At 65.4% G+C, this 56,815-nt stretch carries 52 protein-coding genes (1 of these 52 cut by a window edge); 29 read left to right on the forward strand and 23 right to left on the reverse strand.

The window, feature by feature from the left end; translation table 11 throughout:
• Positions 1-52 precede the first annotated feature (52 nt).
• Positions 53-1,438 (reverse strand): dihydrolipoyl dehydrogenase, encoded by a 1,386-nt coding sequence (gene lpdA, locus AOP75_RS11725; protein WP_439645205.1) that lies wholly within the window; start codon positions 1,436-1,438, stop codon positions 53-55.
• Positions 1,439-1,530: 92 nt separating this feature from the next.
• Between lpdA and AOP75_RS11730 the strand changes: the two genes are divergently transcribed.
• On the forward strand, positions 1,531-1,860 hold the full coding sequence (locus AOP75_RS11730; RefSeq protein ID WP_062079279.1) for a hypothetical protein: 330 nt from the start codon (positions 1,531-1,533) through the stop codon (positions 1,858-1,860).
• An 84-nt stretch (positions 1,861-1,944) separates the two neighbouring features.
• Here the strand turns inward: AOP75_RS11730 and AOP75_RS11735 are convergent, their stop codons facing one another.
• Positions 1,945-3,384, reverse strand: a complete 1,440-nt coding sequence (locus AOP75_RS11735) for a leucyl aminopeptidase (RefSeq protein ID WP_062079280.1) — start codon at positions 3,382-3,384, stop codon at positions 1,945-1,947.
• 33 nt (positions 3,385-3,417) lie between these two features.
• Between AOP75_RS11735 and AOP75_RS11740 the strand changes: the two genes are divergently transcribed.
• On the forward strand, positions 3,418-4,422 hold the full coding sequence (locus tag AOP75_RS11740) for a quinone-dependent dihydroorotate dehydrogenase (protein ID WP_062079331.1): 1,005 nt from the start codon (positions 3,418-3,420) through the stop codon (positions 4,420-4,422).
• A gap of 14 nt (positions 4,423-4,436) precedes the next feature.
• Here AOP75_RS11740 and AOP75_RS11745 read toward each other — a convergent pair whose 3' ends face one another.
• Entirely contained in the window at positions 4,437-5,537 is a 1,101-nt protein-coding gene (locus AOP75_RS11745) for an SLAC1 family transporter (RefSeq protein ID WP_062079281.1), read from the reverse strand.
• Between the two features lie 81 nt (positions 5,538-5,618).
• Here AOP75_RS11745 and AOP75_RS11750 point away from each other — a divergent pair, with 81 nt between their 5' ends.
• Positions 5,619-6,539, forward strand: coding sequence for a LysR family transcriptional regulator (locus AOP75_RS11750; protein WP_062079282.1), 921 nt, complete (start codon positions 5,619-5,621; stop codon positions 6,537-6,539).
• A gap of 115 nt (positions 6,540-6,654) precedes the next feature.
• Here the strand turns inward: AOP75_RS11750 and AOP75_RS11755 are convergent, their stop codons facing one another.
• The 3 genes from AOP75_RS11755 to nadA all read right to left on the reverse strand — a co-directional run bounded on the left by AOP75_RS11755 (position 6,655) and on the right by nadA (position 9,598).
• The gene (locus tag AOP75_RS11755; RefSeq protein WP_062079283.1) at positions 6,655-7,677 is read right to left on the reverse strand and encodes an aldo/keto reductase family protein; all 1,023 of its coding nucleotides are present in this window, start codon (positions 7,675-7,677) and stop codon (positions 6,655-6,657) included.
• 75 nt (positions 7,678-7,752) lie between these two features.
• Complete coding sequence (locus AOP75_RS11760; RefSeq protein ID WP_062079284.1) at positions 7,753-8,361, reverse strand: DUF3043 domain-containing protein; 609 nt, start codon at positions 8,359-8,361, stop codon at positions 7,753-7,755.
• Positions 8,362-8,398: 37 nt separating this feature from the next.
• Entirely contained in the window at positions 8,399-9,598 is a 1,200-nt protein-coding gene (gene nadA / locus AOP75_RS11765) for a quinolinate synthase NadA (protein WP_062079285.1), read from the reverse strand.
• Positions 9,599-9,638: 40 nt separating this feature from the next.
• Here nadA and AOP75_RS11770 point away from each other — a divergent pair, with 40 nt between their 5' ends.
• Together AOP75_RS11770 and erpA are read left to right on the forward strand one after the other, a co-directional pair.
• Positions 9,639-10,616: a glycerate kinase gene (locus AOP75_RS11770; protein WP_062079286.1), complete on the forward strand. Its 978-nt coding sequence runs from the start codon at positions 9,639-9,641 to the stop codon at positions 10,614-10,616.
• A 96-nt stretch (positions 10,617-10,712) separates the two neighbouring features.
• A complete protein-coding gene (gene erpA / locus AOP75_RS11775) occupies positions 10,713-11,066 on the forward strand; it encodes an iron-sulfur cluster insertion protein ErpA (RefSeq protein ID WP_062079287.1) in 354 nt (117 codons plus the stop codon).
• 69 nt (positions 11,067-11,135) lie between these two features.
• On the opposite strand, the gene AOP75_RS11780 is transcribed toward erpA, so the two are convergent.
• Entirely contained in the window at positions 11,136-12,260 is a 1,125-nt protein-coding gene (locus AOP75_RS11780; protein ID WP_062079288.1) for a cysteine desulfurase family protein, read from the reverse strand.
• A 56-nt stretch (positions 12,261-12,316) separates the two neighbouring features.
• Here AOP75_RS11780 and ctaC point away from each other — a divergent pair, with 56 nt between their 5' ends.
• The 3 genes from ctaC (at position 12,317) to AOP75_RS11795 (ending at position 15,285) form a co-directional block, all read left to right on the forward strand.
• A complete protein-coding gene (ctaC, locus tag AOP75_RS11785) occupies positions 12,317-13,162 on the forward strand; it encodes an aa3-type cytochrome oxidase subunit II (RefSeq protein WP_062079289.1) in 846 nt (281 codons plus the stop codon).
• A 74-nt stretch (positions 13,163-13,236) separates the two neighbouring features.
• The gene (gene ctaD / locus AOP75_RS11790; protein WP_062079332.1) at positions 13,237-14,880 is read left to right on the forward strand and encodes an aa3-type cytochrome oxidase subunit I; all 1,644 of its coding nucleotides are present in this window, start codon (positions 13,237-13,239) and stop codon (positions 14,878-14,880) included.
• 3 nt (positions 14,881-14,883) lie between these two features.
• Positions 14,884-15,285 carry a cytochrome c oxidase subunit 4 gene (locus tag AOP75_RS11795; RefSeq protein WP_062079290.1) on the forward strand — a complete coding sequence of 134 codons (402 nt, stop codon included), beginning with the start codon at positions 14,884-14,886 and terminating at the stop codon, positions 15,283-15,285.
• 163 nt (positions 15,286-15,448) lie between these two features.
• Here AOP75_RS11795 and AOP75_RS11800 read toward each other — a convergent pair whose 3' ends face one another.
• From AOP75_RS11800 to ctaE, 6 genes are all read right to left on the reverse strand, one after another.
• Complete coding sequence (locus tag AOP75_RS11800; protein ID WP_083966958.1) at positions 15,449-16,165, reverse strand: potassium channel family protein; 717 nt, start codon at positions 16,163-16,165, stop codon at positions 15,449-15,451.
• A gap of 158 nt (positions 16,166-16,323) precedes the next feature.
• Positions 16,324-16,941 carry a superoxide dismutase gene (locus AOP75_RS11805; protein WP_062079291.1) on the reverse strand — a complete coding sequence of 206 codons (618 nt, stop codon included), beginning with the start codon at positions 16,939-16,941 and terminating at the stop codon, positions 16,324-16,326.
• A 252-nt stretch (positions 16,942-17,193) separates the two neighbouring features.
• A complete protein-coding gene (qcrB, locus tag AOP75_RS11810; protein ID WP_083966959.1) occupies positions 17,194-18,921 on the reverse strand; it encodes a cytochrome bc1 complex cytochrome b subunit in 1,728 nt (575 codons plus the stop codon).
• Complete coding sequence (qcrA, locus tag AOP75_RS11815) at positions 18,921-19,994, reverse strand: cytochrome bc1 complex Rieske iron-sulfur subunit (protein WP_062079292.1); 1,074 nt, start codon at positions 19,992-19,994, stop codon at positions 18,921-18,923. The genes qcrB and qcrA overlap by 1 nt, the downstream gene beginning before the upstream one ends.
• A complete protein-coding gene (qcrC, locus tag AOP75_RS11820) occupies positions 19,991-20,773 on the reverse strand; it encodes a cytochrome bc1 complex diheme cytochrome c subunit (protein ID WP_062079293.1) in 783 nt (260 codons plus the stop codon). Before qcrC ends, qcrA begins: the two co-directional genes overlap by 4 nt.
• 12 nt (positions 20,774-20,785) lie before the next feature.
• Positions 20,786-21,415, reverse strand: a complete 630-nt coding sequence (gene ctaE, locus AOP75_RS11825; protein WP_062079294.1) for an aa3-type cytochrome oxidase subunit III — start codon at positions 21,413-21,415, stop codon at positions 20,786-20,788.
• A 116-nt stretch (positions 21,416-21,531) separates the two neighbouring features.
• On the opposite strand from ctaE, the gene AOP75_RS11830 reads away from it, so the two are divergent.
• A complete protein-coding gene (locus tag AOP75_RS11830) occupies positions 21,532-21,960 on the forward strand; it encodes a response regulator (protein WP_062079334.1) in 429 nt (142 codons plus the stop codon).
• A 58-nt stretch (positions 21,961-22,018) separates the two neighbouring features.
• The gene (trpD, locus tag AOP75_RS11835; protein ID WP_236683171.1) at positions 22,019-23,059 is read left to right on the forward strand and encodes an anthranilate phosphoribosyltransferase; all 1,041 of its coding nucleotides are present in this window, start codon (positions 22,019-22,021) and stop codon (positions 23,057-23,059) included.
• Between the two features lie 26 nt (positions 23,060-23,085).
• Here the strand turns inward: trpD and AOP75_RS11840 are convergent, their stop codons facing one another.
• Entirely contained in the window at positions 23,086-24,774 is a 1,689-nt protein-coding gene (locus AOP75_RS11840; protein WP_062079295.1) for a DEDD exonuclease domain-containing protein, read from the reverse strand.
• Positions 24,775-24,861: 87 nt separating this feature from the next.
• Between AOP75_RS11840 and AOP75_RS11845 the strand changes: the two genes are divergently transcribed.
• On the forward strand, positions 24,862-25,134 hold the full coding sequence (locus tag AOP75_RS11845; protein ID WP_062079296.1) for a hypothetical protein: 273 nt from the start codon (positions 24,862-24,864) through the stop codon (positions 25,132-25,134).
• A gap of 32 nt (positions 25,135-25,166) precedes the next feature.
• On the opposite strand, the gene AOP75_RS11850 is transcribed toward AOP75_RS11845, so the two are convergent.
• Positions 25,167-26,963, reverse strand: coding sequence for an AMP-dependent synthetase/ligase (locus tag AOP75_RS11850; RefSeq protein ID WP_062079297.1), 1,797 nt, complete (start codon positions 26,961-26,963; stop codon positions 25,167-25,169).
• Positions 26,964-27,051: 88 nt separating this feature from the next.
• Between AOP75_RS11850 and AOP75_RS11855 the strand changes: the two genes are divergently transcribed.
• The 4 genes from AOP75_RS11855 to AOP75_RS11870 all read left to right on the forward strand — a co-directional run bounded on the left by AOP75_RS11855 (position 27,052) and on the right by AOP75_RS11870 (position 31,391).
• Entirely contained in the window at positions 27,052-28,017 is a 966-nt protein-coding gene (locus AOP75_RS11855; RefSeq protein WP_062079298.1) for an ROK family glucokinase, read from the forward strand.
• Between the two features lie 26 nt (positions 28,018-28,043).
• Positions 28,044-28,775: a lysophospholipid acyltransferase family protein gene (locus AOP75_RS11860; RefSeq protein ID WP_062079299.1), complete on the forward strand. Its 732-nt coding sequence runs from the start codon at positions 28,044-28,046 to the stop codon at positions 28,773-28,775.
• Between the two features lie 66 nt (positions 28,776-28,841).
• Entirely contained in the window at positions 28,842-30,041 is a 1,200-nt protein-coding gene (locus tag AOP75_RS11865) for a pyrophosphate--fructose-6-phosphate 1-phosphotransferase (RefSeq protein WP_062079300.1), read from the forward strand.
• Between the two features lie 3 nt (positions 30,042-30,044).
• On the forward strand, positions 30,045-31,391 hold the full coding sequence (locus tag AOP75_RS11870; RefSeq protein ID WP_062079301.1) for a class II 3-deoxy-7-phosphoheptulonate synthase: 1,347 nt from the start codon (positions 30,045-30,047) through the stop codon (positions 31,389-31,391).
• A 127-nt stretch (positions 31,392-31,518) separates the two neighbouring features.
• On the opposite strand, the gene pknB is transcribed toward AOP75_RS11870, so the two are convergent.
• The gene (pknB, locus tag AOP75_RS11875; protein ID WP_062079302.1) at positions 31,519-33,468 is read right to left on the reverse strand and encodes a Stk1 family PASTA domain-containing Ser/Thr kinase; all 1,950 of its coding nucleotides are present in this window, start codon (positions 33,466-33,468) and stop codon (positions 31,519-31,521) included.
• Positions 33,469-33,543: 75 nt separating this feature from the next.
• Positions 33,544-34,935, reverse strand: coding sequence for a LysM peptidoglycan-binding domain-containing protein (locus AOP75_RS11880; RefSeq protein ID WP_062079303.1), 1,392 nt, complete (start codon positions 34,933-34,935; stop codon positions 33,544-33,546).
• A 112-nt stretch (positions 34,936-35,047) separates the two neighbouring features.
• Between AOP75_RS11880 and AOP75_RS11885 the strand changes: the two genes are divergently transcribed.
• Positions 35,048-35,398: an Rv2175c family DNA-binding protein gene (locus AOP75_RS11885; RefSeq protein WP_062079304.1), complete on the forward strand. Its 351-nt coding sequence runs from the start codon at positions 35,048-35,050 to the stop codon at positions 35,396-35,398.
• A gap of 31 nt (positions 35,399-35,429) precedes the next feature.
• On the opposite strand, the gene AOP75_RS11890 is transcribed toward AOP75_RS11885, so the two are convergent.
• A complete protein-coding gene (locus AOP75_RS11890; RefSeq protein WP_062079305.1) occupies positions 35,430-36,503 on the reverse strand; it encodes a polyprenyl synthetase family protein in 1,074 nt (357 codons plus the stop codon).
• Between the two features lie 108 nt (positions 36,504-36,611).
• Here AOP75_RS11890 and AOP75_RS11895 point away from each other — a divergent pair, with 108 nt between their 5' ends.
• Both AOP75_RS11895 and AOP75_RS11900 read left to right on the forward strand, forming a co-directional pair.
• Positions 36,612-37,640 carry a DUF4192 family protein gene (locus AOP75_RS11895; protein ID WP_062079306.1) on the forward strand — a complete coding sequence of 343 codons (1,029 nt, stop codon included), beginning with the start codon at positions 36,612-36,614 and terminating at the stop codon, positions 37,638-37,640.
• Between the two features lie 256 nt (positions 37,641-37,896).
• Positions 37,897-39,171: an RNA polymerase sigma factor gene (locus AOP75_RS11900; RefSeq protein WP_062079307.1), complete on the forward strand. Its 1,275-nt coding sequence runs from the start codon at positions 37,897-37,899 to the stop codon at positions 39,169-39,171.
• Between the two features lie 77 nt (positions 39,172-39,248).
• On the opposite strand, the gene AOP75_RS11905 is transcribed toward AOP75_RS11900, so the two are convergent.
• Positions 39,249-40,727: an alanine/glycine:cation symporter family protein gene (locus tag AOP75_RS11905; RefSeq protein ID WP_062079308.1), complete on the reverse strand. Its 1,479-nt coding sequence runs from the start codon at positions 40,725-40,727 to the stop codon at positions 39,249-39,251.
• Positions 40,728-40,841: 114 nt separating this feature from the next.
• Between AOP75_RS11905 and AOP75_RS11910 the strand changes: the two genes are divergently transcribed.
• Positions 40,842-41,246 carry a hypothetical protein gene (locus AOP75_RS11910; RefSeq protein WP_062079309.1) on the forward strand — a complete coding sequence of 135 codons (405 nt, stop codon included), beginning with the start codon at positions 40,842-40,844 and terminating at the stop codon, positions 41,244-41,246.
• A 1-nt stretch (position 41,247) separates the two neighbouring features.
• On the forward strand, positions 41,248-41,742 hold the full coding sequence (locus AOP75_RS11915; RefSeq protein ID WP_062079310.1) for a GNAT family N-acetyltransferase: 495 nt from the start codon (positions 41,248-41,250) through the stop codon (positions 41,740-41,742).
• Here the strand turns inward: AOP75_RS11915 and AOP75_RS11920 are convergent.
• Complete coding sequence (locus AOP75_RS11920) at positions 41,739-42,578, reverse strand: TspO-related membrane protein (protein ID WP_174435807.1); 840 nt, start codon at positions 42,576-42,578, stop codon at positions 41,739-41,741. The genes AOP75_RS11915 and AOP75_RS11920 overlap by 4 nt on opposite strands.
• A gap of 148 nt (positions 42,579-42,726) precedes the next feature.
• Here AOP75_RS11920 and AOP75_RS11925 point away from each other — a divergent pair, with 148 nt between their 5' ends.
• Genes AOP75_RS11925 through AOP75_RS11940 form a run of 4 tightly spaced genes read left to right on the forward strand, consistent with a single transcriptional unit; the run spans position 42,727 to position 49,327 of the window.
• Entirely contained in the window at positions 42,727-44,826 is a 2,100-nt protein-coding gene (locus tag AOP75_RS11925) for a DNA gyrase/topoisomerase IV subunit B (protein WP_236683172.1), read from the forward strand.
• 32 nt (positions 44,827-44,858) lie between these two features.
• The gene (locus tag AOP75_RS11930; RefSeq protein ID WP_062079311.1) at positions 44,859-45,248 is read left to right on the forward strand and encodes a hypothetical protein; all 390 of its coding nucleotides are present in this window, start codon (positions 44,859-44,861) and stop codon (positions 45,246-45,248) included.
• Positions 45,249-45,286: 38 nt separating this feature from the next.
• Positions 45,287-46,591 (forward strand): threonine/serine exporter family protein, encoded by a 1,305-nt coding sequence (locus AOP75_RS11935; RefSeq protein ID WP_161794575.1) that lies wholly within the window; start codon positions 45,287-45,289, stop codon positions 46,589-46,591.
• A gap of 60 nt (positions 46,592-46,651) precedes the next feature.
• Complete coding sequence (locus AOP75_RS11940; protein ID WP_236683173.1) at positions 46,652-49,327, forward strand: phosphoenolpyruvate carboxylase; 2,676 nt, start codon at positions 46,652-46,654, stop codon at positions 49,325-49,327.
• Between the two features lie 86 nt (positions 49,328-49,413).
• Here the strand turns inward: AOP75_RS11940 and AOP75_RS11945 are convergent, their stop codons facing one another.
• Together AOP75_RS11945 and AOP75_RS11950 are read right to left on the reverse strand one after the other, a co-directional pair.
• Positions 49,414-49,827 (reverse strand): GNAT family N-acetyltransferase, encoded by a 414-nt coding sequence (locus AOP75_RS11945; protein WP_062079313.1) that lies wholly within the window; start codon positions 49,825-49,827, stop codon positions 49,414-49,416.
• 12 nt (positions 49,828-49,839) lie between these two features.
• A complete protein-coding gene (locus AOP75_RS11950; RefSeq protein WP_062079314.1) occupies positions 49,840-52,281 on the reverse strand; it encodes a DNA gyrase/topoisomerase IV subunit A in 2,442 nt (813 codons plus the stop codon).
• 129 nt (positions 52,282-52,410) lie between these two features.
• Here AOP75_RS11950 and AOP75_RS11955 point away from each other — a divergent pair, with 129 nt between their 5' ends.
• Genes AOP75_RS11955 through AOP75_RS11965 form a run of 3 tightly spaced genes read left to right on the forward strand, consistent with a single transcriptional unit; the run spans position 52,411 to position 54,730 of the window.
• Positions 52,411-52,971: a DUF5998 family protein gene (locus AOP75_RS11955; protein ID WP_062079315.1), complete on the forward strand. Its 561-nt coding sequence runs from the start codon at positions 52,411-52,413 to the stop codon at positions 52,969-52,971.
• A 17-nt stretch (positions 52,972-52,988) separates the two neighbouring features.
• Positions 52,989-54,155 (forward strand): alkaline phosphatase family protein, encoded by a 1,167-nt coding sequence (locus AOP75_RS11960; RefSeq protein WP_236683174.1) that lies wholly within the window; start codon positions 52,989-52,991, stop codon positions 54,153-54,155.
• The gene (locus AOP75_RS11965; RefSeq protein ID WP_062079317.1) at positions 54,152-54,730 is read left to right on the forward strand and encodes an RBBP9/YdeN family alpha/beta hydrolase; all 579 of its coding nucleotides are present in this window, start codon (positions 54,152-54,154) and stop codon (positions 54,728-54,730) included. Before AOP75_RS11960 ends, AOP75_RS11965 begins: the two co-directional genes overlap by 4 nt.
• Here AOP75_RS11965 and sepH read toward each other — a convergent pair.
• Positions 54,727-55,749, reverse strand: a complete 1,023-nt coding sequence (gene sepH / locus AOP75_RS11970; protein WP_083966963.1) for a septation protein SepH — start codon at positions 55,747-55,749, stop codon at positions 54,727-54,729. The genes AOP75_RS11965 and sepH overlap by 4 nt on opposite strands.
• A gap of 88 nt (positions 55,750-55,837) precedes the next feature.
• Between sepH and AOP75_RS11975 the strand changes: the two genes are divergently transcribed.
• Both AOP75_RS11975 and AOP75_RS11980 read left to right on the forward strand, forming a co-directional pair.
• Positions 55,838-56,662 (forward strand): inositol monophosphatase family protein, encoded by an 825-nt coding sequence (locus tag AOP75_RS11975; protein ID WP_062079319.1) that lies wholly within the window; start codon positions 55,838-55,840, stop codon positions 56,660-56,662.
• A 114-nt stretch (positions 56,663-56,776) separates the two neighbouring features.
• On the forward strand, positions 56,777-56,815 hold the beginning of the coding sequence (locus AOP75_RS11980; RefSeq protein ID WP_062079320.1) for a DUF4193 domain-containing protein. 261 nt of this gene lie beyond the right edge of the window; 39 of the gene's 300 nt are visible here — the first part of the coding sequence; the start codon lies at positions 56,777-56,779; its stop codon lies off the right edge, out of view.

Here is a 56,815-nt window from a genome sequence, read left to right on the forward strand (position 1 = left end):
CCAAGGGCGGGCAGTGTGACGTCATTGCTCATGATGGGCATTCTCTCCGAAATCAGTCGTGAGCGTGCAGCGGCTTGCCAGCGAGCGCAAGGTGCGCCTCACCGAGAGCCTCGTTCTGGGTGGGGTGGGCGTGGATCAGTGGCGCAACATCCTCAGGGTGTGCATCCCAGCTCACGATGAGCTGTGCTTCACCAATCTGCTCGCCTACGCGGGCGCCGAGCATGTGGACACCAACGACCGGTCCGTTCTTGACGCGGACCAACTTGATGAAGCCCTGCGTCGCGAGAATCTGGCTCTTGCCATTGCCGCCGAGGTTGTAGTCGACAGTCTCGACAGCATCGTCGCCGTGCTTGTCGCGGGCCTGCTTCTCGGTCAGTCCGACTGAGCCCACCTCGGGCTCGCAGTAGGTCACGCGAGGGATGTTCGACTCAACGATGGGCTGCGGCGACATGCCCGCGATGGTCTCGGCCACGAAGATTCCTTGGCCAAAGCCACGGTGGGCGAGCTGCAAGCCGGGCACGATGTCACCGACGGCGTAGATGTTGCCCACCCCGGTGTGGAGGCGCTCATCGGTGAGGACGAACCCACGATCCATGCGGATTCCCTGCTCCTCGTAGCCGAGTCCAGTCGTGCGCGGGCCGCGGCCCACAGCGACCAGCAGGATCTCCGCCTCAAGAACAGTGCCGTCCTCAAGGGAGACCTTGACCCCCTCGTCGGACTGCTCGACGCCCTGGAACTTGACCCCAACCTTGAAGTTGATCTTGCGCTTGCGGAAGGCGCGCTCGAGGCCCTTCGACAGCGCCTCATCCTCGTTGGGGACAAGGTGCGGCAGACCCTCGATGATGGTGACGTCCGAGCCGAACGAGTTCCACACTGACGCGAACTCGACGCCAATAACGCCACCGCCGAGGACGATCGCGGACTTGGGCACCACGTCCAGCTCGAGCGCCTGGTCCGAGGTCATGACGCGACCACCGATTTCCAGGCCAGGCAGCGAGCGGGCGTACGAGCCGGTCGCGAGCACGATGGACTTGCCGGTGTATCGTTCGCCACGCACCTCGATGGCGTCGGGACCCACAAGCGTTCCGTGGCCGTCGATGACGGTCACCTTGCGGGACTTGATGAGGCCCTGGAGGCCCTTGTAGAGGCGGTCGACCACGCCCTGCTTGTACTGGTTGACCACAGACATGTCGATCGACTCGAGCGTCGTGTTGACACCAAACTTGGAGCCTTCGCGAGCGTTGTCAGCGAGTTCTGCGGCGTGCAGGAGGGCCTTGGTGGGGATACAGCCGTTGTGAAGGCAGGTGCCCCCCACCTTGGATTCTTCGACCAAACCGACGGTGAGGCCGAGCTGAGCGGCGCGCAGGGCAGCGGCGTACCCGCCGGAGCCGCCGCCGAGGATGAGAACGTCAAACGAGCGTGGGGTGGACTCGGTCACTATGCAGTACTCCTTGTGAGGATGTGGGTCACTGTCCATCTTGCCACTCGTGAGCGTAGGCGTTGTCACCGACGCGTGACTACCCTGGGCTCATGAGTTTCTTTTCGCGGAAGTTCGGCTCAAAGAAGAATTCCCCTGAGGCTGGCACAGGTTCGCGTCAGGCGCGCGCCGAAACCCTGAAGCACCTCAAGGAGTTCGCGGCCTCGCGGTCCGGCTGTGAGGCTTTCATTGAGCCGCCCACGCGGGTGACGCAAACGACGATGGTCGTGGTGGCTGGCACGGGGGAGTGGACCCGCCGCAAGGTGCCCGACCAGGACAGCGCGCGCAAGGTTGCGCAGGAGCTCGGCATTCCGGCCTTCGACGTCAACTTGTCGGGGTACCCGTCGCGCATGCGCGAGTGGAACCAGCGGCAACGCCGCTAGAACGACAAACGCCGTGCGCGAACGCCGGTGATCACAAGGATCGCCGACGCCCGCGCACGGCTTGGTTCGCGTGAGCGGCTGTCGTTACAGTCCCGCGCGCTTTTCGAGGAAGCGGAACATTGCGCGCACTGACGCGCCGGTGGCTCCCGCAGGGTTGTGGCCCCATGCAGAGCCTTCGTTGAATGCCGGGCGGGCAATGTCGAGGTGCGCCCACGGCGTGTCGCCCACAAACTCCTGGAGGAACAGACCTGCCGACAACATGCCGCCGGACGGTTCACCGATGTTCTTCGTGTCAGCCACCTTGGACTCCATGCCTTCCTTGAGGTGCTCAGGAAGGGGCATGGGCCAGAACGCCTCGTCGGCCTCCGTCGCGGCGTCGACAACCTCAGCGCGAATGTCCTCGGAGCCCATGACCGCGGACGTGCGCGTGCCGAGAGCAACTCCCTGGGCGCCGGTCAGCGTCGCGATGTCGAGTACGGCATCGGGGCCGTCCTCGATGGCACGCGCCAGGCCGTCTGCCATGACCAAGCGGCCTTCGGCATCCGTGTTCATGACCTCGACGGTGCGTCCGCCGTAGATGCGGATCACGTCTGAGGGGCGCTGAGCGGTGCCAGACGGCATGTTCTCCGCCATGCACAACCACCCGGTGACCTTGACCGGCAGCTTTGCCTGCGCGGCGGCCAACACGATGTGCAGGACGGCCGATGCACCGGACATGTCCGACTTCATGGTCTCCATGCCCTTCGGCGGCTTGAGCGAGATGCCGCCGGTGTCGAACGTGATGCCCTTGCCGACGAGCGCCACGTGGGACTTGGCGTCCTCGGGCGCCCACTCCACCTTGATGAGGCGGGGCAGCCGTGACGAGCCCATGCCGACGGCAAGGATGCCTCCAAAGCCTTCATCAGCGAGGCGTTGCGGCTCGTACACGTCGACGTCAACGCCCATGCGCTCGCCGTAGGACTGTGCGATCTCCGCGACTGCGGCAGGGAACATGTCGAGCGGAGGGGTGTTCACGAGGTCGCGGGTGCCGGCGACGGCTGCGGCGATGATCCGGGCGCGCTCCACGGCTGCCTCGGAAGCGCCGGCAAGGTGCCATGCCGCGCCTTCATATGCGGCGAGCGCGTCATCCGACTTGTACTCGTTAAAGGTGTACGAGCCCAGGATCACGCCCTCACCCACCGCTGCAGCCGCAGAGTCGTCTGCTGCGGGCAGTGCGACAACGACGCTCGAGGGGCGGGTGCCGACGGCACGCGACGCTGCGCCGGCCGCCTGGCGGAGGTTGCCCTCCGAGCCATCTCCAATGCCGACGAGCACCACACGGGTAGCACTCACATCGGTACCAGGCAGGACGGTGACCGCGCCGAGCTTGGCCTTGGGTTCCAGCGCCTGCGCGAGCGTCGCGATCGACGCACGGATGTCCTCCGGCAGCTGGGGGTGAGAGGTGACGTCGCCGTCGTACCCAAGGATGAGGGCATCGGCGTCAATGGACGAGACTGTATCGCTTGTGGCGTTCAATGAGGTCATGAAACGAGCCTAACCCGCGCTAGGTTGTACCGCGTGTACACGGCCTTCTACAACCACGTTCTGAGCCACGTTGACGCCGAACGAGCGCACCGTCTCGGAGTGCTCGGTTTCCGCTACGGCGGGTGGGCGTTCCGTGCCGCCCGCGCCACGGGACTCCGCCCCGCCCCTGCCCGCACGGTGACGGCGCTTGGCATCGAGTTTCCCGGCGTGGTAGGACTCGCGGCCGGGATGGACAAGAACGCGGAAGCGGTCGTCGGTTTAGCCGATGCCGGGTTCGCGTTTGTCGAGATCGGTACGGTGACTGCTCAGGGGCAACCGGGTAACGACAAGCCTCGTTCGTGGCGCGAACGCGACGTTCGTGGCATCCGCAACCGCATGGGCTTTAACAATGAGGGGGCCGATGCCGTGGCGCGGCGCCTTCATACCCTGCGCAACAGCGCGCGTGGCCAGCGGGTGGTGCTGGGTGTCAACATCGGAAAAACGAAGGCGACACCGGCGGATCGCGCTGCAGCTGACTACGCGTACTCGGCTACGGTGCTGGCACCCTACGCCGACTACTTGGTCGTGAACGTGTCATCGCCCAACACTCCTGGCCTGCGCGACTTGCAGTCGAGTGAGTCGCTACGCCCCATCCTCAGCGCGGTGCGCGCGGCCGCGGACACGGCGGTGCCCGACCGCCGGGTGCCGCTCCTGGTGAAGATCGCGCCCGACCTCGCTGATGAGGACGTCGATGCGGTCGCCGACCTCGCGATCGAGCTCGGCCTCGACGGGATCACCGCCACCAACACGACCATTGCTCACGACCGAGGAGAGGGCGGATTGTCGGGCCCACCCGTGAGGGAGCGAGCACGCGAGGTGGTCGCCCGCCTGCGGGCACGCCTCGGCCCGGAGATGGTGATTGTGGGTGTGGGTGGCATCGACTCGCTCGAGGACGCACGCGCACTCCTCGATGCCGGAGCGACGCTCCTGCAGACGTACACCGGCTTTGTGTACAACGGCCCTGGCTGGGTCGCACGCCTCAATGCCCAACTGACCTAGGCATCGGCCCTCTCCTACACCGCGGCCCCGACGCGGCCCGCGCTGCTAGGCAGGCGGGCGCTCTTCCCGCGCGCGGCACGGCGGGTCGCCAACGCGCGCGCCGTGCCGACTGCGCTCGCGCACCAGCCCAGGATGAGGAGCACGGCGAAGAAACCAGCCACCCATGCAAAGACGGCTGCGCCTGTGATCGCTGCGAGCCCCGCAGCGCCGGTCACGCACGTGCCGACCGGGAACGTGAACGCCCACCAGCCCATGCTGTAGGGAAGGCGCCGGCCGGCGACGCGGGCGGCGACCACGATGCTCAGTGCTAGCCATGCGAGAGCGAACCCGAGCACGGGAACCCCGTAGAGCACGGCAGCTACGTTCAGTATGGCGGGGTCGAGGCCAAACGCGGCTGGCGCGTAGAGGGCAAGCATGGTGAGCGCCGTTACCGACTGCCCGAGCGGACCCAGCACGATCCACAGGCTAGGCACGGTGGCGGCGTCCGCGTGCTGATGATGCGCGAGGCGCCACCACAGCGACGCCGTGACGAGCGCTGCGGCCAGGCCGGACGCGCCAAAGAGTGCGAGCGACGTGTAGGCAAGCGCTTGCGCGACAGCGGCGCTGTCCACGCGTCCGATCAGCACGGCGCCCGTCGCTGCCGACACCATGGGCCCCACCACGGGAAGGAGCCATGCGGGATTGGCGGCGGCGGTGTCGACCTGATGCGACGTGAACTGCACCGCTGGCACTACGACAGCCACGATGACGGCCAGGACCGAGCCGACGATCCACAAGGCGGCGTCTGCCGAGGTCGCGAGGTGGTCGCCGAGGAAGCGTGGACCAACGGCGGCCGTTGCTCCGCCCACGGCTAGCGGCGCCATCGCGACGGCGCCAAAGAACGGGGCGGTGGTGGGATCGTGAAGATCTGTGCGCAACGCGGAGCGGTCCGTGGTGTAGCGCCATGCCATGTGCGCCGTTGCGACGATGAGTAGCCCGCATGCGAGTATCCAAAAGGCGCTTCCGACCAGGTCCAGCAGCCATGAGTCGACGGGTAGGGCCGCAGTCGACGTCGCCACGATGGCCGTTCCCATGACGGTGGTGAACCATTGCGGTGTGGAGGCCAGTGGTGTCATAGGACGATGGTGTCGCGCTGCCGGGGCGGGCGGTAGAGTGACTTTCGTGGCGATCCACAAGCAAAGGTTGTGGGAGGTGGGATGACGGAGCCCTCAGTCGAGGAGTTGCGGATGCTCCTGGCCGTCCAGGCTCGCGGCTCACTCACCGCGGCGGCGGAGGAACTCGGGGTGACGCAGCAGGCTGTGTCGCAACGCATGCGTGCGCTCGAGCGGCGACTGGGACTCGCACTGTTTGCGCGCGCAGCCCGAGGTACCACGTTGACGGCACACGGTCGGCTTGTCGCTGACTGGGCTCAAGGGGTGGTGGACCAACTCGATGCGCTCAGCGCGGCCGCGGCGTCCTTGCGAGCCGACCGCCAGGCACAACTGCGAGTCGCGGCATCCATGACCATTGCGGAGCACCTGATGCCGGTGTGGATGGTCTCGACAGGGGCCCATGCGATTGACGCTCGCGTCCAACTCACGGCAGTGAACTCCGCAGGAGCAATCGATGCAGTGCGCATAGGTCAGGTCGAACTCGGCTTCATCGAGACTCCGGACGTGCCCCGTCGTCTCGCCAGCCGCACGATCGCTGTCGATGAAGTGGTCATCGTGGTGGCTCCAGGACACCCCTGGGCTAAGCGCCGTCGACTGCCCCTGGCCACCCTTGCCCGCACGCCCCTCGTGATGCGCGAGGCAGGCTCCGGTACCCGTGCGACGGTGGAAGCGGCCTTGGCGCGCGCTGACCTGTCACTGGCACCGCCCGCTGCAGATGTGTCGACCACCGCTGCGATCAGGGCACTCGTGCTGTCCGGGGGAGGGGCCGCGGCGATCAGTGCGCTCGCCGCGCGCGATGACCTCGCGACGGGGCGGTTGCGGCGGGTGCACGTGGATGCGCCGCCTTTCGAGCGACCGCTCACTGCCATCTGGGACGGAGAGCGCGTACTCGCGGAGCCTGCCCGAGACTTTTTGGCGGTCGCGCAGCGGATGGGGCTTGGGTCGGGAACAGGGACCGCCCCGTAGACGTTACCCCTGTGCACGGCACTCCTCGTGGTCCGTGCATTGTTTTCTCCTTTGATGCGCGAAGCCCCGGGAGTCCGTGAGGACTCCCGGGGCTTCGTGTGTTCCAGGGCCTGCGCTATGAGGCGCCGTGGATACGACCAGTCGGGTTGGTCTCGAGGGTCTTGCCGGCGTCGCGCTCCACGACGTTCCCCAAAGCGTCGTCAATGCGAGCCATGAGCTCCGCGGGGATGACCACGCCGGACGCCTTGGCATTCTCGTGGATCTGCTCGGGGCGCGAGGCGCCAATGATCGCCGCGGAGACATTGTCGTTCTGGAGCACCCACGCGAGCGCAAGCTGAGCCATGGTGAGATCAAGTTCTGCTGCGATCGGCTCGAGCTGCTGGACGCGGGACAACACGTCGTCGTTCAGGAAGCGCTTGATCATGTTCGCGCCGCCCTTCTCATCCGTCGCACGGGAGCCCTCTGGCAGGGGAGCGCCAGGCTTGTACTTGCCGGTGAGCACGCCCTGGGCCACGGGTGACCAGACAATCTGACCCAGACCGGCCTCCTTGGAAGCAGGCACCACCTCGTCCTCAATGACGCGCCAAAGCATCGAGTACTGGGGCTGGCTCGACACGAGCGGCACCCGCAGCTCCTTGGCCAACTCGGCGCCGGCGCGAATCTGGTCAGCCGACCATTCGCTCACGCCGATGTACAAGGCCTTGCCCTGGCGCACCACGTCCGCGAATGCCTGCATGGTCTCTTCCAGCGGTGTCCCGTGGTCGAAGCGGTGCGCCTGGTACAGGTCCACATAGTCCGTCTGGAGACGGGACAACGAGCCGTTGATCGACTCCATGATGTGCTTGCGCGACAGGCCCTCGTCATTGGCTCCGCGCGGACCGGTGGGCCAATACACCTTCGTGAAGACCTCGAGCGACTCGCGCCGCTCGCCCTTCAGGATGTCTCCGAGCACGCTCTCAGCTGCAGTGTTGGCATACACATCAGCAGTGTCAAAGGAGGTGATGCCGACGTCGAGTGCCGCCTTGACGCAGGCCGCGGCCTGCTCGTTCGCGACCTGGGAGGCGTGGGTGAGCCAGTTCCCGTAGGTCAGTTCAGTGATCTTGAGTCCGGAGTTGCCGAGGTATCGATAGTTGACCATACGGTCAGACTAAACCGCCCGGGGCGCTACGTCGAAACGTTGCGCCCCGGGCGAAAAACAGGTGTCGGTCCGCGCCTAGACGGGGTGCTCGCCGCGCGCAACCTTGGGGCGGGGCAGTCGGAAGCGGCGCATGTTGAGGGCACGCGAGATCACGTAGAACGACCAGCCACGGGGCAGCTTCTCCACACCAAACTTATTGATGAAGCGCTTCTTGATGCGTCGCGTCGTCACAAACGTCTCAACGCCAGCGATGAGCACGATTCCGTAAAACACCAGGACGAGCAGTCCGCCTACGGCGCCCAGTTGCTGGACAAACAACGACGCGACCACGAACAGGATCGCGAGGGGCAGGAGGAACTCACCGATGCTGTACCTGGCGTCCACACAGTCACGCAAGAAGCGGCGCTCAGGTCCGCGGTGCTCGAGCGGCATGTTGCGCTCGTCACCTTCCCGCAGGGCCTGGTATTCCGAGTTGCGCTGTTCGCGCACCTTCTCTTTGCGTGCCTTCGTGTCCGCCTTGGGATCGGACATGATGGTTTTGCGCCGCGCCGCCTCTTGCTCCTTGCGCTTGGGTGTAGGGCGGCCCTTCTTGTCGTTCGCGGCTGCCGTGGCGTCTGTGGAACTGTCCGCCACAGTCGCGTCGAGGTCAGTGTCCGGCGTGTTCTCGGGGGTCTTGTCAGTCATGAGTTCCTTGTCGGGGCCACGCGGGCCTATGTGAGAGCTACTTGGCGCCAATGCCAGGAAGCGCGAGCATGCGGTCGAGGGCGACCTTCGCCTCTGCCTGCGTTTGGGCATCCACCACGATCTGGTTGGGGACCTCGCCTGCGACGAGCGTCTCGAGAGCCCACACCAGGTGCGGCAAGTCGATGCGGTTCATGGTGGAGCAGAAGCACACCGTGTCCTCGAGGAACAGCACCTCTTTGTCGGGGTGAGCGTTTGCGAGGCGGCGTACGAGGTTGAGTTCGGTGCCAATGACCCACGACGATCCGGGTTCGGCCTCGTCAAGGGCCTTGATGATGTACTCGGTGGAGCCGACATAGTCGGCGGCGTTGACGACCTCGTGGGAGCACTCGGGGTGGACGATCACGTTGATGCCCGGCACCTTCTCCCGCGCCGCGTCGACATTTTCCTTGCGGAAACGACCGTGAACGGAGCAGTGGCCCTTCCACAGGATGATCCGGGCGGCCCGGAGCTCCTCGATGGTGTTGCCGCCGAACGGCTTGCGAGGGTCGTAAACGACGCAGTCGTCCAGGGACATGCCTAGCTTCAGCACGGCGGTGTTGCGGCCCAGGTGCTGATCAGGGAAGAAGAGGACCTTGCCGTCACCGTTGATGCCTCCGACCTGGTCGTATGCCCACCGGAGAGCGACCTCAGCGTTCGATGACGTGCACACGACACCCTCGTGGCGTCCGCAAAAGGCCTTGATGGCCGCCGTGGAGTTCATGTACGTCACCGGCACGGTGGAGTCGGCCACGCCTGCCTCGGCAAGTTGCTCCCAGGCGTCCTCAACCTGGTTGATGTTCGCCATGTCCGCCATTGAGCAACCGGCGGCCATGTCTGGCAGGACTACCTGCTGGGCATCGGTCGTGAGGATGTCGGCGCTCTCCGCCATAAAGTGCACGCCGCAGAACACGATGAACTCGGCCTCGGGGCGGGCGGCGGCCTTCTGCGCGAGCTTGAAGGAGTCGCCTGTGACATCGGCGAACTGGATCACTTCATCGCGCTGATAGTGGTGGCCGAGAATGAACACCCGGTTGCCCAGCGCCTCCTTGGCCGCACGCGCCCGTTCGACGAGGTCGGGGTCAGAGGCGTCAGGAAGTCCGCCAGGACAATCCACACCGCGCTCCGAGAGCGGATCGCGGCGGTTTCCCAGCAGGAGGAGTGCTGGGGACTGGCTCGGTTCGGTGAACGTCGTCTCCATTCGGTTATTGTCTCACGTCCGCGACGGCACACTAGAGGGCATGCACGTCCTTCTGCTGACCGACTCCTGGCCTGACACTTCAGGCCCGATGCTGCCGCAACGCGTCGCCGACATCGCGGCCTCTGCCTGGGGTGACGCTCAACCTGCCGATGCCGTGACGAGTATCGCGGTTGGCGATGGGGGACCGCGCAGTGCGGATGCGCTGTCAGGACCGGTGACGGCGGTGGGCGATGTGGAGGCTGTTGCGGCCGGACAGTCACTGTTCCTGCGGCCGGGCGGCTCGGCCCCGCGGTGGAATCCTGGTCACTTGTCGGACGCATTGTTCGCGCTCGCCCGCGATGCCAGCAGGGGCGAGCGCACGGTGGTGGTCCCGGTCGGGGATGCTGACCTCGCCGGGGACGCGACGGCGGTGTGGGGAGAATCCTTCACTCACGCCCGCCAAGCGCTGCGCCAGCTACCGCTGGAAGTTCTGGTGACGTCCTCACGACCGCTGTTGGGCCTCAAAGGCATGAGTGCGGCCGTGCGCGACCGGCGTGAAAAGGACCACGCCCTCGCCTTGGCCGCCCAGGAACAGGAACGGCGGTGGAGCGAGATCGCCCGCGAGGTCGACGCGGCATTGCCTCGTCCCCTCGTCGGACCAGCTCGCTTGTCTGACGTCCCGGGAAGCGGCGCTGCGCACGGACTCGCGTATTGCTTAGGTGCGGTGGGCGCCCGAGTGCTGCCGGCATCGGCCCGCCTCGCTCGCGCCGCGGGCGCCAGCGATCTGAGCGCGGATCTCGTGATCGCGATCACGGGCAGCCTCACACCTCACACGTTGGATGAGGGAGTGACGCACGCGGCGAGCGCCATCGCCGGCGCGCGCGGAGTCCCGTGCGCGGTGTTAGGTGTCGAGCTGGGAGTCGGCAAACGTGACCTGATGGCTGCGGGTGTGGCGTCGGCGCACGAAGGACAGGTGGGGGCCGATGCGCTCGCGGAGCATGTGCGGCGGGTCGCCCGAACGTGGTCGCCCGCGCGGTGATGCGGCTCGCGTGTGCGCACGGGCGCGCAGGTGGTGGGAATTTCGCACGGGGCCGCGTACATTAGATAGGTAAGACGAGAGATAAGGAGCCGGCCTATGACTGATACCGCGACCGAGGTCCCCACTCACGGCGTGGTCATCACCGATGCCGCCGCGAGCAAGGTGAAGAGCCTTCTTGAGCAGGAGGGTCGTGACGACCTTCGCCTGCGCCTTGCTGTGCAGCCCGGAGGCTGCTCGGGCCTGATCTACCAGCTCTACTTCGACGAGCGTTCGCTCGACGGCGACGCCGTGCGTGACTTCGACGGCGTTGGCGTGGTGGTGGACAAGATGTCGGTTCCGTACCTCGACGGTGCGACCATCGACTTCGCTGACACCATCGAGAAGCAGGGCTTCACGATCGACAACCCGAACGCTTCGAGCTCGTGCGCATGTGGTGATTCCTTCGCCTAAGCGAGACTTCGACCGTTGACACGGGCGGCGGGAGCTGAGCTCCGCCGCCCGTTGTCATGTCCGGCGACGTCACGCCTGCATCTGCTGACGTACCGCCTCGATGATGCGTGGCATCGTCGCCAGAAGGCGCTCGATGTCTTGGTCTGCCACGCCCGGGTGCAGGCCAAACCGTAGATTTCCGTGGGTGAGGGCGCCCATGGCCGCCAATACCGAACTGGGCTGAAACGCGGCTTTGCCGCACGCGGAGCCGGAGCCGACGGAGAAGCCCTCTCGATCCAGGCGCGTCACCAGAGGCTCGCCGTCGAGGTACATGAACGCCGCGGTGAGAAGGTGGGGGAGACGCTCGATGGGGTCCCCGACGACGGTCACGCCCTCGAGTCGCTCCATCCCGGTGCGCAACCTCGCCACGAGGTCGTGCTGACGCTGCGTCTCGCGATCGAGATTCTCCATCCGTTCCTGGAGGGCGACAGCCGCGGCCAATGCGATCGGCACGCTGACGCCGCCTGGCGCCCAGTCGTCGTCCCCATCCGGCCAGGCCTGAAGCCACCGCGTCTGTGGGCGCAGGGCAATCACCGCGAGTCCGTGGGGAGCGCCCCAATCCGAGGGGTCCGCGAGCAATGCGTCCCAGTGCTCAGGGGCATCGATGTGCCCCACGCTCGCGGTCGCGTCAACGAGCATTGGCACTCCGGCGCCCTGGGCGGTTCCGTATAGGGATTCCAGGCGCTGAACTGTGCCGATCTCGTGATTGGCATGCTGGATGACCGCGACCGCCACGTCCGGCTGGCGCAGCGCTGCCGCAAAAGCGACCGGCTCGACATGGCCCTCGCGGTCCACCGGAATGACGTCCACGGCGCCGGGGGCAAGGTAGTGAGCAACATCACTCAGCGCGTCGCGTTCAATCGCAGAAATGACGATGCGCCCGCGTCCCCGCCGGGCTGCCACCATCCCGCGCAAGAGGCGCTCGGCGGCTAGCGGAACTGAATGAGCGAACCGCACGTTGTCTTGATGGACACGCAGAACCTCGGCGATCGCGTGGCGCGCACCATCGAGGAGAGCGCGGGCTTGACGCGACTCGCCGGTCAGGCGGGCAGGATCGGCCCACCCGTCGGTGAGGCCGGCCTGAAGGGCCTGGGAAGTGCGGGCTGTGACGGGGGCACGCCCGCCGGCGTCCAAATAGGTGCGGCGTGCTGGCATGCCCACACGGTATCGCGCGCTAGACTGACCGCGTGTCCTCAAAAGTACGTCCCCGCATGCCCCGAAACGCCGCCGTCGGTGCCGGTGTAGCGGCAGTCTCACTCGTCCTGGCAGGTTGCTCCCAGGGAATCGAAAACGGTGCGCTGCCCTCGACCCCGGAGATCACTGACCAGACCGGCACGATCATCACGCTGTGGAACGGTTCCTGGATCGCTGCATTGGCCGTAGGTGTGCTCACCTGGGGCCTCATGTTGTGGTGCGTTGCCGTGTACCGCAAGCGCAAGGGTGATGAGAAGCTTCCCGTCCAGACGCGCGTGCACCTCCCATTGGAGATCATGTACACGCTGGTGCCCATCATGGCCATCGGCGTGCTGTTCAAGTACACCGCCGAGGACATCGCGGAGATCACCGCGATCCCCGAAGACCCAGACGTGGAGATCCAGGTCGTGGGCAAGCAGTGGAGCTGGGACTTCAACTACCTCAGCGACGACGTCTTTGACCCGGGCGTCCAGGCTCAACTCACCGGTGAGGACGGCGTCGAGGCAACCCTGCCCACGCTGTACTTGCCTGTCGACGAGACCGTCCTCTTCACGCTCAACTCTCGTGACGTGATCCACTCCTTCTGGATCCCCGCGTTCCTCTACAAGGAGGACACGGTCCCCGGACGTACCAACGAATGGGCCGTGACGCCCACGCAAACGGGCACCTACCAGGGCAAGTGTGCGGAACTGTGTGGTGAATACCACGCCTCGATGCTTTTCAACGTGAAGGTCGTCGAGCGTCCGGAGTATGACGCCTACATGGAGGAACTGCGAGCCAAGGGCTACGAGGGCAAGTTGGGCCTCGAGTACAGCCGCGACCAGGTTGTCGATTTCGCGACCGAGCACGGAGAGACTGAGTAATGGCGTCCCCCAATAACGAACACTCCCAGGAGATCGGCTCCGTCACTGGCGCCGCCGAGCACCGCTCCGGCTCGATGGTCGTGAAGTGGATCACTTCGACTGACCACAAGACGATCGGGTACATGTACCTGATCACGTCGTTCTTCTTCTTCATCATTGGCGGCGTGCTCGCACTGCTGATCCGTGCAGAGCTGTTTGCCCCCGGTATGCAGGTCGTTCAGTCGGCGGAACAGTACAACCAGTTGTTCACGATGCATGGCACCATCATGCTGTTGCTGTTTGCGACGCCGTTGTTCGCGGGCTTCGCCAACGTCATTACGCCGTTGCAGATCGGCGCGCCCGACGTTGCCTTCCCGCGTCTGAACATGTTCGCGTACTGGCTGTACCTCTTTGGCGGACTCATCGCGGTCGCTGGGTTCTTTACGCCTCAGGGCGCTGCGTCGTTCGGGTGGTTCGCCTACGCGCCGCTGTCGAACGCTGTCTACTCACCCGGTGTGGGTGGCAACCTGTGGGTCTTCGGCCTCGCCCTCGGTGGCTTCGGCACCATTCTTGGAGCCGTGAACTTCATCACCACCATCGTCACGATGCGTGCGCCTGGCATGACGATGTTCCGCATGCCGATCTTCACGTGGAACATCCTCGTGACGTCGATGCTGGTGCTCGTCGCCTTCCCGCCGCTGGCATCCGCGCTGTTCGCGCTCGGCTCCGACCGAGTGCTCGGCTCGCAGGTGTTCAATCCAGACAACGGTGGTGCCATTCTCTGGCAGCACCTGTTCTGGTTCTTCGGTCACCCCGAGGTCTACATCATCGCGCTGCCGTTCTTCGGCATCGTGTCGGAGATCTTCCCGGTCTTCTCTCGTAAGCCCTTGTTCGGCTACCACGGCCTTGTGTACGCCACGATTGCGATTGCTGCGCTGTCCGTCACCGTGTGGGCTCACCACATGTACGTGACGGGTGCGGTCCTGTTGCCGTTCTTCGCCTTCATGACGATGTTGATCGCCGTGCCTACAGGTGTGAAGTTCTTCAACTGGATCGGCACCATGTGGCGTGGCAAGATCACATTCGAGACACCCATGCTGTGGTCGATCGGATTCCTCGTCACCTTCCTCTTCGGTGGTTTGACCGGTGTGATTCTGTCGGCTCCGCCTCTGGACTTCCCGATCTCGGACTCGTACTTCGTCGTCGCGCACTTCCACTACGTGGTGTTCGGCACCGTCGTGTTCGCCATGTTCGCGGGCTTCTACTTCTGGTGGCCTAAGTTCACGGGCAAGATGCTCAACGAGACGTGGGGCAAGATTCACTTCTGGCTGCTCTTCATTGGCTTCCACACCACGTTCCTCGTGCAGCACTGGTTGGGTGCAGAGGGCATGGCGCGCCGCTACGTTGACTACTTGGTCGAAGATGGGTTCACCTGGATGAACCAGCTGTCGACTATTGGCTCCGTGATCCTTGCGCTGTCGACTCTGCCGTTCTTCTGGAACGTCTACATCACGTCCAAGCGCGCGCCGCTGGTGACCGTGGACGACCCCTGGGGCTTCGGCAACTCGCTCGAATGGGCGACCAGCTGCCCGCCGCCGCGTCACAACTTCACGTCCATCCCGCGCATCCGTTCGGAGCGCCCCGCGTTCGACCTCCACCACCCCGAGGCCGCCGCACGCGACCACGCCGCTGCACAGCACGCGCCCGTGGACGCCGCACCCGCGAGCAAGGAGGCCTAAACCATGCGTCTTGAAGCGAATATCTTCGCGTTGCCCTCGATCTTCTTCTTGGGTGCTGCGCTCGTCTACGGCTTCCTCACCGAGTGGACGGAGTGGGTGGGTTTCACTGGCATTCTGTTGACCTTCGGCATGTTCATCATGGTCGGCGTCTACTTCAAGATGCTCCAGAAGCGCCACGGTGCACGCCCCGAGGACCGTGAGGACGGCGACATCGCGGAACTGTCGGGCGAACAGGGCTTCTACGCCCCGTGGAGCTGGTGGCCAATCGTGCTCGCCGCTGGCGCCGCACTCGCGTTCGTCGCTCTCGCTGTGGGCTGGTGGATCCTTGTACCCGCCACGGTGGTAGGCGTGATTGGCCTCGTTGGCTGGGTCATGGAGTTCTCCACGGGACGCCACGCACACTGACGATTGTTCGCACGGGCCCGGCTTCGCTATCGCGAGGCCGGGCCTTTGCGCATGCATGCGGCCACTGGCGCCACGGTGCGGCTCATCTGGCCGCACCGTGCGCTCATGGCAGCGCGGACGCTTGCCAAGGAACGTGCCGCGTCCCGCCGGCCGCCGGAGCGCCTCAGGAATCCCGTGCAGGCCGTCGCGCGATGCCGACCAGCCGGGCGATCACCACGGCGACAAAGAGGGTGCCGAGTACAGCCTCGAGAGAAGACAACGAACGCGCCCACGGCGCGACAGGCACCACGTCGCCGTATCCTAACGTCGACAGCGTCACGTAGCTGTTGTAGAACAGACTGTGCCATTCGACGCCGGCCTGCGTGGCGTGGGGGTCGAGGTAACTTCCGGGTTGAAAGAACTCCAGGAGGCTCGCCACGGCGCCAAAAACGCCGCCCAGCAACAGGTAGGCGCTCACCGCGACAAGAATGAGGTCAATGCTGCCGGCCCTAGGCGGCGGCGAGATGAGGACGGCCGCCAACGCCATGAGCAGCGTGAGCTGTAACAGGCCAATGGTGCCGATGAAGGTCGCCTGTGCCGTTGAGTCGTCCTGCTGGACGGCGAACCAGATCCCTGCGGCCATGAGTAGCACCGAAGCGACTGTCACGGCCCAATAGCGGCCAGGGTCATCATTGGCGATGCGGACGCCAAAGAACAGCACGCCGCCGTACAGCAGAAGGTACGCGATGGTCCATAGGGGACCCTCGAGCGTGATGGGGTACCCGAACTGCAAAAGCACGAGCGATACCAGCAGGACGCCGAGCGCCCACCGCGTGCGCACGGGGGCGTCGCGGTGGCGGCGAGGTGTCGCGACGAGGAAGCGGGGACGGGACTGCGGCATCGACACTCCTGGATTCGTTTACTTGACCTCAATGTAGCGAATACCGGGGGAGAGGGTGCTGGCCCCAGCCGCCACAAGGGCTCGCGCCACGGGCACGAACGCCACGAGGGCGGCATCCCCGCATGGGAATGCCGCCCTCGTGAGTCAGCGAAGGGGTGCTAGGCGATGATGCCCTCGACCGACGTGGCCTTCGCGAAGCGAGCCTGGACGTTTGCCCAGTCCACAACGTTCCACCAAGCCTTGACGTAGTCGCCCTTCACGTTGCGGTACTGGAGGTAGAAGGCGTGCTCCCACATGTCCAGCATCAGCAGCGGAATGAGACCCACGGGGACATTGCCCTGCTGGTCGTACAACTGCACGATGACGAGCTTCTTGCCGAGCGTGTCCCAGGCAAGAATCGACCACCCCGAGCCCAGAATCGTCATGGCGTTCTGCGTGAAGTGGTTCTGGAACTTCTCGAACGAACCAAAGTTGTCGTCAATGGCGGCAGCCAACTCTCCGGTGGGCTTGTCGCCGCCGTCCGGGGACATGTTGGTCCAGAAGATCGAGTGGTTGGTGTGACCACCCAGGTGGAATGCGAGCGCCTTCTCGAGGCCGCCGACGGCGCCAAAGTTGTCGGAGTCGCGGGCCTCGGCCAGCTTCTCGAGGGTGGTGTTCGCGCCGGCCACGTAGGCGGCGTGGTGCTTGCTGTGGTGCAGCTCCATGATCTCGCCGGCAATGTGCGGGTCCAGTGCGCCGTAGTCGTAGGTGAGATCCGGCAGTGCGTAGTCAGCCATGCTTCCTCCTGCTTGGGCGCGGCCCTTCGGTTGCGGCCGCGCGTCGGTTTCCGGGGTACGGGACGAGCCTAGCGCCCTCGAGGGCGGCAGCGTCGCCTAGCCCCAGGCATGTCAACACCGTCAGGTGCTTGCCCATTCCTTGCCTCACCCGGGCATCGGGCCTTTCCAGTCGGCACGACCAGTGCGAGGGCTCCGGACACGCAGAAGGCCCCCACCCAAGAGGGGCGGGGGCCTTCTGACGCGTCGGGATGGCTACTTGGTGGAGTCCTGAGACGACTCGACCTTGTCCCACTCCTCCTTGAGGCGGTCATCTGCCTGCTCGGCTTCCGCAGCTTCCTGCTTGCCCTGAGCCGAAGGTCCGTGCTCGTGGTGGTGAAGCGCCTCTTGGTACTCCTCCCACGTCACGGGCTCCACGCGCTCCTCGTAGTAGAAGTGCGACAGCTTCTGCTTGAAGCGGTCCCACTTGTAGCCCTTACGGCGCACGCCAAGGTCGTTGTACTCGGGTTCAATCTCAAGCGGCTTGTGGTTGGGGTAGTTGACCCGCAGCCACACTTCCTGCTCGTTGAGCGGAGTGTGAACCTCGATGTACTCGCCGTTTTCGTGGCGGACAATCGTGCCGGACTCGTGACCGTGCAGCACCAACTCGCGGTCCTTGCGCTGGAGACCCATGCAGATGCGTTTGGTGATCCAGAAGGACAGCGGCGGCAGAATGAAGATCGCCCACTGGAAGAAGATCGTCAGATCGTTGAGCGACAGGTGGAAGAGGTTCGCGACAATGTCGTTGGAGCCCTCGATCACCAGGATGACGTAGAAGACGATCATCGCAACGCCGATGCCCGTACGGACGGGGACGTTGCGCGGGCGGTCGAGCACGTGGCGCTCACCCTTGTCGCCGGTCGCCCACGCCTCGATCCACGGGTACAGCGCGATGATCGCGAAGAACAGACCGGGGATGATGACGGCGGGGAGCAAGATGTTCATCGACAGCGTGTAGCCGAAGATCTCCCACTCCATCGGCAGACCAAAAACCCAGCCCGGCATCAGGCGCAGAGCACCGTCGACAAACAGGATGTACCAGTCGGGCTGCGTACCTGCGGACACGGGCGAGGGGTCGTAGGGGCCGTAGTTCCACACCGGGTTGATCGTGAACACCGAGGCGACGAGCGCCACGATGCCGAAGACGACGAAGAAGAAGCCGCCGGCCTTGGCCGTGTACACGGGGAAGAGGGGTAGGCCCACGACGTTCTTGTGGGTCTTGCCGCCACCGGGGTACTGCGTGTGCTTGTGCAAGAACACCAAGAACAAGTGCAACCCAATGAGCGCCAGGATGAGCGCGGGCACCAGGAGCACGTGCGCGGTAAAGAGCCTAGGAATGATGTCGACGCCGGGGTACTCGCCACCGAAGAGCCAGTACGAGATGTACGTACCGATCAGGGGAACACCCTTGATCACACCGTCGATGATGCGTAGACCGTTGCCCGACAACACATCGTCAGGCAGTGAATAGCCGGTGAAGCCAGCCGCGAGGCCCAGGATCATCAGCGTGAAGCCGATGAGCCAGTTGAGCTCGCGCGGCTTGCGGAACGCTCCCGTGAAGAAGACACGGCACATGTGGGTCATGATCGCCGCGAGGAACAGCAGCGCAGACCAGTGGTGGATCTGACGGATGAGAAGTCCGCCGGGAACCTCGAAGGAGGTCTTCAGCGTCGAAGCGAAGGCCTCCGTCATGGCCACGCCGTGCATGGTCTCGTATGCGCCTTCGTAGTGCACTTCCGTCATGGACGGCACAAAGAATGCGGTGAGGAAGACACCGGAGATCAGCAAGATGATGAACGCGTACAGTGCGATCTCACCGAGCATGAAGGACCAGTGGTCCGGGAAAAGCTTGCGCGCGAAGAACTTGACGAAGCCGCCGATCGACGTGCGCTCGTCGACGTAGTTCGCGGTACCCGCGGCGGCGGAGTTGACCTTGGCTCCCATTAGTGGCTGTCCTCCTGAACGTCAGCGTTCGAGCTATCGCCCTTGAGCCGGTCCCAATACGACGCGCCAATGGGCTCGTCGAAGTCGTTCTGGGCAACGATGTAGCCCTCGTCGTCAACTGCGATGGGCAGCTGGGGGAGTGGACGCTTGGCTGGGCCGAAGACCACCTTGGCGCCGTCGGCGACGTCGAAGGTGCTCTGGTGGCAGGGGCACAGCAGGTGGTGCGTCTGCTGTTCGTACAGCGCCACCGGGCATCCCACGTGCGTGCAGATCTTCGAGTAGGCGACGATGCCGTCAAAGGACCAGTCCTCGCGGCCGGCGGGGATCTTCATGTCCTCGGGGTTCATGCGAATGAGCAGCACCACGGCCTTGGCCTTCTCGACCATCTTGTGGTGGTGGTCGAGGTCGTTGAGACCATCGGGGATCACGTGGAAGACCGAACCCATGGTGACGTCGGATGCCTTGATGAGTTCTCCGTCGGGGTCGCGTGCCAGACGCGTACCGGGGGACCACATCGTGTGACGGAACTTGGAGACGTTCCAGTCGCCGCCCATGTTGCCGATCTGGGGCACCAACACGGCCAGAGGAGCGATCGCTACGGCAGTGATGAGCGAGCCCTTCAGCACGCTGCGGCGCTTGGTGCCAGTGGACCCCAAACCGGAGTCCTCGGCGCCGTCCTTCAGATTCTGGATAGCGCCGGCACGGCTCTCGTCGGAGCTACGCAGCTCGTGGCGCTCCTCGACCATTTCGTGGTCACGCATGAGCGTCTTCGCCCAGTGGATGGCACCGAACCCGATGGGGGCCATGGCGAGGAAGATGCCAAGACCAATCCACATGTTGACGCTCTGGATCGTGCTGACGTCGCTGCCATCACCGGTGTCCATCGTGAAGTACGCGACCAGGGCGATGACGGTACCGACGATCGAGAGGCCGAAGAGAGCGGCTACCTGGCGCTCAGCACGCTTGTTGGCCTTGGGCTCAACATCGCCACGGCGTGGTCGGTGTTCCGGAAGACCGGGGTCAACGAAACCCTCCTGGGGCTCGTTCTCGGGTGTGTTCTCGGGGGTGCTCATGAAGAACGTGCTCCTACCCAGACAGTGCTAGCAATGATCAGGCCCAGGAGGACCAGCCAGGCCCACAGACCCTCGGACACGGGGCCGATGGCGCCCAACGAGAGGCCGCCGGGCGAACCTTCGTGCTGGGCAGTGATGTAGGCGATGACGTCGCGCTTGTGCTCGGGCGTGATGTTCGCGTCGTTGAACACTGGCATGGACTGCGGTCCGGTCAGCATGGCTTCGTAGATGTGCTCGGGGGTGGTTTCGAGCACCGACGGGGCGAACTTGCCCTGGGTCAGCGCGCCGCCTCCGCCGATGGAGCCGTGGCACATTGCGCAGTTGGTCCGGAAGACCTCCATGCCGTTGGCAGGGTCGCCGAGCGCGGCATCGACCTGCTCAGCTGTGGGGATCGCGGGGCCGGCGCCCAGCGATGCCACCCACGCAGCGAGCTGGTTGATCTCATCCTGCGAGAACTGAACAGGCTTGGCGGGCGCCTGCGGACCAGAGGCCTGCATGGGCATGCGGCCGGTCCCGACCTGGAAGTCGACGGCCGCCGCGCCCACGCCCACGAGGGACGGTGCGACGCCATCCTGGCCCTCGGCGTCGAGGCCGTGGCAGGAGGCGCAGTTGGCGGCGAACAGCTTCTCACCGGCGACGACGTCGTCAGCCGAGGCTTCTGACGTCGCGGTGGCGGAAGGTGCGGAGAACGCCCCAACGGCGGTGATGAGGGCGAGGAGCGCGATCACAAGGAGCAGCGGCGCTGCCTTGTGATGGCGCTTCTTGGCGAGAGCGTGCATCAGGTTGCTTCCCTACTGAACGAGGTAGATCACGGCGAACAGGGCAATCCACACCACGTCAACAAAGTGCCAGTAGTACGACACGACGATGGTGGTGGTTGCCTCATGCGAGCCGAACTTCTTGGCGGCGAACGAGCGAGCGAGGACAAACAGCATGGCGATCAATCCACCAACGACGTGCAGGCCGTGGAAGCCTGTCGCGAGGTAGAAGACCGAGCCGTAAGGGCTCGAAGAGATGGTGAGTCCGTGCATGACGAGTTCGGCGTACTCAAACACCTGGCCGGCCACGAAGACCGAACCCATGATGAAGGTGAGGACGAACCACTCGTGCATTCCCCACTGGCGCACGTTCAACAGTGAGCCAGTGCGGCGGCGCTGGTAGCGCTCGGCCGCGAGCACACCGAACTGTGCGGTGAAAGAGGAAAGCACCAGGACTGTGGTGTTCGCCAGGGCGAAAGGCACGTTCAAGAGAGGCGTCTCATCGGCCCACACTTCGGGGACCTGAGCCCGCAGGGTGAAGTACATCGCGAACAAGCCCGCGAAGAACATCAACTCGGAGGAGAGCCAGACGATCGTGCCTACAGCTACCTGGTTAGGACGCGTGGCATGGATGGGTGACGGCATAGTCGTCGCTTGGGACATAGGTCCCATTATTGCGTACGCGAGCGGGTCCGGGCGCCACGACGCGGCGGGCTTTCACAGACCGTTCTTAATGGTGTCAACGAACCACTGCGCGAGATCGTGCCAGAATGGGCGCCATGAGTGACGTGGCCAAGCACGAGGACCATTCGCCCGCGACGGCGAAGGCTCGCATCCTTCTTTACAGCGACGACCGCAATGTGCGCGAAAAGGTGCGTTTTGCCGTCGGTTCTACTACCCACGGACGCCCCATTGAGTGGCTCGAGACCGCGACCCATGAGGCGGTCATTACCGCAGCAGATACGCAGTCGTTTGACCTCCTCATCCTGGACGGCGAGGCGGCGAAGTCGGGTGGCATGGGAATTTGCCGTCAGCTCAAGCACGAGTTGTATGTGTGCCCGCCCATCCTTTTGCTGGTGGGCCGTCCGGGTGACGCGTGGCTAGCAACGTGGTCGGAGGCCGACGCGGCTGTTGCTCACCCGCTCGATCCTTTCGTGGTGCGCGAAAGCGTCGACGCGTTCTTCGCGACTGCCACTCAGACTTCCTAGCTCAGTTCCGCGCACCGGCGGACGGCAAGAGCGAGACACCATCGAGAGAGGACCTACCGTGGCGACCCTTCAGGAACTGTTGTCGAAGCTCGTGGAGCACCAGGACCTGACGTTTGAGGAGACGGCCGCGGTCATGGATGACGTCCTGACCGACTCTGCCTCTCCGGTCGCGATGGGAGCGTTCTTGGCGGCGCTGCGTGTGAAGCGTGAGACTCCGGCCGAGGTCGCCGGGCTGGCGCAAGCAATGCTGGACCACGCGGTGCGGTTTGACGTTCCGGGCCGCACTGTTGACATCGTTGGTACGGGCGGCGATGGCTTCTCGACGGTGAATATCTCGACGATGGCGTCGATCGTGATTGCCGGAACCGGCACCACTGTTGTCAAGCATGGGAACCGGGCCGCGACGTCCAAGTCCGGCAGCGCGGATGTGCTCGGCGCCTTGGGCGTGCGGCTCGATCTACCGCCTGAGCGAGTCGCGGAGCTCGCGACCGAGGTTGGCATCACCTTCTGCTTTGCACAGGTCTTCCACCCTGCAATGCGATTCGCCATGCCGATCCGCAAGGAACTGGGGGTGCCGACAACGTTCAACATCCTGGGCCCCCTCACGAACCCCGCTCAGCCACAGGCGAGCGCAATCGGATCGTCGAGTATGCGTGTATCCCCAGTGCTCGCCGGAGTGATCGCGTCGCAGGGCCGTGAAGCGTTGATTTTTCACGGGGACGATGGCCTCGATGAGTTGGCAGGCACCGGCGCCGCGACCGTATGGGAAGTGCGCGGGGGAGAGGTGCAGGAACTCCGTCTGGACCCGATTGCTGACCTGGGGCTCGCGCCCATCACTATTGAGCAGCTGCGAGGTGGCACTGCCGAGGAGAACGCCATGGTGGCGAGTCGCGTGCTTGACGGCGAAGCAGGCCCGGTCCGCGAGACTGTCGTGCTCAATGCTGCGGCGGGATTGGTAGCCGACGCGACATTGCCTGGCACCGCGTCCGGAACCCTCGTGGAGCGGTTCTCTGCCGGGTTGGCCCATGCGGAGAACGCGATCGACTCGGGCAATGCCTCCGCGGTCCTCGCGCGTTGGGTTAACGCCACGCACTCGTAGCGGCCACGTGCCTCCTGTCCGGATCCCTAGCGTCCGCGGCGCTGCCCCGTAGCTTCGCGGTCACCCCGACGCGCAGCGACCCACCCGCGATGACGCCCAGCGCCGGCGACGGGGGAACTCCAGGTGCCATCGACGTACAACAGTCGTGTCCCTGGCTTCTCCAACCACGCGAGAATGAGCTCCTGTTCCTCAACCAGTGGTGAGTGGAGCTCGAGCGTGTGCTGAGCGCTGCGGAGGTCGTCCGCGGCGGCCCACACTCCGGACTTGACGCGGCGCGTGCCTGAGAGCGCGCCGCCGACGACCGACACCACGTCCCAGCCGTCGTCGACGCGTCTCACGGCCACAATGCTGCACGCGGCGAGCGATGCCAACCGCGCCGTGCGCATTGATCCGTCCACGACTGCGCTGATGCGGTCGCGGAGGTCCGCCGCCCTCTCGAACTCCTCCGTGAGTGCGAACTCGGCGACATGGTCGGCGAGCGCATTCACTACAGGGGAAACATCGCCGTTCAGAACCTGTTGGACTTGCGCGTGAGTCTGCGCATAGCCACTGTCCACTCCTTTGATGCACGGGGCTGAACACGCGCCTAGGTCATGGAGAATGCACGCCGTTGCGTGGGGTTTGGGCTGGCGAGGCAGCCGCGTGCGGCATGAACGGACACCGAGCGATTGCTGGAGAGCTTCGATGGCGAGTTGAGCATCTGACATGGAGCGCATGGGCCCCCAGTGCGTGCCGTCCGAGGCGCTCGATCGCGACACCACAAGCCGCGGATACGCCTCATCAGTGAGTTTGATCCATGGGGTCCGCTCGGGGTGCGCGGAGCGTCGGTTGTACCGCGGCCGCCATTGATCGATGAGGCGCACCTCGAGGACCGACGCCTCGAGAGCCGTTGGGCAGACCATGGTGTCGACCGAGACCGCGAGTGACACCATGTCACGTATGCGGCCGCGGGTCTCAGCCTTGGTGAAATACGACTTCACTCGCGAGCGAAGATTCTTCGAGGTACCGACGTAGAGGCGTTCGCCGTCTGGGCCGCGAAACACGTACACGCCAGGCTTCGAGGGGACACGGTCGGCCAGCGTGGACTTGGCGCGCACCTCAGGAGGCACCGGCGACTTGAGGGACGCGAGATCCTCACGGTGGGTGATGCCGAACGCAGCGAGGCGCTCAAGCATGCCGTGGAGAATCTCTCCCGTAGCGCGCGCGTCCTCAAGCGCGCGGTGATTGGGAGTGACCTGGGTACCGAAAACGCGCGCGAGGGTGCCGAGCTTCCTATTGGGGGCCTCATCCTTGCTCACGACCCTACGCGCCAAGGTCAGGGTGTCCACTACCTCCACGGCTGGCCACGCATATCCGTGGGCCTTGCAGGCGGCGCGGAGGAAACCCACGTCAAAGCGTGCATTGTGCGCGACGAGGACGGCATCACCCAAGAACTCAAGGAAAGCCGGGAGAACCTCCCGGATCCGTGGCGCCGCCATGACCATGGCGTTGGTGATGCCGGTGAGGGCGATGATCATGGGAGGGATAGGCGCCCCTGGGTCGACAAGGGTCTGAAACTCGCCGATGACCTCACCTCCGCGCATTTTGACAGCGCCGATCTCAGTGATCTCGCACGACGCTGGTGACGCGCCGGTGGTCTCAAGGTCGACCACCACAAAGGTGGTCGAGGACAGCGGTTCGCCGATGTCCTCGAGAGTCACGCCCGTTGCAGCCATGTCCCCACGCTACGTCGGGGGTCTGACATTCGGTGTGCGTGCGCCCGCCGTGGGTTCATGTCAGACCCCCTTCTTACGGTGGTAGGCATGATCATTGATTGCGATACCTGCGAGGTCCGCGGCAAGGCCTGCGGTGACTGCGTCGTGTCTTTCTTGACCATCCCGGTGCGGCCTGGCGCCCGCCCCGCGCCAGCGCCACGCGAGTCGCCGACGCCTGACACCTGGAACGGAGTGCCCATGGACGCGGATCAGCGCCGTGCGGTCGACCTGTTCGTCGCCGGGGGACTGGTCCCACCGTTGAGGCAAGCGCCCCGCGCGGACGAGCTCTCAGCACGTCGCCGCCGGCGGCGCGCAAGTTAGGGCAGCCGTCCTGAAGTCGCGCGTCGCGACAGCTAGCGCGCGCGATGCTTTCCTGCGTAGATCTCGTCGATGACTGGCGCGAAGTCCGCAAGTACGCGGCTGCGCTTCACCTTCAACGACGGAGTGAGATAACCGTTGTCGACGGTGAGGTCCTCGTCGAGAATGCGATACGCACGCACGGACTCGGCACGCGAGACATGAGAGTTGGCACGATCGATTGCCTTCTGAATCCGCGCAACGATGCGCGGATCACGGGCCGCCTCCGCGACCGTCATCGGCTCCATACCTTTGCCCTTCAGCCACCCAGGCAGGGCATCAGCGTCGAGCGTGAGCAATGCCGCGATGAAAGGTTGGTTGTCGCCCACGGCCACGCACTGTGAAATGAGCGCATATCCGCGGATCCCATCCTCGAGTTCTGCCGGCGAGACGTTCTTGCCTCCGGCCGTCACGATGATTTCCTTTTTGCGGCCCGTGATCTTGAGGTAGCCGTCGGCATCCTCGCTACCGAGATCACCGGTGTGGAACCAGCCGCCTTCCATCGCTTGCGCCGTAGCGTCAGCATTGCGGTGATACCCCTGGAAAAGCTGCTCACCGCGCATGAGGATCTCGCCGTCATCCGCGATTTTCACCTCGAGTCCAGGGAGCACTGGCCCCACGGTGCCGATCTTCGACTTCGACGGCAGGTTGACATGCGAAGCTGCGTTCGTCTCCGTCAGGCCATAGCCCTCCAAGACCTTGATGCCCAGACCTCCATAGAAGTAGCCCAGGCGGTCGCCCAAAGGTGACCCGCCGGAGATTGCCCAGCGCACCCGCCCGCCCAGGAGCCCACGAATTTTCTTCAGCACCAGCGCATCGGCCGCAGCGTGGCGCAGCTTGAGGCCCATGCCAGGGCCGCGGTCGCTTTCGAGCGCGCGGGCGTAGTCCATCGACTGCTTGGCAGCCCACCGGAAGATCTTCACCTTGCCGTCCGCCGCAGCCTTCTGCTCAGCGCCGTTGTAGACCTTCTCGAACACGCGCGGGACAGCAAGCAGGAGCGTGGGGCGCATCGTGCCGATGAGGGGGACCAGCCTGGAGGAGTCCGGACAGTAGCCAATGACGAGCCCGCCGTGCAGCAGCGCGAATTGGACAAGGCGCGCGAGCGAATGAGCGAGCGTCAAGAACAGCACAGTCGACGCGTCTTTCTCGTACACGACCTCACTCATGGTGTCGACCAGACCAAGGGTGTGCCGGACGTAGGAGAACTGCGTGAGTTCCACGCCCTTCGGCAGCCCGGTGGTGCCTGACGTGTACATGATCGTGGCCAGAGTGTCGTGTGTCACCGTCGCGAGACGGGCCTCGAGTTCAGCATCGCTGATGGAAGTGCCGGCCGTGGCGAAGGCCTCCATGGCGCCGTCGTCGATCGACACCACCCGCTCCAGCGGCGTCGTGCCTCCATCCAGCACCGCCGTGGCCCGTTCCACGTGCGCGGCCTGCTCGGCTATCACGAGGCTCACGCCAGCGTCGCGGCAGATCCACTCGATCTGACCCACGGAAGACGTGTCGTAAATGGGCACTGGGATGGCCCCGGCTGTCATGATCGCGAGGTCTGCGACAGTCCACTCCCATCGCGTACGCCCCAAAATGGCGACCTTGTCGCCTGCCCCCACACCTGAAGCCATGAGACCCTTGGCGACGGCATCGACCTGCGCCCGCGCCTGCGCACCCGTGACGTCGTCCCACGAGTCGTCGTCACGAGGGTTGCGTACCACCACCTTGTCAGCACGCTCGTGCCAGGTGCGACGCACCACGGCGACAATGTGCGGAGGGTAGACGGAGTCCGGAGAAGGCATGTGCTGACTTTCTGGGCAAACGGGTCGGTCGCGCTCACGATACCCTTTTGTCAGTCCCACCACTTGACCTGCGAGGAGTGCAATCGGCATGCATGCTGTCGGCGTCGACATTGGCGGAACCAAGATCGCCGTAGGGGTCGTGGGGGATGACGGCCAGATCCTGGCCAAGACCCGCCGCCCCACTCACCCAGAGGACCCTGCGAGCATCGATGCTGCTATCGCCGATGCCGTGGCGGAGCTGGCGGCGGAATACGAGTTTCGCTCGATTGGGCTTGCAGCGGCAGGTTTCGTGTCCGCCGACCGCGAGCGAGTGCTGTTCGCGCCGAACATCGCGTGGCGTGAGTACCCCCTTGCACACAAGGTGGCCGCGGCGATTGGGCGCGACGACGTGCACGTGGTTGTCGAAAACGACGCCAATGCCGCCGGATGGGCTGAGTTCATGTACGGCCCGGCCAAGGACGCGGGCAGCATGGTGATGCTCACGATCGGCACAGGACTGGGCGGTGCCATCATCTCGGATGGGGCGCTGGTGCGCGGCTCTGCAGGCTTCGCGGCTGAACTCGGGCACGTGCGCGTGGTTCCGGATGGACACCCGTGTGGCTGCGGTCACCGTGGGTGCTGGGAGCAGTACGCGTCCGGGTCCGCATTGGTGCGCGAAGCCAAGCGCGCGGCGAGCGAGCGCTCAGTCCGCGCAGCGGGTCTGATCCGCCTTGCTGGCGGTGACCCCGCCGCAATCAAGGGGCCCCACGTGACGGAAGCGGCCGCCGAGGGTGACGAACTGGGCGTTGAACTGCTCCACGAGCTTGGCGTGTGGATCGGTGCAGGCGCGGCGTCACTGTCGGCTGTGTTGGATCCGGAGATGTATGTGATCGGCGGGGGAGTAGTCGCCGCCGGGGACATGATCCTTGGCCCAGCGCGAGAGGCCTACAGTTCGCATCTGCCCGCGAGCGGTCACCGTCCCCTCGCACCCATCGTCGCAGCGTCGATGGGTAATGACGCCGGCATCGTGGGCGCCGCAGCGCTCGCGCGCGAAGCGGATCAGCCAGGCGAGTAGTCTGAACCGGGAGGCACACTCGCACTATGTACTACCGCTTGTTCAAACATGCGCTCATCGGTCCGCCGGTGAAGGCGTATTACCGTCCCTGGGTTGAGGGTGAGGACAACGTCCCCGACACCGGGGGCGCGATTCTGGCGAGCAACCACTTGTCGTTCTCTGACTCGGTCTTTCTCCCCCTGGTTCTCAAGCGCAAAGTTGTCTTTCTGGGCAAGGCGGAGTACTTCACAGGCAAGGGCCCCAAGGGATGGGCTACCCGCGCTTTCATGGAGGGAGTGGGCGTCATCCCCGTCCACCGTGGTGGCGGACGTGCCTCCGAGGCCGCCCTCCGGACAGGCCTCCAAGCGCTCCAGGCCGGTGAGTTGCTCGGCATCTATCCCGAAGGGACGCGGAGCCCAGACGGGCGCCTGTACCGCGGCAAAACGGGCGTGGCGCGCATGGCCATCGAGGCCGGTGTGCCGATTGTTCCCGTCGCGATGATCGACACCGACATTGCGCAACCGATCGGCCAGCGGGTGCCTTCCCGCCACCCGATCGGCGTCAAGATCGGTGAACCCATCCGCATCGAGGCCTATGCCGGCCGCCAAGAAGACCGCGACGCCCTGCGCGAGTTGACGGACATCGTCATGCGAGCCATCGCGGACTTGTCCGGTCAGGAGTATGTGGAACGCGACGCCGCGCAGTACAAGCGCGAACTTGAACGTCAGGCCCGTGACGCCGGAATCGCGGGGCCCGAAGACGATCTCCCTGGGGCGTAGGCGCACGTACGAGCGCTCCCCCTAGAATGCTTGCAAGACCACCATCCCTGCCACGAAAGGTAAGTCATGTCGGTTCGCCGCGTCGCCCTGCTCACTGCGGGCGGTTTCGCCCCGTGCCTGTCCTCCGCCGTCGGAGGCCTCATCGAGCGCTACACCGAGATCGCGCCCGAGGTTGAGATCATCGCTTATCAGCACGGCTATTGGGGACTGCTGCAGGGCAAGTACGTCGAGGTGACGGACACGGTCCGCGAGAAGGCCGGCCTGCTGCACGAGTTTGGTGGCTCACCCATTGGCAACTCCCGTGTGAAGTTGACCAACTATGAGGACTGCTTCAAGCGCGGCCTCGTCGAGGAGGGGCAGAACCCGCTGGAGGCTGCCGCCGAGCAGTTGAAGGCCGACGGCGTTGACGTGCTGCACACCATTGGTGGCGACGACACCAACACGACCGCCGCAGACCTCGCGGCATACCTGCACGAGAACGACTACGAGCTCACCGTCGTGGGTCTGCCAAAGACCATCGACAACGACGTGGTGCCCATCAAGCAGTCGCTGGGTGCCTGGACCGCTGCCGAGCAGGCGTCTGAGTTCGCACAGAACGTGATCGGCGAGCACCGTTCCGGACCACGCATGCTGATCATCCACGAGGTGATGGGCCGCGCGTGCGGGTGGCTCACCGCCGCCGCCGGCATGAAGTACCGCCAGTGGCTTGACACCCAGGAGTGGTTGCCCGAGATCGGTCTGTCCAAGGAACGGTGGGACATCCACGCGCTGTACGTCCCCGAGCAGAAGCTCGACTTGGATGCCGAGGCCGAGCGCCTCAAGGCAGTGATGGACGAGGTCGGCAACGTCAACATCTTCCTGTCGGAAGGTGCAGGTGTGCCTGAGATCATCGCCGAGATTGAAGAGGCTGGCGGCGAGGTCGAGAAGGACCCGTTTGGCCACGTCAAGCTCGACACCATCAACCCCGGTCAGTGGTTCGCGAAGCAGTTCGCTGAGCGTCTGGGCGCCGAGAAGGTCATGGTGCAGAAGTCTGGCTACTACTCGCGTGCCGCCAAGGCCAACGCGGAGGACCTGCGCCTCATCAAGTCGATGACGGACCTCGCGGTCGAGTGTGCCCTGCGCGGCGAGGCCGGCGTGATTGGTCACGACGAGGAAGACGGCAACCGTCTCAAGGCGATCGAGTTCCCGCGCATCGCCGGCCACAAGCCTTTCGACACCGAGACCGACTGGTACCGCCAGACCCTCGCTGACATTGGGCAGGCCTAATCGATGAGTGAGGCAGCCCTGGAGGCCGCCGGAGTCGACTCGTACCTCTCGTGCGCCGCGAAGCAGCAGCCCACGTGGCCAGACGCTGACGCGCTTGCGCGTGTGAGCGAGCGGCTGCGTGCGGTGCCGCCGCTTGTGTTTGCGGGAGAGGCAGACGTTCTTCGAGAGCAGCTCGCTGCGGCAGGACGAGGCGAAGCCTTTGTTCTGCAAGGTGGCGACTGCGCGGAGATCTTCGCTGAGGCGACGGCCGATCGGATCCGCAACAAGATCAAGACCATCCTGCAGATGGCCGTCATCCTGACCTACGGTGCCTCGACGCCTGTCGTCAAGCTCGGTCGCATGGCTGGTCAGTATGCCAAGCCGCGCTCGGCAGACACCGAGACGCGTGACGGCGTCACGCTTCCCGCCTATCGCGGCGACATCGTGAACAGTTTCGCGTTCAATGAGGAGTCCCGGGTTCCGAACCCGGAGCGCCTGATGGACGCCTATCATGTCTCCGCGTCCACGCTTAATCTGATGCGCGCGTTCACGCAGGGTGGTTTTGCCGACCTGCGCAGCGTGCATGCGTGGAACCAGGGCTTTGCCTCGAACCCCGCCAACGCCAAGTATGAGGAGATGGCGCGGCAGATCGACCGTGCCGTGCGCTTCATGGCCGCGGCCGGGGGAGACTTCGACGCTCTCAAGACCGTGGAGTTGTTCTCGAGCCACGAGGCCTTGCTGCTCGACTACGAGCGCGCGCTCACCCGCATCGACTCGCGGTCAGGGGAGGCCTACGACACCTCGGCTCACTTCTTGTGGATCGGCGAACGCACCCGCGAGCTGGACGGTGCCCACGTGGAGTTCATGTCGAAGATTCGCAACCCCATTGGGGTCAAGTTGGGGCCCACGGCCACTGGAGCGGATGCGCTCGCGCTGGCGGAGCGCCTCAATCCCGACAACGTTCCCGGACGCCTCACCTTCGTGGCGCGTATGGGTGCGGACAAGGTGCGGGACCAGTTGCCGCCGTTGGTGGAGGCCGTCCGCAACGCGGGAGTCACGGCGACGTGGCTCACTGATCCGATGCATGGCAACACCTTCACCTCGGAGTCCGGCTACAAGACCCGTCGCTTCGACACAATCCTGGACGAGGTCCGCGGTTTCTTCGAGGTGCACCGCGACCTGGGGACTGTCCCAGGCGGCCTCCACGTCGAGCTCACTGGCGACGACGTGACCGAGGTCATGGGTGGGACTGAGGCGATTGACGATGACGGCCTGGCCGCACGCTATGAGACCAAGGTCGACCCGCGCTTGAACCACTGGCAGTCCTTGGAGATGGCGTTCCAGGTCTCTGAGCTCCTGGGCGCACGCTGACACCTGGGTTCCGCGGAACCGCCTTGCTGGAGGGCCGATGCCAGGGTGACCCTGGCATCGGCCCTCCAGAAACGTTTGAGAGCCCCGCGCCGTAACCGGCACGGGGCTCTCAAACGTAGTGGGGTCGCTAGTACTCGAGGTAGATCTCGGAGCCGCGCTCGACCTCAGAATTCGGTGACGGCACCATGTTGTACACGCGAGTAGTGAAGTTCCACGGGTTGTCATCTCCGGATACCGTGAGGCCAAGGCCCTCCAGCTGCGTCACGGCGTCGCTGTACTCGTCGCCGCGCACGTCGGGCACCGTGATGAGGGGGTAGCCCTCGGAGACCGTCAGCGTCAGGTCCTGGGTGCGCACACCCTCTGAGCCGGCTTCCGCGCTTTGCTCGAAGACTTGGCCAGGATCCACAACGTCCGTGCGCGCGTAATCGATGGTGGGCGAGATGGCGTACTCCGCCAGCGTGGCGACGGCCGCCTCCTCCGTCATGCCAGTGAGGTCTGGGATGGTGATGGGTTCGGGACCATCGGAAACCGTGAGCTCGACGGTGGTGTCGTGATCCACGACTTCACCGGCCGCTGGGCTGACCGACAGCACCTCTCCCGCTGGCACCGTGTCCGAATGCTGCAATACGGGGTCTGCCAGGGGGAAACCCGCATCCGCGAGCTGCGCTTCTGCCTCATCCGCCGACGATCCCACCACTGCGGGAACTTCAACCTGCTCCTTGCCCAGCGACACATTGACCGTGATCTGCGCATTGTCGAGCGCGCGTTCTTGCCCGCCGGGATCGGTCGACACCACGTAACCCGTGGCGATCGCATCGTCGTAGACCTCATTGATGTCTACGGTGAAGCCCAAATTCTCAAGGGTGTCGGTGGCTGCTTGCTCCGCCTGTCCGGAGACATCAGGCACGGTGGTGTAGGCGCCAGGGCCTACGGCCTGGTACCACCACAGTGCGGCGACGCCCAAGACGACGACGGTCGCGGTGACTGCGGCGATCCACCAGGCGGTGCGGTGAGAAGAGCGCTCGGGTTCGGTCGCCTCTGGGTCATCGTCCCCGAAAACCTCGCCATACACCGCGACATCCGTAGCGGCGCCATCCAGACCGATGGGCAGTGCGATGGTCGAACCGGAGGGTGGCTCCTCCAGGACCGCGGTGGCGTCGGCGTCTTGCACGGCCTCTGTTGCCCCGGACGGTGGTTCTGCGCGGCGGGCGAGGGTGGGGTCATCCAGTCCCTGATGCATAGTCCGGACCGCGTGCAGCGCTGCTGCGGCGTCCGCTGGCCGAGCGTCAGCGACGCGTGCGGTGAAGGAGGCGATCAGTTCGTCAATGTCGCCTGGAAGCCAGGCAACTTGCGACGACGGCGCGGGAACATCTTCGTGGACGTTGCGCGACGCGAGCGCGAGTGCGGTGTTCGCCGTGAACGGTTGGCGCCCGGTGATGAGCTCGTACAACAGGATGCCGCAGGCGTAGACGTCTGTGCGGGTGTCTGCGGTCCCATGGGTCACCAGCTCGGGAGCCAGATACGCAACCGTGCCCAGCAGCATCCCGGTCGTGGAACTCGTGACCTCGGTGACCGCGCGAGCGAGACCGAAGTCGGTGAGCTTGGGTTCGCCATCGGAGTCAAGGAGGACATTCTCGGGCTTGAGGTCGCGGTGGACAAGTCCCTCTCGATGCGCCGCTGACAGTGCAGTGAGGACCTTCTCAACGACGTCGAGGGCGTCGCCAATCGCGAGTGGGCCCGTACGCGTCATGAACTGACGCAGGTTCTCACCCTCGACGTATTCCATCGTGAGGTAGGAGACGGTGCCATCCACGCCCTGGTCGTAGACGCGCACCATTCCGGGGTGGGTGAGCCGTGCCGCGGCCTTGGCCTCACGGCGGAACCTCGAGGAAAAATCCGCCTCGGACGCGTCGGCAGCGAGGTGCGGATGCATGACCTTGAGGGCGACGGTGCGCTCGAGGTGCTTGTCAAAGGCGACATAGACAGTCGCCATGCCACCCGCTGCGATGCGTTCGCGCACCTCATAGCGGCCGTCGATGAGACGGCCGATCAGCGGATCAGTCATGGTGTCAGACACGGCTACATTCTAGAGGCGGACGACCGCGCAGCCGGGTGGCTACGCGGTGCGCCGCGATAGTGAGGGACAGGGGTATTAGAAGCGCTCCATGAGGGCAAGGACAGAGGCGACATAGCGCTTGGTGTCGGAGTACATTCCGTACTTCCGCACGCCGGCCTCGCCCTGGTAGTAGCCAGCGATCGCGATCTCAAGGTCCCGACCGTTGCGAGTGAGGTGCTTCAGGATGGACACGCCGGCCTCGACATTGTCAGCAGGCACCAGCAGGTTCAGTTCGCGGCCGACCATGTCGGAGGCCCAGGCACCGGAGGTGGGAATGACCTGCATGGTGCCAATGGCGTTAGCAGGGGAGACGGCGCGCATATTGAAGCCGGACTCTTGGTAGGCGATGGCTTGTGCCAGCGACGGGTCCACACCGTACTTCTTGGCGGCCGCGACCACCATGGCCTGCATCTGGTCGCGTGAAGGCACATCCATCGCGTTCAGCGTGGCCTTGTTCTGGTTGGCGGCGCCCACGGTCGGGGCGTCATACGTGCGCCCTGCGAAGCTGTCGCCTACGAGGCCTGACGGCGTCCCTCCGGAGATGGTGAGCTTTTGCCCGACCTTGATCAGCGAGGCGCTCTTGAGTCCGTTGTTCGAGACAATTGCGGCGACGGTGACGCGGTGCTTGCTAGCGATTGCACCCAAAGTGTCGCCCGCCTTGACCGTGTAGGTCACCTGCGCGCCGCCAAAGTTGTCGAGGTTGGCGTCGGTCGCGAGCGTGGGGGCGCCGCCGGAGACGTTGTTTGACACCGTGGTGGCCGTCGATGATCCGACGGCTGCGCCGCCGGGAATGGTGAGCTTTTGGCCTAGGCGGATCATCGCGGAGGAGCCGAGGTTGTTGGCTGACACGATCGATGAGACGGACGTGCCGTACTTGCGGGCCAGGGCCCACACCGTGTCGCCGCTGGTGACCTTGTGGGTCAATGTGGAACCGGACGATGCCGCGGTGCTGGCTCCCTTTGATGTCGCCTTGGAGGCGGTGGTGGCACCGGTTGCTCCGGAGATGGTCAGCGTTTGACCCACACGGATCATCGCGGATGAGCCGAGGTTGTTGGCTGACACGATTGCGGACACCGTGGTGCCGTACTTGCGTGCGAGCGCCCATACGGTTTCTCCGGCCGCGACCTTGTGAGTGCCGGACGCACCGGTGGATGAGGTGGACACTTTGCTGCTTGTTGACCCCGAAGGGATGGTCAGCGTCTGGCCAATCACGATCAGGGCGCGGGAGTTGAGCCCGTTCGCGTCGACGATGCTTGCGACCGAAGTGCCGTACCGGGCGGCGAGGCCACTCACCGTGTCGCCAGAGTTCACCCGGTGCTGGTCGTCGGCGGAGGCTGGCAGTGCGCTGAAGGTGCTGAAGGCGATGGCTGCGGTAGCGGCGGCTGCGGCGCTGCGAAGCGCGCGGCGTGAAGTTGCGATGCGACCCACGGGATTCTCCTCGCTGAGGCTGATGTGCCGGATGTGACAAATGTGACACAAGTGACTGTAGTTACTCGGCGGCGCGTACGCAAGAGGGTTCATGGCTTTGTAATCTGGTGAGGTGAGCGACAACATCGAATGGCTGGCCGTCCCCGACTTCGCAGAGTCCCTCGGAGTCCTCGCGACTCACGTGAGGGACATGATGCGAGACAAGACCATCGTCGCTGTGCGACGTGGGGCCAATGACGCGTGGTACATCCCCGCGGACTTCATCGTCGTCGAAGACGGCGAGCGCCAGTTGCTCAAGACCGTGCCGGGCACCATCACCCTGCTGAAGGACATGGGCCTCACCGACACCGAGATTATCGATTGGCTGTTCGAAGACTCCGATGAACTCGGCACCACGCCCATGGCCGCGTTACGCGAGGGACGTCGCGCGCCAGTGCGTCGAGCAGCGCAAGCACTGGGGTAGCAGCGGGCTCACGGGCACCCGCGAACGCGCCTTAGGCGACGCGGCGGACCACGGCGTCGGTGAGCGACCTCAGCGTTTCCCACCCTGCTTGATCGAGATCGGCGTCTGCGAGCGCGACATTTGCGCGCGTGGCGAGGCGGTCGATCTCTTCCTCTGCTGCGTCGAGCGCGCCCGAGGCAGCGATCGCATCGACGGCCTCCGCGACTGCCGACGCGGAAGCGTCGCGGTGACCGAGCACGTCACGCAACAGTTCACGGGTGGCGTGCGAGCCGTGGCTCCAGGCGTGCCACACCAGGAGGGTGCGCTTACCTTCGCGAATGTCGTCTCCCGCTGGTTTGCCAGTCACTTCTGGCGCGCCCGTGAGGCCCAGGACGTCGTCGCGGAGTTGGAAGGCGACTCCGAGGTCAACGCCGGCTTCGCTGAGGCGCGCGACCCGAGCGTCGCTCGCGTCCGCGAGAGCCGCGCCCATCATGAGGGGGTACTGCGCAGAGTAGGACGCAGTCTTCGATCGCATGACCGTCACGATCTCGTCACGCTGCGATCCGAGGGACTCAAGGGGCTGGACGGCTGCGCGCATGTCGGCGTACTGCCCGGCCGTCACCAGTTCTGCCATCGTCGCGAACAGTGACGCCACGACGGGCCCCTTGGCGTGAGCGGACTCAGCGGCGCGCGCGCACGCACGGTGCGCTGCCATCAGACTCAAGTCGCCGGCCAGAATCGCACCGGCAGTGCCGTAGGCCTGCGAGGACCCTTCCCACTGCGCGCCTCGATGGGCGGCTTCGATCTGCCTGTGAGCCGCTGGTCGCCCGCGGCGCGTGTCCGAGCCATCGAGCACGTCGTCGTGGAGCAGCGCTGCGGTTTGAAAGAGCTCGACCGCCGCCGCCAGGTGAGCCACGGCATCGGCCCGCTGCCCGCGGTGAGCCTCGTGAGAGGCGAACACGAGGAGCGCACGCAGCCTCTTGCCGCCGGCGGCGAATTCTCGCAGCGGCGTCATGATGTCCGCCACCGGCGCTCCGGCAGGTTGGCAGGCCTGAACAGTCGCGTCTAGCGTGGCGGTGATTGTCGCGTCGGTGGCCGAGCGCCAGGTAGTGAGGTCCGCAGTCACCCCGCAAGCCTACGGGTGATCTCCCCAGGCCAGGGCCGCCTGGAGCGGTGTCCACAGATGTCGCATGGACGCTCGGCTGGAAGCAGACCTTCCGTGCACGGTGAACATATGACGATTCCTCTATTGCACTGGCCGGGCCACTTGATCGCCGCCATTCCTCAATTGTTTGGGCACGAGCCACATGAGTGCGTGGTGGTTGTGGGCGTCGCGGAGTCGGGGGAGATGAAGGTCGCCATACGTGTGGAACGCGAGCGGCTGATGTTGCCTGATCTCGGTCCGACCACCGCCGCGGACATCGCGCGCACCATGCACAAGGACGATGTCACGCGTGCCTTCCTGGTGAGTTGGACGCGGGAGCGAGTGGACGTTGAGTGCCCCGCGGCGGCGGTGGCTCGGGAGTACCTCACAGACGTGTACGAGGTGTCGGATGCGTGGGCGACGAACGGGGACTACTACTGGTCTCCCGGGTGCGCAGATCACGAATGTTGCCCGGTAGGGGGCCGGCCCGTGCCCGTCGCACCCCGGATCGACGGAGCTGTACCGCGAGTGTCGATGGCGCACCGGCGCAGTTCCTTGCGTACGACGGAGGCGACGCAGGTCAGACGCAACGCCGCCCGCGCCGCGCAGCGGTGGCTTACCCGGAGGCACGGCGACCGTGATGCCTGGTGCGCGTCCTCATGGGAGCACGTCCAGGCGTCAATGGAGGCTACGGTCCCGCCGCCCACGTGGGGTAAGGCGATGGCGGGCCTGAGTGACGTGCGGGTCCGCGACGCGCTCATCGTGAGCTGGTTGGGTGCGGATGCCGATGTGATTGCGGATGTCCTTGCCGGCAGAGCGACTCAGCGCGTCAACGAGGTCATGGACGGGGCGTTACGACCGTCAGGCGCGCGCCTGCCTCGTGACGAGGAGACCGAACGTGCACTGGTGTGGTGCGACCGCCTGGCTGAATGTTCGCGCACCTCGGACCTGGCCGTAGTCCTGACGCTCAAGGCGGTACTTTCCTGGTGGACCGGCCAGGTGGAGGCGTGCCGCGTGCATGTGTCGCAAGCTCTCGCCGTCGACGACAGCTACACCTTGGCAATGTTGCTGAGGAGCATGTGCGACGCGGGCCTACAGCCCGGATGGATGAGACAATAGATGTCGCGTGAGCGGCCCACATGGCCGCCAAGCGGGGAACGAATCCGTTGACAGCGCCGTTATACTTAAATGTAATTGCGCGCGGCGCTCACCGGGGAAGGTTCTCACCTCCGCCTCGGGAGACCCGAGTTCCGTCGATGTTCCCCACAGCAGAGCCTTCGTGGCGCGGGAGCGTGATCGACAGTCGGGGAGAGAGTGTCCGGGCGTTTCGAGTCCGTCAGGGCTTGGGCGTCCACGTCGACAGACGTGAGTCCAGGTGCCTTGCAATGAGAAGGAGAAGGCCACGACTACCGCAGCCTCGTCCACCCGCAAGACCACTTCAGCGAAGGCCAAGGGCGCCGCCGCGAAGACGCCCGCCGACGAGACCGTCGACGCCGCCGAGTCGGCCGCAGACACGAAGCCCGCCAAGAAGGCGCCAGCGCGTAAGTCAGCGGCCAAGAAGCCCGCCGCCAAGACCGCTCCAAAGAAGGAGACGATCAAGGCCTCGGACGTGCCAGAAGAACGCGAGCTTGAAGAGCCCGCAGAAGAGCCCAAGAAGCCTGCCGCGGAAGATGAGCGTGGCGGCTTTGTTCTTGGCAACGCGGATGACGACGCACCGGTCCAGCAGGTCACGACCGCTGGCGCGACGGCTGACCCCGTCAAGGACTACCTGAAGCAGATCGGCAAGGTTGCCCTGCTGAATGCGGAGCAAGAAGTCGACCTCGCCAAGCGCATCGAGGCAGGCCTGTTTGCCGAAGAGAAGTTGTCCTCCGGCGAGAAGATCGCGCCAAAGATGCGTCGCGAACTGGAGTGGATCGCGAACGACGGCCGGCACGCGAAGAACCACCTCCTTGAGGCGAACTTGCGCCTCGTGGTGTCGCTAGCCAAGCGCTACACAGGCCGCGGCATGCTCTTCCTGGACTTGATCCAGGAAGGCAACCTGGGCCTGATCCGCGCCGTCGAGAAGTTCGACTACACCAAGGGCTACAAGTTCTCGACCTACGCGACGTGGTGGATCCGCCAGGCCATCACGCGCGCCATGGCCGACCAGGCACGCACCATTCGTATCCCGGTCCACATGGTGGAGGTCATCAACAAGCTCGCCCGCGTTCAGCGACAGATGCTCCAGGACCTGGGCCGAGAGCCCACTCCTGAAGAGCTGGCAGAAGAGCTCGACATGACCCCGGAGAAGGTCGTCGAGGTCCAGAAGTACGGCCGCGAGCCCATCTCGCTGCACACTCCTCTGGGCGAGGACGGCGACAGCGAGTTCGGTGACCTCATCGAGGACTCCGAGGCCGTGGTGCCCGCAGACGCCGTCGGTTTCACCCTGCTGCAGGAAGAGCTCACCAAGGTCATGGACACGCTGTCCGAGCGCGAGGCGGGCGTGGTTGGCATGCGCTTTGGCCTCACGGACGGTCAGCCCAAGACTCTTGACGAGATTGGACGCGTGTTTGGCGTGACCCGTGAGCGCATCCGTCAGATCGAGTCCAAGACGATGTCGAAGCTGCGGCACCCGTCGCGCTCGCAGGTCTTGCGCGACTACCTGGACTAACCGCCCCAGCATTCACAGGCCGGAACCCGGCGCCACGAGCGTCGCGGTTCCGGCCTTTGCTATTTCCGAGCGCCGCGCTAGCCGTCTGAGTGCGTGGGCGGCGGCACATCCTGTGGAGGCCGCCCTGTGACGCTCTGCTCGTCCTCCCACACGCTGATCCCTTGGGTGCTTGGCAATGTCGCACGCGTGAACACTGGATCGCGGCCTGCAGCCAGTTGCGCTTTGTAGTCCTTCAGCATCGTGACGACCAGCGGCAGCAAGATCGCGAGGACCGGCAGATTGATGAGCGCGAGAATGCCCAGCGCGCCGTCTGACAGGGTCCACACGACTCCTGCGGATGCGGTGCAGCCCACAAAGACGCAGACGACAACGCCGATGCGGTACGCGGTCATCACCCGCGGCCGCGACGTGATGTAGGCGACGTTGGACTCGCCGTAGTAGTAGCTACCCAAGATGGTCGAGAACGCCAACAGGAAGACGATGAGCGACAGCACGTACCCCGCCCATTCGCCGAGCGTACTGACGACGGCCTGTTCTGTGAGGGTGATGCCCTCGGGCGCGTCAGAGAGGTCGGGCTCTGACACCAACACGATGAATGCGGTGATGGAGCAGACGACGAAGGTGTCGAAGTAGACCCCGAGGGTCTGGACCAGGCCTTGCTTGACCGGGTGCGTGGTCGCCGCTGACGCCGCAGCGTTGGGAGCCGTACCGAGCCCCGCTTCATTCGAGAACATCCCGCGTTGGACTCCCACAACGATCACCGACCCGACTGCGCCCCCTGCGACGGCCTGGCCCGTGAAGGCGTCGTCGACGATCAAGGCAATGACAGGGATGATCTGGTCGGCGTGACTTCCCACGACGAGGACACCGAGCACCAAATAGAGGATCGCCATGCTCGGCACTAGCGAGCTCGTGAACTTCGCGATGCGTCGCACGCCACCAAACACGACGAGCCCGGTAGCAATCGCCAGGAGTGCCCCCACGAGGGGCGGCACGAGGGAGTCCTGAGACGTTCCAGTGCTGGCGGTGACCGTCTCAGCAATCGTGTAGGCCTGCAGGGAGTTGACGATGAAGGGGATGGCGACAATGAGCACGGACGCATAGACAATCCCTAGCCATCGCGCTCCTACGCCTTTCTCGATGTAGAAAGCGGGGCCACCGCGAAAGCCGTCGCGCTCTCGCCTCTTAAAGAGTTGAGCGAGGGTCGCCTCGGCAAAACTCGTCGCGCCATTGATGAGCGCCATTGCCCACATCCAGAACACCGCGCCGGGTCCGCCGACAGCAATCGCAGTCCCCACACCAGCGATGTTGCCGATTCCGACTCGGGAGGCCGCCGACAACGTAAAGGCTTGGAAAGCAGAGAGCGATTGTGGCTTGCCAGCACGGTCGAGCGGTGTGGCATCCGTGAGGGTGCGGAACATGCGCGGCAGGAGTGAGATCTGCACTACGCCGGTGCGCGCGGTGAAGTACAGCCCGAGGAGGAGGATCACCGGGGCAGTGATCCACGTCCACAGGCCGTCGACGGCGGCAGCGACCCACTGGTCCAAGGCACTCATGGTGGTGCCAGGCTAGTGGCCCGCGCGCAGGCGTGCGCCGCGAACTGACTGTGCGCCGGGATACGCGGGCGCGGGTGTGGCACTGCCGAGGCGCGCACGACTCACGATACGATCATGTGCGTCACCATCAGGGAGGACCTGTTTTCCATGGACTACGTGCGCTATGCGCTGCTGATTGCTCACTTCATTGGCCTCGCCGCGATTCTTGGGCCGTTCCTGGATCAATGGCGCGCCGATGTGAAGCGCGTGACCCAAACGATGGTGTGGGGTGCTCGCGCCCAGCTGCTGACGGGTCTCCTTCTGGTGGGCGTCGCAGAAATGAACGACTACGACGTCGATCACGGCAAGATCGCGGTCAAACTCCTCGTCGCGATTGCGGTCGCGGGAGCTGCCGAGGTAGGTGCGAAGCGCACCAAGGCGCTGTCTGGCGAGGCACCCGCGGGCACGGTCACGACCCTGTGGTGGTTGGTGGGCGCGTTGACGGTGGTGAACGTCATCGTCGCCGTCGTGTGGCGCTGACGTGGCTGCTGTCAGGCTCGCTACCTCCGCTGACGCTGCGGAGATCGTGCACCTTGGTGCGCTTATGTATAAGGCCGTCGGCTCCAAGCCCACTCCAACGTGGGCTGTCGATGCCACCCAACTCGTGCGCGACCGCCTAGGCCGGGACCTCATCGGGATGGTCATTGATGCTCCCGAAGGCGGGCTTGCCTGCTGCGCACTCGTCAATGTCGCCCCGCGCTTGCCCAAGCCCGGCGCGATGGCCCACCAGATGGGCTACATCCAGTGGGTCTCGACCGCACCTCAGCACCAGCGCAAGGGATACGCGCGCGCGGTCATGGCGGCGCTGCTGCAGGAAACGGATAAGCGGGGAATCGAGGTCGTCGAGTTGCACGCGACGCCGATGGCGCGCCCCTTGTATCAGGACCTTGGCTTCTACGTGAAGCAGGACAACATTGCGATGCTGACTGTGCGCGGACGGCCCGACATGCCGATTCCCGACGGCGAGGGTCTTTAATCCACGCGCTCGGCCGGATCCGCCTCAGGTGCGGGAGAGGCGACGCGCCTCGCGGGGTCGAAGTCGATCGCGGCAAACGGCGCGGCGAAGCTCACGACTGCCGCTAGGCCTGCCGCCCACATCATCCCCAGGGACTCAGGGCTGTCGGTTGCGCGGCCCACGGCGATCCACGCCAGGCCCCACGCCATGGCCAGCCCCATACCAATCGCGAGCCCCGGGCGCTCCCGCAAGTAGCGAGCAGCGATGATGGCAATCACTCCAAGAGCGCCGGCTGCGATCGCCGTCCACGGCATTCCCGCATCGGCCGTGGCATCGGTGCTGCCAACGGCGAGCGCCGCGAGGTTGGCGGCCGTTGCCACGGTGCTCCACCCGAGGTACAGACCCAGCGTCACGTCCGTGGCGGCCACATCAAGGCCGTTGTGCGCGGGCGTGGCCACCAACGTGATGGCTACCTTCGCGAGCACGAGCACGAGCGAGGCAAGAACGAGGGGCGACAGCCACAAGAGATCCGCCTGGACGACGCCAATCCACACCGCGTTGAGCAGCATTGATGCGAGCACCCACCACGAGATTGCGCGGTATCTGGGCACGTCGGCACGGCTGGGCAGCGCCTGCACCACGGCGAAGAGCGCGAGACCGGCGGAGATCACGCTCCAAATCGCGAACGCGGTGCTCGCGGGAGCCAACAACGTGGCATCAGCCGCGAGGGCGCCGTCGGCGGCCTCCTCGATCGGCGTGCCTCCAAACGCTCCGGAACCCCAGGCGGCGCCGGCAATCGCGACGGCGGCGCCGACGGCAACGACGATCTGTCGGGTGGTATCAGCTACAGCAGGCATGTGCGTTCCTCTCGTCAGTCACCAGGGGAAACGATCCCGGCCGCGGTTCATATTCCGGGCGGCGGGTCAGGACGGCCGATGCCCGCGTGCGAGTCGCTGTCGGTGTGCCTGGCGTGGCGTGTCACAGCGGGGACCTATCCTTGTCGCCGTGGCTGCCTCTGATTACTCTGCACGACACCTATCCGTCCTCGAGGGCCTCGAGGCGGTGCGCAAGCGTCCTGGCATGTACATCGGTACGACCGATTCTCGGGGCTTGATGCACTGCCTGTGGGAAGTCATCGACAACTCGGTCGATGAAGCGCTGGGCGGGCACGGCGACGCCATCGACATCATCTTGCATCCCGATGACTCCGTCGAAGTGCGCGATAGCGGTCGTGGCATTCCTGTCGACATCGAGCCCAAGACCGGCCTGTCCGGCGTCGAAGTCGTCATGACCAAACTGCACGCTGGTGGAAAGTTCGGCGGCAGCTCGTATGCAGCATCGGGCGGTCTCCACGGAGTCGGTGCATCGGTGGTCAATGCACTGAGCGAGCGCCTGGACGTGTGGGTCGATCGCGGAGGAAAGACCCATCACATGGCCTTCCGCCGCGGTGAACCAGGCAACTGGGACGACCCCGAGACCGGACCCAGCCCCCAGGCAGCGTTCAGCCCTTTCCACACAGGTTCCGAACTCGCGGTCGTGGGCAAGGTGGCCAAGGCTCGCACAGGTACCAGGATCCGCTATTGGGCCGACCGTCAGATCTTTAACAAGAATGCTCGCTTCACCTTCGAGGATCTGATCACCCGCGCGCGCCAGACCGCGTTCCTTGTGCCGGGGCTCACCCTCACGGTGCGTGATGAGCGCAACCCCCTTGAGCCCTCCGAGGAGTCCTTCAGGTACGACGGCGGTCCGCGCGACTTCGTGGAGTTCATCGCGAAGGACGCCGGTGTGACGGACACCTGGGAGTTGAAGGGCACGGGGCAGTATTCAGAGACCGTTCCGGTGTTGAAGGCCGACGGGACACTGGTGTCCGAGGAAGTCGACCGTGAATGCCAGGTCGATGTCGCGCTGCGATGGGGCGTGGGCTACGAGTCCGAGGTGCGCTCGTTCGTCAACATCATCTCGACCCCCAAGGGTGGTACCCACCAGGCCGGATTTGAGGCCGGACTGACCAAGGTGATTCGCAAGGTCATCGAGACCAATGCGCGCCGCTTGAAACTCACCGGTAAGGATGGCGCCGAACGCATCGAGAAGGACGACATCATGGCGGGCCTGACCGCCGTGGTGACCGTGCGCATCGCTGAGCCGCAGTTCGAGGGACAGACAAAGGAAGTCCTAGGCACGACCCCGGTGCGAGGCATCGTGGCGAAGGTCGTCGAAAAGGAACTGCACGCCATCTTGACGTCGAGCAAGCGCGACGACAAGGCACAGGCGAACACCGTCCTAGAGAAAATCGTCGCTGAGATGCGCGCACGCGTCGCGGCGCGCAAGCAAAAGGAGATTTCGCGCCGCAAGAACGCGCTGGAGACGTCCTCGTTGCCTGCCAAACTTGCCGACTGCCGTTCCAATGACGTCGAGCGTTCGGAGCTCTTCATCGTCGAGGGTGACTCCGCCCTCGGTACAGCGAAATTGGCGCGCCAGAGCGACTTCCAGGCGTTGCTGCCTATCCGAGGCAAGATCCTTAACGTGCAGAAGGCCTCCGTCACGGACATGCTGCACAACGCCGAGTGCGCGTCCATCATCCAGGTCATCGGTGCAGGGTCGGGGCGCACCTTCGACCTCGAGCAGGCGCGCTACGGGAAGATCATCCTGATGACGGACGCCGACGTTGATGGTGCGCACATTCGCACCCTCCTGCTGACGCTGTTCTTCCGCTACATGCGCCCCATGATTGACGCGGGCCGGGTCTATGCGGCCGTGCCCCCATTGCACCGTATTGAGGTCAAGGGCTCCGCGCGGCGCGAGAAGGAGTACATCTACACGTACTCCGAGAAGGAGCTCGTCGACAACCTGCGGGACCTGCGTCGAGCAGGTCGCAAGTACAACGAGGACATCCAGCGCTACAAAGGCCTGGGTGAGATGGACGCGGACCAGTTGGCGGAGACGACGATGGATCCAGCACACCGCACCCTGCGACGCATCACGGCCGACCACGCCGAGGCCGCCGAGCGCGTGTTTGAACTCCTGATGGGTAACGAGGTGGCGCCGCGTCGCGACTTCATTGTGGCGGGCGCGCAAAAGCTCGACATGGCTCAGATCGACGCCTAGCCAGGAGGCAGGGCGCGTGTCAGGCTAGGGCTATGAACGGTCCTATGCACCTCGCACGCAACGCAGGCCTTCCCACGATGGGCGTGTCGCCTTCGGGACCACGCCAAATGTCGGGAGCCGATGTTGACGCGATCTGCGCATGCGACGACCTGGAGGCCTTGGCCGAGCTCAAGGCGTATGCGCGCTCGTACTTCGCCGCGAGTGGACTGATCGTGATCAGCGTCGGAAGCGCCGCCGTGGCCGCCCTCGCCGGGAAGAGGCCGGTGGCCATGGGTGCGCTGGCAGTCGGAGTCGTAGCCGGGCTGGGCGTGATCGAGGCGCGCCGCCGGGCGCGCGAGTGGGAGGCCGTCGTGGATGCGCGTCTGCTCGCGCTGGCGCAGCCGGCAACCGACTCGCGCCCACCGCGGACCCGGGACTCTTGACCGGGGCCTGAGCCAGCGACACTGCCACAATGGTGCCCGTGAGTGACAGCCAGGAGCCCATCGACGAGACCCGCGTGAGGTCGGTTCACGAGAGCGAAGAGTCCCTCGAGCCGGTGTCGCTCATCGAACAATCCCGTGCGACGCTGCGGACGGGACAGTTGATGCTAGCCGCGGGTACCGCCAGTTACCGGGTGAAGCAGGCCATGCGTGCCGTCGCCGTATCGCTTGGAGTCGACGAACACACGAACCACGTGGCGATGACCGACATCGCCGCGACGTCGCACCGGGGACGGATCTTTCGCACAGAGGTCATCGAGAACCGGTCATTCGCCGTCAACACGGACCGACTGTGGCACCTGGACCGCCTGCGGCGCACCCTGCCCGAGCGGACCACCCCCGCGGAAGTCCACCGTGCGCTCGACGAGATCGAATCCCGCGGGGCGCTGCATCCCGGCTGGATGAACTCGGGAGTCGCCGGTCTTGCGTGCGCGGCCTTCGCGGTCCTCAACGGTGCGCTGGCGTGGGAGGTCGCGATCGTCTTTTTGGCGGCCTCCATGGGGCAGTGGGTGCGGCGCACCCTGGCTCACCGGCACTTCAACGCCTTCGGGACCACGGTCGTGGCGGCCGCGGTCAGCACGCTGTTGTACGTGGGCGGCATCAACCTCATCGCGCTTAGCGGCCCCGACCTCGGCACGCATGCAGCGGGGTACATCTCCTCCGTGCTGTTTTTGCTGCCTGGCTTTGCTCTCATCACAGGCGCGCTCGACATGGCCAAGTTGGACCTTCAGTCAGGGATCCAGCGCATTGCGTACGGCACCATGATTGTGCTCGCAGCCGGTGTGTCCGTGTGGATCGTGTCCCTGGCGAGCCCTGTCGACACCATTCCCCGGGCCGACGCCGCCACTGGAATCGCCGAACTCGCCCTGTGGGCCGCGCCCTCATTTCTGGGGGTGTTGGGCTTCTCGCTGATGTTTAACAGTCCCTGGAGGATGGCGCTCACCGCGGCGGTCATTGGGGGACTAGCCAATACTGGGCGCCTGGCCGCGATGGATGCCGGGATGGAGACGCAGCTGGCCACCGCCATCGCATGCGTCGGAGTTGGCGTCCTCGCCGCAGCCGCGGCCAGGGGCGGACGGTTCCCGGTCATCACCCTCTCGGTGCCCGCGGTTCTGGTGATGATTCCTGGCGTCGCCGCGCATGAGGCGCTGGTGGCGCTCAACGGCGGTGACTACACCGGCGCCATGGCCGGGATCCTAGAAGTGACCCTGATTGTCCTGTCGATCATGGTGGGCCTCGTCGTCGCAAAACTGGTGACAGATAAAGAGTGGTCCTTCGCTAGGTAAAGAAAAGGTTTTGCGCTTTCAATTTCCACGTATGGCATCACTGCCGCTACCCTCGTGTCCGTGACTATCGACGAGAACCTCAGCTCCCCGGCCGAGCGCTCCCTCGCGCGCCACGACGTTCCTGACCCCTTGCGTGATGACGTCCGCCTCCTTGGCGGACTCCTCGGGCGAGTGATCGAGGAGTCAGGAGGCGCCGACCTCCTGCATGACGTTGAGCGCCTGCGCGAACTCGCGATCCGGGCCCACGACGAGACTGGCACCGAGGCGAAGGAAGCGATGGCGGAGGCAGAAAGCCTCGTCGAGAGCTTCAGCCTTGACCGGGCCGAGCAGGTGGCGCGCGCGTTTACGTGCTACTTCCACCTCGCGAACCTAGCCGAGGAGTCGCACCGTGTGCGCGTCCTGCGGCAACGCCAAGCCGCGACTCTTACCGATGACGACTCGCTGTCGGCGGCGTTCGCACAGCTGACAGAAGAGGTAGGACACGACGAGGCGTTGCGTCGCGTGCAGGCACTGGAGTTCCGTCCGGTGCTCACCGCTCACCCCACGGAGGCCCGCCGGCGTGCAGTCTCGGGTGCGATCAAGCGCATCTCCACGTTGTTGGCGACCCGTGATCAGGCGCACGCGGGGGGAACCTCGCAGGCCGAGAACGACCGCGCTCTCCTCGCGGAGATCGACGCGTTGTGGCGCACGGCTCTGATCCGGGCTTCGAAGCCCACCGTGATCGACGAGGTGAAGTCGGCGTTGGCCGTCTTTGAGTCGACGATGTTCACCACCTTCCCGCAGGTTTACCGCCGGCTCGACGACTTCTTGCTTGGAGACGACGCGGGCCGCGCCGCACCCCTGGCTCGCCCGTTCGTGTCGCTCGGTTCGTGGATTGGTGGCGACCGGGATGGCAACCCGAACGTGACCGCGGAGGTCACGCGGGCCGCCGCCGCACTGGCTGCGGACACTGCGCTGCACGCGCTCGAGCAGGCCGCTTACACGGTGGCGCGCAGTCTCACTCTCGATGAGCGCTCCACTCCGCCGTCACAGGCATTGCTCGCCCTGCGCCAGAGCCAGGCCCAGCTGGACTCGGCCGCTTCGCATGCGGCGGACTCGGAGTCCCCGCGCGAGCCGCACCGTGCCGCATTGATGTTCATCGCCACCAGGATCGCGGCCACGCAGGCTCGCAATGCCGACCTCCAGTACGCGCAGCCCGGTGACCTTGAAGCTGACCTTCAGGTCATTCAGGAGTCTCTGACGGAGGCGGGCGCGCCGCGCACGGCGTTTGGTGAACTCCAGCAGTTCATCTGGCAGGTCCAGACCTTTGGTTTCCACCTTGCCGAGCTTGAGGTGCGACAGCACTCGCAGGTCCACGCAGCCGCGTTGGAGGACATCCGCGCCAACGGCATCCATGGCGACCTCGAAGAGCGGACCGTGGAGGTCCTCGACACGTTCCGTGCAGTGGGCGCGGTACAAAAGCGCTACGGCGTGCGAGCCGCGCGGCGCTACATCGTGTCGTTCACGCAGGCACCCGAGCACCTCTCCGCGGTTTACGAACTCGCCGAGTACGCGTTCGGCGAGCAGGATGCACCAGTAATCGATGCGATTCCGCTGTTCGAGACCTTCGACGACTTGGAGAACTCGGTCCCGATTCTGGAGACCATGCTCGCGCTGCCCCAGGTGCAAAAGCGCCTGGGCGAGAACGGCCGTCGCGTTGAGGTCATGCTGGGCTATTCCGACTCATCCAAGGACGTCGGACCTGTCGCCGCGACTCTCGCGCTTCACGCAGCCCAAGAACGCATCGCGCAGTGGGCCGAGCGCCACGACATCGCCCTGACGCTCTTCCACGGTCGTGGCGGCGCGCTCGGACGCGGGGGCGGTCCTGCGAACCGGGCGGTCATGGCGCAGCCAGCCGGCTCTGTCGAGGGCCGGTTTAAGCTCACGGAGCAAGGTGAGGTCATTCTTGCTCGCTATGGCGATCCCGTGATCGCGCAGCGCCACATCGAGGAGGTGGCCGCCGCGACGCTGCTGCAGTCATCGCCGAGCGTAGAGAAGCGCAACACGACGGCCACTGAGGCCTTCTCTGGGCTTGCATCCCGCCTCGATGAGACGTCGCGTGCGCGTTTCCACTCGCTGGTGAAGGCCGAGGGCTTCCCACAGTGGTTTGCCCAGGTGACCCCGCTTGAAGAACTGGGCATGTTGCAGATCGGTTCACGTCCGGCTAAGCGCGGCCTGTCGGTGAACTCCCTCGACGACCTGCGGGCGATCCCGTGGGTCTTCGCGTGGAGCCAGGCTCGGATCAACCTGGCCGGCTGGTACGGCTTGGGAACTGCTCTGGCGGAGTACGGGGACCTGGAGGAACTGCGTCGCGCCTACCGCGAGTGGCCGTTGTTCGCGACCCTGCTGGACAACATCGAGATGTCGCTCGCGAAGACGGATGAGAACCTTGCCGCGCGCTACCTGGCGCTGGGCGACCGCGACGACCTCGCGGACATGGTTCTCGATGAAATGCGCCTGACCCGCGAGTGGGTGCTGAAGATCACCGAGAGTGAGTGGCCACTGTCGAAGCGGCGTGTGCTCGGGCGCGCGGTGCAGTTGCGTGCGCCATACGTGGACGCATTGTCGTTGATCCAGGTGAGGGCCTTAGCGGCTCTGCGCGACACGTCACAAGAGCAGGCAGACGTTGACGCGATCCGTCAGGTGCTGCTCTTGACAGTGTCCGGAGTGTCCGCAGGGCTGCAGAACACCGGTTGATCCTGTACGTCAACGACGAAGGCCTCGTACCGCGGACCCGCGCGGCACGAGGCCTTCGTCGTTGGCGGTGCCCGCGCGCGGGGATGCTAGCCCAGCGGCGTGCCGGGAGACAGTTCCCACCCGCGCTCGATCCGTTCGTAACCGAGCCTCGGGTAGTACTCCGAGGCCGCGGGAGAAGCGGCCAGCTTGATGCGGCACGCCGGACCGAGGTGGGCGCGCAACTCGCGTTGAAGGGCCAACCCAATGCCGCTGCGGTGCCTATGCTGGTCCACTGCTAGATCCGCCAGATAGCAGGTGAGATGAAAATCCGTGACGGCGCGCGCTGCGCCCACGAGCACCTCGCCGTCACGGGCTTCGACGACGAGGTTGGATCCCGCAAGGGCCGCCGCGATCAGGTCAGGCTGATCCACCGGCCGCCGCAGGGCCAGGGTCGAGCGCTGAAGCAGGCCGAGGTATTCCTCGGGGTCAATCTGCTCGACGCGGGCGACGCTGACTGCCACGGCGCCGTGCCCCTATCCGATGCCGGAGATGGGCGTCGACAGGGTAGTGCCGGAGCCGTCGCGACGCCCGTAGTCCTGCGGAAGGTCGACGTGCTGGCCGGCACCCGAGGACGCCCGCGCCGGTCCAGGACCAATCCATGCGTGAATGAGCACGTCTTCACCCTTGAGGAACCTGTGGGCACGGACGCCACCGGTGGCGCGGCCCTTCGACGGGTACTCCTCAAAGGGAGTGACCTTCGCGGCGCCAGGGATCGTGCCAGGTAGCGCGGTCGAGGAGCCAGCGATCGTCACTACGACCGCGTTCTGCGCATCGGCAACTACGCCAAAGAAGATGGCCTGGACGCCGTCTGGCAACTTGATGCCCGCCACGCCGCCGCCCGTGCGGCCTTGGGGGCGTGCCGAACTCTGGTTCGCCTCAAAGTGCAGCAGTGCCGCTTGATCGGAGACGAACGCCAGTTGCTGTCCGTCGCTGGCGAGCGCCGCGCCCACCACGCGGTCGCCATCCTTGAGGGAGATGACCTCCCAGGCGTCTTTGTTTGGCGCTGGCTCGGGCTTGACACGCTTGACGACACCCTGCGCCGTTCCGAGCGCCAGGGGAGTGTCGGCGTCCAGCGGCACCAGCGTGACGGGGACCTCGTCCCTCTCCAGCGTGACGAGCTCGCTGAGCGGGCTTCCACCGCTGAGCGACGGCGGTTCGCTGGTGGGAGCGAGTGATGGAACGTCGAGCAGCGAGAGCCGCACGATCCTTCCCGCGGATGTCACCACGCCGACGTCCGCGCGCGTGGAGGTGGCGACGCATGCGGCGAGCACGTCGTGCGCACTACGGCGCCCCTCGCGCGCAGGGATCTCGTTGTCGGCGGTCCGCGCCACGAGCCCCGTCGTCGACAGCATCGCGTAGCAGGGAGTGTCTTCGATCTCGAGGGACGGAGCGGCCTTGCGGCCGGCGCCAGAGGCTACGGTCGCTGCGGATGTGACGGCACCTGCGTCTGCCAGCAGGATCGTGCGGCGCGGTGTGCCGTGCGCGGCCGCGACCTCGTCCATTTCTTGACCGACGACAGCGCGCAGCGCGCGATCGGAACCGAGAATCTCTTCAAGCTCCGCGATCTCGGCCAACAGCTGGGACTTCTCGTTCTCGAGCTCCAGGCGCGAGAACTTGGTGAGACGGCGCAGACGTAGCTCGAGGATGTAGTCGGCCTGAATCTCCGACAGTTCGAAGGCCGTCATTAGGCGCTCACGTGCTTCCGAGGCGTCCTCGGAGGCACGGATGATCTGAATGACGTCGTCGATGTCAAGGATCGCGATGAGGAGGCCCTCGACCAGGTGCAGGCGGTCGCGGCGGGCATCGAGGCGGAACTGGCTGCGGCGGCGCGTGACGTCGAGACGGTGCTCCACCCACACACTGAGCATTTCCTTGAGCCCAAGGGTGCGCGGCTGCCCATTGACCAGGGCCACATTGTTGATCGAGAAGTTCTCCTCAAGCGGGGTGACCTTGAAGAGACGCTCGAGGACGGCGTCGGGGTTGAACCCGTTCTTGACCTCGATCACCAGCTTCAGGCCGTTGTGCCGGTCGGTGAGGTCCGTGACCGCAGTGATGCCCTCCAGCTTCTTTGCCGAGACCGCGTCCTTGATCTTTTCGATGACCTTCTCAGGCCCCACGAGGTACGGCAGTTCCGTCACGACAATCCCTTGGCGCCGCGGCGTGACCTTCTCGATGCGGGTCACGGCGCGGGTGACGAACTTGCCACGGCCTGTCTCATAGGCCTCGCGCACGCCGTCGAGGCCGACGATCTTGCCTCCGCCAGGCAGGTCGGGGCCGGGAACAAAGCGCATGAGGTCGTCGAGCTCGGCACGCGGGTTATCCAGGAGGTGCCGAGCCGCGGACACGACTTCAATGAGGTTATGCGGCGCCATGTTGGTGGCCATGCCGACCGCGATGCCGGATGCCCCGTTCACCAGGAGGTTGGGGAACGCCGCGGGGAGCACCTCGGGCTGCTGCAACTTGTTGTCGTAGTTGGCGACCGTGTCGACGACGTTCTCATTGAGGTCGGCAATCATGGCCATCGCGGCTGGTGCCAGGCGAGCCTCGGTGTAGCGCGATGCCGCAGGGCCGTCGTCGAGGGATCCAAAGTTGCCGTGCCCGTCGACAAGCGTGAGCCGCAGGGAGAATGGCTGCGCCATGCGGACCAACGCGTCGTAGATGGCGCTGTCGCCGTGCGGGTGGTACTTACCCATGACCTCGCCTACGACGCGAGACGACTTCACGTGCGCGCGCTCCGGGCGCAATCCCATGTCGCCCATGGAGTACACGATTCTGCGTTGCACTGGCTTGAGTCCGTCGCGGGCGTCGGGAAGCGCACGCGAGTAGATAACCGAGTAGGCGTACTCCAGGAAGGAGGTCTCCATCTCGGAGCTGACGTCGATGTCGATGATCTGTCCATCGGGCGCGTCGGCCATGGAACTCCTCGGTGGGGGATCGTCGGATACGGATTGCACTGCGGGCTATTGTGCCTGGCGCCGCCGACACCATGGGGCTGCCACGCGGCGCGGGTGGCTACCCCACCCGCGAAGTGGAACAATACCCGCATGCCTCAGACACTCGATCAAGCCGTGGCAGTTGCCGGCTATTACCCTGCGCTTTCGAACTCGGTTCTTCGCCAGGCGATCGGAGACGAGCGGGTCGACGCCCACTTTGTGCACGCGGAGACGACCTTTGACGACCGCGAAGTGCGCCGGCACCTGACTGTGCTCGTGTTGACGCCCACCCGCCTCCTGCGTATGCACATCGATGACGGCGCTGGCCACTCGACCGAAGGCACCCACGAGGCCTCCGCGACAATCGAGACCGCGCTGCTTCGCTCCGTGACGAACCTCGCGATGACCCACGTCATCCATCACCCGGAGCACTTCAAGGATGGCGACGCGCCTAGTGAGCTCGTCTTGGCCGTCGGCTGGGGCGTCCACTCGCGGGTCGAGCTAGAGCCCGCCAGCTGTGGCGATGCTAATTGCGAGGCTGATCACGGGTACACGGGCGGCATCACCGGCGACGACACGCTTGTCCGGGTCAGTGCGATCGCCGACGGTGACGACACCGTGCGTGCGCTCAGCGACTTCGCCCAGGCCGTGCAGCGGGCGATTCAGCGCTAGCCACGCGCATCCCGACCGTGACCTTCGCCGACCGCCTCGCGCATGCAGGATTGCGCCTGCCCGACTACGGAGGGCGTGAACTGGGCGCCGTGCTTCCGGCCGCCTTGGATGCGGTGGGCGCTGGCGCAGCGGTCACCGGGAGGGATGCCACGGCCGACCGGCAACGCTTAGGGATTCCGCAGGCACGCCACGTCGTCGTCGTACTGATCGACGGCCTTGGGCACCACCTTCTTGCCGCGCGGCGCGGACACGCGCCTTTTTTGCGCTCGATCGAATCTGGCGTGATCACCACCGGGTACCCCTCGACCACGGCATCGGCCCTCACCCAGTTCGGCACCGGGCAACCGTCCGGACGGACGGGCATGACGGGCTACAGCGTGCGCAACCCCCGGACCGGCGCTCTCGCCAACTTGGTGTCCTGGGAGGGAGCCTTCGAGCCGCATGAGTGGCAAACGCAGCCAGGGTTGTTGCGGCAGGCGGCCGATGCCGGGGTGACGGTGACGACGCTCGGCAAGCGTCGCTTCGCGGGTTCAGGGCTCACGAAGGCGGCGCTGAGCGGTGGCACGTTCGTGGGGGCGGAGTCCCTCGCTGAGCGCATCGACGTGGCGTTGCAGGCCGCGCGGGCACCTGGGGTGTCGTACTGCTACTGGGGGGAGATCGATGCCGCCGGCCACAAGCATGGCTGGCAATCAGATCAGTGGGTCGCCGCGCTCGAAGATGCCGACCGCGAGCTCAGTGGCCTCGCGCGGCGGCTGCCCAAAGGCGCCGCAATGGTCGTCACCGCAGACCACGGCATGGTCGACGTCACCGGCGGTCGCGTGTGGGACGTCGGCGCGCACGCGGGATTGCGTCAGGACGTCGATCTCGTCGCTGGCGAGCCGCGAGCGCTCCATCTGCACCTGGCTCAAGGAGCGGATGCGGTGCAGACGGCCACACGGTGGCAGGACATCTTGGGTACCCTCGCCGCGGTCGGCACCCGCGCGGAGGCGAAGGACGTGGGGCTCTTTGGGGCGTTGGACGATGCGGTGGCTGACCGTGTGGGCGACGTCGTGGTGGCGATGGGGGACAACGCCACCGTCGTGGATTCACGTACCCAGTCTGTGCAGTCTCGCAGCCTCATCGGGGTACATGGCTCGCTGACCAAGCGCGAACGAGACATCCCGCTGTTGGTGGCCACCGCATGACCGGTCCGGACACCATGAGCGACGCGGTGCTGAGCGTGCCGCTCGTTGTGGTGCCAGGCTGGGGCGGTTCCGGACCACTCCACTGGCAAACGCTGTGGCAGGGTGCCCACCCGCGCGCTACCCGCTTTGAACCCGCGAGTGTCGACGACCCCGATCCCCACGACTGGCTCGAGGCGCTCGGGCGCGCGGTTGACGCGCAAGAGGAACCACCACTCATCGTGGCGCACTCACTTGGGACACTCACCACAGCGACGTGGATGAACGACCACCCCGGGCAAGCCAGAGGTGCCTTGCTCGTCGCGCCCCCAGACGTGAGCCGGGAGGGCGCACCTGCAGCGGTGCGCCAGTTCTCTGGGTTGACCGCACGCGCGCTGGCGCAGCCGGCCCGCGTCGTGGCGAGCACCAACGACCCGTACGGGAGTGTCGAGTTCGCCGGAGCATTCGCGCAGCGCCTGGGTGCGCCGCTCACGACCGTCGGTGAGGCCGGCCACATCAACGCCGACTCAGGGCTGGGCCGCTGGGCCTACGGGCTTAGGCTCCTCGACGACCTCGCATGCGCCGCAGGTGCGCGCTAGTCGTTCTTTGCTCCGAAGACGATCTCGTCCCAACTTGGGACGGATGACCGGCCGCGACGGGGCTTCTTAGGCTCCGACGCCGCGTCAGCTTCTGCTGTCGAGGGCGCCGAGGGAGGCTCAGGGGCACTCGCAGAGGAGGACGGGTGCGCCGCTGAGGGGGCATTGAAACCGACCTCCGCTTCGCGCTGTCGCTTCACCGCCGGCCCAAAGCCCTCGAAGGCGCCCTCGTCATCGTCGTCCTCGTCGATGTCCTCGAGATCAACGGTGTCGCGGGTACCGCGGCGCGTTTCGAGATCGTTAAGCAGCAGTTCGGTCTGGTTCGGCTCCGCAGTAGCCGGGGCCGCGTCCGGTGCCGGCGTTGGCTGAGCAGGTCGCACGGCCTCGAGCGGGCGCGCAGGGTCTGCCTCCCGCACGGCACTGAGGTGCCGCTTGGGGATCGGAACGTCGAGCAATTCTGTCTCGGTCAGCCAGCGCGCCTCGTCGTCGAGCGCGGTGATGACGCGCGCCGTGTGATCGAACGACCACTGGGCGCGGACGTTGCGGCCGTTCACGCGGTAGTCGACCGCGACCAACCACGGTTCTTCAGGCTCGCGCCAGGCATCCCAGACAACGGATTCGGCGTCAGCGCCACGACCAGCCAGTCGGTCGGTCACGAGTTCGCCCAACTGGGGTGAATCCGCGTCCCGGCCAATCCGGGTGCTCTGGGCGAGGGCGGAAACGTACGATCGCTCCGCAAGCACCGGTGCCTCGTAGCGCTGCAATGCTTCCACCGGTTGACCCGTGAGTTCCGACAGTTCCGCGGCATTGAGGCCTCCGCGAATGCGCTGTTGAATCTCCCGAGGGCTCATGGTGGGGGCGGAATCGCCCGGCGCATCGTCGGCATGGACGCGCGGGCGGACGGTCGCAGCCGCACGGCGCAACGCATCGTTCAGTTCGAGCTCGTACTCGGTGCCGTCGTCGTCGGCGACGATCAGGTGCTCGCCATCGTCGGCCGGTCGCACAAGTGTCAGTCGCATCATGACCTCAGATTGCCACGCTCACACGCCAATACGCGGCACGCCACGCGGCGCGTGTGGACAGGCTTCCGCGTGCGGGCACGATGGAGGCATGATCGCGCCATCCACGCTCCTGGACACCGCCCGTGCGCTCGCCACGGAAGCGGGTCAGCTCATACGCGACGGTCGCCACGGTGCCCATATCGAGGGAACTAAATCGTCCAGCGTCGACATCGTGACGCAGATGGATACGGCCTCCGAGCGTCTACTGCGGGAGCGACTCGCCCAGTGGCGCCCTGGCGATGCCGTGCACGGGGAGGAGGGCGAGGACAGCAGCGGGAACTCTGGCGTGACGTGGGTCGTGGACCCCATCGACGGCACCGTGAACTACTTGTACGGAATCCCGCACTTTGGGGTGTCCGTTGCCGCAGTGACCGGGGTGCCAACGCCGGGATCATGGCGGCTTGAAGCCGGCGCGGTGTTCGACGCCCAAGGCCGCCTGTGGTCTGCGGCGCGAGGCGAGGGCGCGTGGTGCGATGGCGTGCCGCTGGGCGCGCAAGAAGGACCCGACCTGGCGCACACGCTGCTGGCCACTGGTTTCCAGTACCAACCACACCGTCGGCGCGTGCAAGGGGAGATCGTCGCTCGCATGCTGCCCCAGGTTCGCGACATCAGGCGGCTCGGTTCTGCGGCGATCGACCTGTGCCACGCCGCTGCTGGTCTGGTGGACGCCTACTACGAGCATGGCCTCCACGCCTGGGACTTCGCGGCAGGGGAACTCATCGCCACTGAGGCCGGCCTACGCGTGGCAGGGATCGACGGCGGACCGGCTGACGAGCGCCTCCTGATTGCGGCATCTCCAGGTCGTTGGAATGATGTGCGCGACGCGCTCGTTAAGGCTGGTGCAGACACGACTTGGGCACGCGCCGACGCTTAGAGTCGCGCCCTCGCGTTTTTTGGGGCACAATGCCTGCGCTCGTGGGAACACTTTTTGGCTCACACGAACATTGATGTAGTCGCACGGTGTACACGTGAAGGGAACAACCGCCTGATGGCAACTGACTACGACGCACCTCGCAAGACCGATGAC

The sequence above is a fragment of the Demequina globuliformis genome (assembly GCF_000975155.1).
In the GTDB taxonomy this organism is placed as follows: domain Bacteria; phylum Actinomycetota; class Actinomycetes; order Actinomycetales; family Demequinaceae; genus Demequina; species Demequina globuliformis.

Bases quoted from the DNA above. Each gene is read 5' to 3' on its own strand.
- AOP75_RS11730 (WP_062079279.1), top strand. From the start codon at position 1,531: ATGAGTTTCTTTTCGCGGAAGTTCGGCTCAAAGAAGAATTCCCCTGAG.
- AOP75_RS11750 (WP_062079282.1), top strand. From the start codon at position 5,619: ATGACGGAGCCCTCAGTCGAGGAGTTGCGGATGCTCCTGGCCGTCCAG.
- AOP75_RS11845 (WP_062079296.1), top strand. From the start codon at position 24,862: ATGATCATTGATTGCGATACCTGCGAGGTCCGCGGCAAGGCCTGCGGT.
- AOP75_RS11965 (WP_062079317.1), top strand. From the start codon at position 54,152: ATGACCGGTCCGGACACCATGAGCGACGCGGTGCTGAGCGTGCCGCTC.
- ctaD (WP_062079332.1), top strand. From the start codon at position 13,237: ATGGTCGTGAAGTGGATCACTTCGACTGACCACAAGACGATCGGGTAC.
- AOP75_RS11905 (WP_062079308.1), bottom strand. From the start codon at position 40,727: ATGAGTGCCTTGGACCAGTGGGTCGCTGCCGCCGTCGACGGCCTGTGG.
- AOP75_RS11975 (WP_062079319.1), top strand. From the start codon at position 55,838: ATGATCGCGCCATCCACGCTCCTGGACACCGCCCGTGCGCTCGCCACG.
- AOP75_RS11955 (WP_062079315.1), top strand. From the start codon at position 52,411: ATGCCTCAGACACTCGATCAAGCCGTGGCAGTTGCCGGCTATTACCCT.
- ctaC (WP_062079289.1), top strand. From the start codon at position 12,317: ATGCCCCGAAACGCCGCCGTCGGTGCCGGTGTAGCGGCAGTCTCACTC.
- AOP75_RS11870 (WP_062079301.1), top strand. From the start codon at position 30,045: ATGAGTGAGGCAGCCCTGGAGGCCGCCGGAGTCGACTCGTACCTCTCG.
- AOP75_RS11860 (WP_062079299.1), top strand. From the start codon at position 28,044: ATGTACTACCGCTTGTTCAAACATGCGCTCATCGGTCCGCCGGTGAAG.
- qcrB (WP_083966959.1), bottom strand. From the start codon at position 18,921: ATGGGAGCCAAGGTCAACTCCGCCGCCGCGGGTACCGCGAACTACGTC.
- AOP75_RS11840 (WP_062079295.1), bottom strand. From the start codon at position 24,774: ATGGCTGCAACGGGCGTGACTCTCGAGGACATCGGCGAACCGCTGTCC.
- AOP75_RS11770 (WP_062079286.1), top strand. From the start codon at position 9,639: ATGCACGTCCTTCTGCTGACCGACTCCTGGCCTGACACTTCAGGCCCG.
- qcrC (WP_062079293.1), bottom strand. From the start codon at position 20,773: ATGCACGCTCTCGCCAAGAAGCGCCATCACAAGGCAGCGCCGCTGCTC.
- nadA (WP_062079285.1), bottom strand. From the start codon at position 9,598: ATGGAGACGACGTTCACCGAACCGAGCCAGTCCCCAGCACTCCTCCTG.
- AOP75_RS11950 (WP_062079314.1), bottom strand. From the start codon at position 52,281: ATGGCCGACGCGCCCGATGGACAGATCATCGACATCGACGTCAGCTCC.
- AOP75_RS11855 (WP_062079298.1), top strand. From the start codon at position 27,052: ATGCATGCTGTCGGCGTCGACATTGGCGGAACCAAGATCGCCGTAGGG.
- AOP75_RS11865 (WP_062079300.1), top strand. From the start codon at position 28,842: ATGTCGGTTCGCCGCGTCGCCCTGCTCACTGCGGGCGGTTTCGCCCCG.
- AOP75_RS11780 (WP_062079288.1), bottom strand. From the start codon at position 12,260: ATGCCAGCACGCCGCACCTATTTGGACGCCGGCGGGCGTGCCCCCGTC.
- AOP75_RS11805 (WP_062079291.1), bottom strand. From the start codon at position 16,941: ATGGCTGACTACGCACTGCCGGATCTCACCTACGACTACGGCGCACTG.
- AOP75_RS11735 (WP_062079280.1), bottom strand. From the start codon at position 3,384: ATGACCTCATTGAACGCCACAAGCGATACAGTCTCGTCCATTGACGCC.
- AOP75_RS11920 (WP_174435807.1), bottom strand. From the start codon at position 42,578: ATGCCTGCTGTAGCTGATACCACCCGACAGATCGTCGTTGCCGTCGGC.
- AOP75_RS11755 (WP_062079283.1), bottom strand. From the start codon at position 7,677: ATGGTCAACTATCGATACCTCGGCAACTCCGGACTCAAGATCACTGAA.
- AOP75_RS11795 (WP_062079290.1), top strand. From the start codon at position 14,884: ATGCGTCTTGAAGCGAATATCTTCGCGTTGCCCTCGATCTTCTTCTTG.
- AOP75_RS11745 (WP_062079281.1), bottom strand. From the start codon at position 5,537: ATGACACCACTGGCCTCCACACCGCAATGGTTCACCACCGTCATGGGA.
- AOP75_RS11830 (WP_062079334.1), top strand. From the start codon at position 21,532: ATGAGTGACGTGGCCAAGCACGAGGACCATTCGCCCGCGACGGCGAAG.
- qcrA (WP_062079292.1), bottom strand. From the start codon at position 19,994: ATGAGCACCCCCGAGAACACACCCGAGAACGAGCCCCAGGAGGGTTTC.
- AOP75_RS11895 (WP_062079306.1), top strand. From the start codon at position 36,612: ATGACGATTCCTCTATTGCACTGGCCGGGCCACTTGATCGCCGCCATT.
- ctaE (WP_062079294.1), bottom strand. From the start codon at position 21,415: ATGTCCCAAGCGACGACTATGCCGTCACCCATCCATGCCACGCGTCCT.
- AOP75_RS11930 (WP_062079311.1), top strand. From the start codon at position 44,859: ATGAACGGTCCTATGCACCTCGCACGCAACGCAGGCCTTCCCACGATG.
- erpA (WP_062079287.1), top strand. From the start codon at position 10,713: ATGACTGATACCGCGACCGAGGTCCCCACTCACGGCGTGGTCATCACC.
- AOP75_RS11850 (WP_062079297.1), bottom strand. From the start codon at position 26,963: ATGCCTTCTCCGGACTCCGTCTACCCTCCGCACATTGTCGCCGTGGTG.
- AOP75_RS11800 (WP_083966958.1), bottom strand. From the start codon at position 16,165: ATGCCGCAGTCCCGTCCCCGCTTCCTCGTCGCGACACCTCGCCGCCAC.
- AOP75_RS11760 (WP_062079284.1), bottom strand. From the start codon at position 8,361: ATGACTGACAAGACCCCCGAGAACACGCCGGACACTGACCTCGACGCG.
- AOP75_RS11910 (WP_062079309.1), top strand. From the start codon at position 40,842: ATGTGCGTCACCATCAGGGAGGACCTGTTTTCCATGGACTACGTGCGC.
- sepH (WP_083966963.1), bottom strand. From the start codon at position 55,749: ATGATGCGACTGACACTTGTGCGACCGGCCGACGATGGCGAGCACCTG.